The organism is Methylobacterium platani, assembly GCF_001653715.1.
In the GTDB taxonomy this organism is placed as follows: Bacteria; Pseudomonadota; Alphaproteobacteria; order Rhizobiales; family Beijerinckiaceae; genus Methylobacterium; species Methylobacterium platani.
The window spans coordinates 1-56,096 of sequence record NZ_LWHQ01000040.1 but is presented as its reverse complement, the minus strand read 5'-3'; the positions used below and the strand labels follow the sequence as shown (position 1 = coordinate 56,096).

Below are 56,096 nucleotides of genomic sequence, written 5' to 3'. Positions count from 1 at the left end.
CCTTGTCCGGAGCCGGATCGGTAAGGGAAGCCGGCGCCGCCGGGCCGTCGACTGCGCGATCCAGTCGAAAGAGCCCTTCGCGTCCGCCCGCCTCTCCTGATTTCAGTCCTAACACGGCCATAAAACAGTTACAATCCTATATGAGGTACTTTAACGCTGGCTTCATTGAAGAGGGGAGGGGACTTGATTGTCGGTATGCGGAACTCGTCCGCTTGATGTACACGTGTTGCGTGCATGCCATCGAAGTGACGCGCCAGGGCATGGACCTTGAGTGGCAATCCTCAGACGTAGCGAGAAGCCGCACGGAGCGTCGACTCGTCTACAGGCGTCCTAGACATGCCCAACCGGTAATTCTTCAGAAGATCACAGTTCCGTGAGAGCTTCAGCGCCGATACGATCCAGAACCGCATTGACGGCGGGACGGGACGACGGGGCGCCCCCGATAGCGGGCCGGCGCAACCGGGCTGCGGGCGACGGCAGGACGGGGCGGGGCGCCGGAGGCATTGCCCGCCTGGAAGCGGGGCGTTCGACGGCAGCCGCCCGTCGTCCTCGCGTCATCTCGGCGCCGCTCGGCCGCATGAGCCGATGTACAGGACCCGACATTTCCGCCCTCGGGCAGCACGCCTCCCACCGGCTCGACAATCAACCGAAGCACGGTCGGCCAACCATACCGTTTGATAGTTTTTAACGGTGATTGTCGCGAGGCAGAGCGCCAGACGACAAAAGATCATCGGCGGGCCTGGCGGCCCGCCGATGATCGGCAGCGACGATGCGACGGGTGTCGGGTCGGGGGCGTCAGGCGCTCAGCGGCAGGGCGGGGCGGCCCGCCAGGGCGTCGGCGAGAGCCTCGACGACGGCGTGGACCGCGTCGTCGCCCATGCCGCCGTAGAGCGGCAGCAGGATGCAGCGGTCGCGCGCGGCCTCGGAATGGGGCAGGGGCGCACGCAGGGGCAGATCGGCGTAGGCCGGCTCGAGATGGATGCACATCACGCCGCGGCGGCTGGCGACGCCGCGGTCGAGCAGACCCTGCATCACCGCGACCTGGTCGGCGCCCGCGCCGAGGCGCACGGCGTAGCTCTGCCAGTTCGACCGCGCCCAGTCGGGCTCGACCGGCGCCTCGACCGGCAGCCCGGCGAGGGCCTCGGCGTAGAGGCCGGCGAGGTGCCGGCGCTCGGCCACGATCGCGTCGAGACGCGCGAGCTGCACCCGGCCGATCGCCGCCTGCAGGTCTGTCAATCTGTAGTTGTATCCGGTCGTCGGATAATCCTCGAACACCACCGCCCGGCTGGCATGGCGGGCGACGTCCGAGACGCCCATCCCGTGCTGGCGCCAGAGCCGGAACTGGCGATCCCAGGCGGCGTGCCGGGTCGTCAGCATGCCGCCCTCGCCGGTGGTGAGGATCTTGCGCGGGTGCATCGAGAAGCAGGCCACGTCCCCGAGCGGCCGGCCGACCCGCTGCCACTCCCCGTCGATGCGGATCTCGGAGCCGATGGCGCAGGCGGCGTCCTCGACGAGGGCGACGCCGTGGCGGCGGGCGATCGGCACCAGCCGGGCCATGTCGCAGGGCATGCCGATCTGGTGCACCGCCAGGATCGCCCGGGTGCGGGGCGTGATCGCGGCCTCCGCGAGGTCCGGGTCGATGGTCAGGGTGACGGGGTCGATGTCGACCAGCACCGGCTCGGCCCCGCATTGCCGGATGGCGTTGGCGCAGGCGATGAAGGTGTGGCTGACGGTGACGACCTCGTCGCCGGGCCCGACCCCGGCGGCGAGGAGCGCCAGGTGGAGCGCGGTGGTGCAGTTCGAGGCCGCACAGGCATGCGGCGCCCCGACGGCCTGCGCGAACTCGGACTCGAAGGCGACGACCTGCGGCCCTTGCGTGAGCCAGCCGGAGCGGATGACGGCGCTCGCCGCCTCGACCTCGGCCTCGCCGAGGCTCGGCTTGATGATCGGGATCACGAGGCGAGCTCCATCACGGGCGAGGGGACGGCGGCGGCCGGGCTGCGGTTCTGCCGCCACCACGCGACCAGGGCGTCGAGGCCCTCGTCGAGGCCGATCTCGGCACGGAAGCCAGTGAGCGCCCGGGCGAGGCTCACGTCGGCGAGGCGCCGGGGCACCGGGTTGACGCTGCGCTCGGCCTCGTGGACCGGCACCAGGTCCGGCCGGCCCATGACGGTCGCGAGGCGCCGGGCGAGATCGAGGAGCGAGGTCTCCTCGCCCCGCCCGATGTTGAGCGCCACGTCGCTCGCCGGCGAGAGCGCCGCCAGCACGTTGGCCCGGGCGACGTCGCGCACGTCGATGAAGTCCATGGTCTGCAGCCCGTCGCCGAAGATCAGCGGCGGCTCGCCGCGGGCGATCCGCTCCATCCAGCGGATCAGGACCTCGGTGTAGCGCCCGTGCAGGTCCATGCGCGGGCCGTAGACGTTGAAGTAGCGGAGCGCCACGTAGTCGAGCCCATTCATGTCGTTGTACGAGCGCAGCAACCCCTCGCCGAAGCTCTTGGCGGCGCCGTAGAGCGTGCGGTTGCCGGAATGCGCCTCGGCCTCCGGGGTCGGGAAGGTCGCGGCCATGCCGTAGACCGAGGCCGATGAGGCGTACACGACCTTGCCCACCCGCTCGGCGACGCAGAGCTCGGCGAGGGCGGCGGTCGCGTCGACCATCACCTCGATCGCCTCGCGCGGCTCGGCGGCGCAGTGGGTGATCCGGAGCGCCGCCTGGTGGAAGACGGTGTCGCAGCCCGCCACCAGCCCGGCCATCAGGTCGCGGTCGCGGATGTCGCCGATCACGAGCTCGACCGCGCCGGCGGCCATCGCGGCGGACAGGTTCTCGGTCCGGCCCCGGATCAGGTTGTCGACCACCACGATCTCGCGGCAGCCGCGGGCGACGAGCTGGTCGACGATGTGGGAGCCGATGAAGCCGGCTCCGCCGGTGACGAGGACCCTGCCGAGGGAACGGGACGGCTCACACGGCTTCAGCATAACCATCTCCCAAGCTGTCGGTGAGGGCCGAGACCACGGTGGCGATCTGCCGCTCGGTGATCTCGGGGAAGAGCGGCAGCGACAGCCATGCGCCGGCCAGCGCCTCCGAGACCGGGCAGGGCGTGCCGAGGCGCACGCGGTCGGCGTAGGCCGGCTGGTGGTGCACCGCCTTGGGGTAGTGGATGCCGGTGGCGACGCCCGCCTCCTGCATCCGCGCCCGCACCGCGTCGCGGTCCGGCACCCGCACGGCGTAGACGTGGTAGACGTGGTCGCGCCCGCCGGGCTTCGGCGCCTTGAGGCCGGCCTGGGAGAGCAGCGCGTCGTAGCGCGCGGCCGCCCGGCGCCGCCCCTCGGTCCAGCCGTCGAGGAAGCGCAGCTTCACCCCCAGCGCCGCCGCCTGCACGGTGTCGAGGCGGTAGTTGAAGCCCGGGCGGACGTGGTTGTAGCGCCCCTCCTGGCCCCAGTCGCGCAGGGAGCGCAGGGTCCTGGCGATGTCGGGATCGTCGGTGGTGACCGCCCCGCCCTCGCCGCAGGCGCCGAGATTCTTGCCCGGGTAGAAGCTGAAGCAGCCGACCGTGCCGAAGCCGCCGGCCTTCCGGCCGTTCCGCTCGGCGCCGTGGGCCTGCGCCGCGTCCTCGATCACCGTGATGCCGTGGCGCCCGGCGATGGAGCAGATCGCCGCCATGTCGGCGAGCCGCCCGTGCAGGTGGACCGGCACCACCGCGCGGGTGCGGGGCGTGATCGCCGCCTCGAACGCCGCCGGGTCCATGGTGTAGGTCTGCGGATCGACGTCGACGAGGACGGGCTTGGCGCCGGCGTAGAGGATCGCCGCCACCGTCGCCACGAAGGTCATGCCGACGGTGATCACCTCGTCGCCGGGGCGCACCCCGGCGGCGATCAGCCCGAGATGGAGCGCGGCGGTGCCGGTCGACACCGAGACCGCCTCCGCGGTCCCGCAATGGGCGGCAAAGTCGCGCTCGAAGGCGGCGACGGGGGGCCCGAGCACGTAGGCGCCGCTGCGGAGCACCGCCAGCACCGCCTCCTCCAGGGGCTCCTGCACGGCCCGGTACTGGGCCTCGAGGTCGAGAAGCGGGATCATCAGGCGGCCCTCAGGGGAGACAGGTCGATCGGGTGGCCGCGCTGGGCCAGGGATTGCGAGGCGGCCTCGAGCAGGCGCACCACGCGCAGGCCGCTCTCGCCGGAGGTCAGCGGCGTCTCTCCGTGCGTGATGCAGCGGGCGAAGTGCTCCATCTCGGTGACGAGCGCCTCCTTGACCGGGATGTGCGGGGTCCAGACGTCGCCCATCCGGTAGGCCGGCAGGATGCGGCGGATCTCCTCCTGAGAGGGCCGCTCGTCGAACTCGACGCCGCGGTCGTAGACCTTCACCTTCTCGCTCGGCTCCATGTCGTCGAAGACGATCATCCGGCGGCTGCCGCCGATCAGCGTGCGGCGGATCTTCACCGGGGCGAGCCAGTTCACGTTGAGATGCGCGGTGACGCCGCCCTCGAGGTAGAGGGTGATGTGGGCGAGGTTCTCGGGGCTGCCCTTGATGTGCCCGGCGCCGGTGGCCGAGATCGCCAGGGTCTCGGCCGGCATCAGGTAGTCCAGGATGGCGAGGTCGTGCACCGCCAGGTCCCAGATCACGTTCACGTCGTCCTGGAACAGGCCGAAATTGATCCGCGTCGAGTCGTAGTAGAACAGGTCGCCGGTGACGCCGGTATCGATCAGCTCGCGGATCTTCTGGACCGCGCCGGTATACACGAAGGTGTGGTCGACCATCAGCGTCAGCCGACGCTTGGCCGCTTCCGCCACGAGGCGGGCCGCCTCGCGGGAGGTCGGCGTGATCGGCTTCTCGACGAGCACGTGCTTGCCGGCCATGAGCGCGGCGAGGGCGATCTCGTAGTGCAGCCGGGTCGGCGTCGCGATGGCGACCGCGTCGATCTCCGGGTCGGTCAGCATCCGCTGCCAGCTCTCGTCGATCGTCACGCCCGGGTGGCGGGCGGCCGCGCGGGCCCGTGCGGCCGGCGACGGATCGGCGATGGCCTTCAGCGTGGTGCCGTTCGCCTCCGCGGCGCAGCGGGCGATGTTCGGCCCGAAATAGCCGTAACCGATGACTCCGATCCCGATCATGACGCCTCCGCGGGGTTGGGCAGGGAAGAAGGCAGGGGAGAGGGAATGGCGGGCACGCCGGCCATGCAGGCGCCCGGCGGCACGTCGCGGGTGACGACCGATCCGGCGGCGATCCGGGCGCCAGCGCCGATCGTGAGCCCGCACAGGATCGTCGCGTTGGCGCCGACGATCGCGCCCGCCCCGACCCGGGTGGTCTCGAGGGTCCAGTCCTCCGGCCCCATCAGGGCGCCCGCCGCCGTCACGGCGCGGGGATGGCGGTCGTTGGTGAACATCACCCCGGGACCGATCGCGACGTCGTCCTCGAGGGTCACGCCCTCGCACAGGAAGGCGTTGGCGCCGATCCGGCAGCGCGCGCCGACCGAGGCGCCGCGCTGGATCTCCACGAAGGGCCCGATCCGGGCCTGCGCGCCGATCTCGCAGCCGTAGACGTTGACGAGGGCGGGATCGGCCAGTTCGGCGCTCGCATCGATCCTCGCATTCACGACCGGCATCCCGTCCCCCGTCCCGTCACCGTGCTGGGACGCTAGGGGGCCGGCGCAGCCAAGTAATCGTGCCAATGCGAGGGTGCGCGTTACACCCTAATCACCCCGATCGATGCCAGAACGGTCCAGTCCCGCTACCGCTTCGGAGGTATCGGACGAGTACAGGACCAATCCGGCGGGGCGCGACGCCTCGCCGTTTTCCGGTCTGGGCAGGAGAGGGGGCGGATTCCGACACTCGTCCGCGAAGGAGCACCCTCATGCCGACCTTAGCGGACAAAGCCCCGACCTGCGTCGTGCGGGGCCTGAGCTTCGATGCCCTGGCCACCGCCCTGGTCCGGGGCCGGGCCACGGTCTTCACCCTCAACATGATGCATCTGCGGCTGCTGGCGCAGAACCCGGAATTCCGCGAGAGCTACCGCCGGGCCTCGATCGTCACCCTCGACAGCAACCTGCTCAACACCTGCTTCCTGCGCCGGCGCATGACCGTCGCGACCGGGAGCGACCTGGTGCGGCGCCTCGCGGCCGGGCGCAGCCTGCACGACCGCTCGGTCCTGGTGATCGGCAACGTGACGGCCGAGGAGGCGGGGTCCGTGATGGCGAGCCGGCGCCTCGAGGTCGTGCGCCCGCCCTTCGGCTTCATCCGCGACCCGGCGGCGGTGGAGGAGGTGATCGCCCGGGTGCGGGAGGCGGCGCCCGACGTGGTCTTCATCGCCGTCGGCGCCCCGCAGAGCGAGCTCCTCGCCCTGCGCCTGCGCCGGGCCGGGATCTCCGCGCCCTCGATCCTGTGCTGCGGCGCCGCCTTCGAGTTCATCCTCGGCAAGCAGAACCGCTCGCCGGCCTGGGTGACCCGCACCGGCCTCGAATGGGCCTGGCGGCTCGCCGGCAATCCCCGGCGGCTGGCCGGCCGCTACGCCTCCGATGCCGGGTTCATGCTGTCGATGCTGGGGCCGCTGACCCGGCTCGCCCGCTCCGGCGCGCTCAAGGTCGGAGGCCTGCAGCTGCAGTTCCGGCAGGAGGCGGAGCTGGGCAAGGGCGGGCTCGGGCGGGGCGCGCTCGGGGCGGGCTAGCGCACTGCCCGACGAGGCGGATACCGGTTCGTCGAAGACGATGCGGCAAAATCGAAGGTCTGGAGCAGTGGCCGATTGCAACGCGATCGGGCGCTGCTCCGGCCCGGACATGAAAAAGGCCGCCTCTACCCGGGAGGGGAGGCGGCCTCTTTACCGTCTCGCGACGGGCGCGAGGATTACTCGGCGGCGGCGGGCTTCTTCGCCTTGGTCTTGCCCTTCTCGGCGCCGCGCTCGGCGCGCTCGGCGATACGGGCCGACTTGCCGCGGCGATCACGCAGGTAGTACAGCTTGGCGCGACGCACCTTGCCGCGGCGGACCACCTTGATCGAGTCGATGTTCGGCGAGTAGACCGGGAAGACGCGCTCGACGCCCTCGCCGTACGAGATCTTGCGGACGGTGAAGCTCTCGTTGATGCCGCCGCCGGAGCGGGCGATCACGACGCCCTCGTAGGCCTGGACGCGGCTGCGCTCGCCTTCCTTCACCTTGACGTTCACGATGACCGTGTCGCCGGGCTCGAAATCGGGGATCGTCTTGCCGAGGGCCGCGATCTGCTCCTGCTCGAGCTGCTGGATGATGTTCATGGATCAAACTCCTGCCGTCGCCGCCGCGCCCCGGGATGGGATCCGGCGTCAGGATTTCGGCGTCCTGTTGTGAGTTGCCGGCTCCTTACAGGAACCGCCGCGGCTTGTCGACACGCCCGAGGAGCGCTTTTTCCGGACGGTCCGACGGGCGGGAACAGAACGGCGCCCGCGGTGTTGTGACGGCTCGGTGCGGCGCCGGACGCAGGCGCCGCCCGCTTCAGGACCACACGGAGGACCCTCCCTCATGCTGATGCGTTGGAAGATCGCCGGCCTCGCCGCCCTGGCTTTCGGCGGTCTCGCCGCCGCCCCCGCGAGCGCCGCCCCGGCCGGGCCGGGCCTTGCCGGCGTGCTCGCCCCCGAGGCGCCGGTGACGCAGGTCGCCCAGGGCTGCGGCCCGGGCTTCGCCCGCGGCCCCTACGGCGGCTGCCGGCCGATGTACGGCCGTCGCTACTTCGGCCCGCCGCGGGTCTACGGCCGCCGCTGCTTCATCCGTCCGACGCCCTACGGGCCGCGGCGCATCTGCCGGTTCTGATCGGCGGGCGCCGGTCGGCCCGTTCTGATCGGCACCACGTGACGGGGGCGGGGATCCGGACGGTTCCCGCTCCGCTCACCCGGCCTCCGGCCGGAACGCCACCAGGGTCATGTCGTCCCGCCGCGGCTCGGCGCCGCGATGGGCCGCCAGCGCCGCCTCCAGGGCCGCCATCTGCCCGTCGAGGGGCAGGCCGCGATGCCGCGCCAGGATCTCGGCGACGGCGCGATACCCGAGGAGGCGCCGGGGCGTCCCGCCCATCTGGTCGCTGACCCCGTCCGTCATCAGGTAGTAGGTCGCGCCGTCGCCGAGCGGCAGAGAGACCGTGGAGAACGGCTCCTCCCGGCCGGTCGGCCGGTAGCCGAGGCCGTGCCGGCGCCCCTTGATCCGCGCGACCCCGTCCGCCGACAGGACCGTGAGCGCGAGGCCGGCGCCGGCGAAGTCGAGCGTGCCCGCCGCCCGGTCGAGGACGCAGATCCCGCAATCGAGCCCCTCGTCCGACAGGTCGGATTCCTCCCGGTCCTGGCGCAGGCGCGCCCGCACCGTTCCGTCCAGGGCGGCCAGGATGGCGTCGGGCCGGCGCAGCCCCCGGTCGTGGAGGATCCGGTCGAGGGCGGTCGCCACGATCAGGGTCAGGAACGCACCGGGCACGCCGTGGCCGGTGCAGTCGGCCACGACCACGATGCGGAGGCCGTCGATCTCCTCGATCCAGAAATAGTCGCCGCCGACGACGTGCAGCGGCTCCCACAGCACCGCGACCTCGAGACCGGACTCGCGCAGGGAGCCGGGCCCCGGCAGCACCGCCCGCTGGATGCGGCGGGCGTAGTGCAGGCTCTCCATGACGAGGCCGTTCGCCTCGGCGAGCCGGGCATGGGCGCGCTCGAGCTCGGCGAGCAGGTGGCGCGCCTCGTCGCCGCTGCGCAGGCCCTCGACCATCCGGTTGAAGGCCGCGGAGACGTCGGCGATCTCCCGGCTCGGCCGCCGGTGGCCGGCGAGGTCGACCGTGACCCACTCCTTGCGCTCGACCCGGCCCATCGCCGCGAGGAGCCGCGCCAGGGGCGCGAGCACGTGCCGGGCCACCGCGAGCCGCAGGGCGAGCGCGAAGGCCAGGATCAGCGCGAGGCTGGCGCCGAGCACCATCACGACCTGCTTCTCGGCATTGGCCCGCAGGGCCTCCGCCGACAGGACCAGGGTCAGGCTGCCGGCGGGCTGGGGGCCGGAGCCGTCCCGGTTCCCCGCCTCGATCTCCGACGAGACCTGGATGCGCTCGAAGCTGCGGCCCCGCGGCTCCTCGCCGAGCCGCCCGATCACGGCGCCGGACGCATCGCGCAGCACCGCGAAGCGGAAGGCCGGATCGAGGGTGAGCGCCTGGAGCTGCGGCCCGAAGGAGGCGGGCCAGTCCGGACGGGCGAGCGCCCGGGCGGTCATGTCCGCCATCATCTGCGCCCGCTCGCCGGTGAGGCGGATCTGGTCGCCGTAATTGACCCAGGCGATCACCACCTGGGTCAGCAGCACCACCGCGGCGATCACCGGCGAGAGGCGCCGGAACAGGGTATGGGCGAGGCCGTCGAGGTCGCGGCCCCGCGCCGCGCCGCGCAGGGCCCCCGGGCGCATCGTGTCGGCGCCGCCGTCCCGCGCGGTCGGCACCCCGGCGAAGCCGAGATCGGCGCGCGCGTCGCCCCGGCGCAGCGGGCCGGCGCCGCGCAGGGAGCCGCCGCGGCGGGAGACCTCCTGACGGGGGGCGTCCTGCGGCAGGGCCTCGCCGCTCATGGGGCGGGCTCCGTCGGGGCGGGCTCCGCGGGGGCCGGCAGCGCCGGCTCGACGCGGTTGCGGCCGCCGTTCTTGGCGGCGTAGAGCGCCGCGTCGGCCCGGCGCATCGCCGCCTCGAGGCTCTCCCCCGGCCCGGTCGCCGCGAGCCCGATGCTGACCGTGATGCCGATCGGTCCCGAGTCGGTGGCGACCGGACGCGCCGCCACCGCGGCGCGGATGCGCTCGGCGACCGCCGCCCCGTCCCCGGGCCCGGTCTCGACGAGCAGGACGGCGAATTCCTCGCCGCCGAGCCGCCCGACGGCGTCGAGGGAGCGCAGGGCCGAGCGGCAGGCGGCCACGAAGGCGACGAGCGCCGCGTCGCCGGCGGCGTGGCCGTGATTGTCGTTGACGAGCTTGAACCGGTCGAGGTCGAGCATCAGCAGGCAGGCCGCCTGGCCCGGGCGCCGCGGCCAGTCGCGGGCGCAGACCTCCAGGAAGCGCCGCCGGGCCAGCGCCCCGGTGAGCGGATCGGTATCGGCGAGGCGGCGCAGCTCGGCCTCGAGCCGGGCGCTGGTCTCGATCTCGCCCGACAGGGCCTCGTTGAGCGATTGCAGGTCGCGCTGCTGCTCGCCCAGGCGCTTGTTGGCCTTCTGCAGGTCGGCCTGCATGCGGTCGCTCAGGCGCACCAGCCGGCGCTGCTCGCGGTAGCCGCGGCGGTAGGCCTCGGCCAGCACCTTCACGCCGTCGGCGACGGCGGCGAGCTGGGTCAGCATCACCTCGGTCCGGTCGAGGATCGCCTCCTCGTTGTCGAACAGGCTGAACACGTTGGCCGCCCCGCCGGGCTTGGCTCCCCCACCCTTGCCGGCGCCGGCCTTGCGGGGGCCTGCATCCGGGGGGCCGCCGGCCTCGGGGAGAGGCCCGCCGTCGGTCCCCGCGGCGCCGAGGTCCCGCGTCATGCCGCGGTCTCCTGCACCATCTCGAACCGGGCGTGCGAGAAATCGGCGGAAAAGTCCTCGCCGGCCTCCGCGATGGTGTCGTCGCCCGCGGCGTAGAGCCAGCGGATCGTCACCTCGCGGCCCTCCTCGGCGGCGTCCTCGAGGGGCAGGAACAGGTTCATCAGGGCCTTGGCGCTCGACGAGTTGAAGTACGACAGCGCGACCTCGAAGGTCAGCGGCGTCGCCTCCCCCTCCAGGCAGCCGCGCAGGGCCTGGAGCAGCGGGCCGTAAAAGGCGGCGGCATCCTCGGGGTAGGATTCGCCGCGCAGGAGCAGGCGCCCGGCGGGAAAGTCGAAATCGACCAGCGGCGAGCGGCTGGTGGCGGGGATCTGGATCCGGTCCATCGTCGTCGCGCGCCTCAGATGAAGGCCTTGAGGCAGAAGAAGCAGCGGTCGTCGCCGCGGGCCTGGAAGTCGTACTCGACCGGGGCGCTGGCGCGCCGGGCGATCTCGATCAGCCCGATGCTGCCGCCGAGGCTGCCCTCGTCGGCGGGCTGGCGCAGCCGCTCGCGGTAGTACTTCTTCAGCTCGTCGCCCGACAGGCCGGCGATGTGGTCGAGCCGGGCGCGCAGGGACGTGACGTGCTCGCCCGGCACCTCGTTGCCGCAGGCGACGAAGAAGCGCCCGTCCTCGACCCCCACCACGATCAGGCCGGCGCTCACCATGCCGCCCGCCGGAGCCTCGCCCGGCGGCACGAGCTTGTCGGCGGAGTAGCGGATGATGTTCTGCGCCTGCTCGACGAAGACCGAGAACACCCGCTTCGACACCGAGGCGTCGGTGGCGCCCTGCCGCATGCGCAGCTTCAGGACCTCGCCGAGGGAGAACAGCACGTTCTCGGACAGGTCGCCGCCGAACGACAGGATGATCCCATTGCGCCGGGACGCCTCGTGGAACGCCATGAAGTCAGTTGCGAGCACCGCTCTCTCCCGCCCGAAGCCGAACGGCCTAGGCCTTTCGATCGAATTCGCCAGGTCTCGGTCGCGGGCCCGGCGAGACGACATGTTAGGTCACAGACACTGACTCGATTCTTACTCCGCCCGTTCGAGGAAGTCCCTCACGGAGATGAGAAAAATGCGGGCGCTGATCATCGGCGGGCGATTTCTTACCCATGGTCTGACTGAAATAGTCGCGACTTGCCTCCGGCTTGTGCATCCGAGCCCCGATATCTCGACTGGCCGATCGAATCGCGTCGTCGCCGATGCGGATCCCGTGCCGCGGGGACGAGGCCCGCGCGGCGCGATTCGCCGCCCGCACGGAGCGCCCCTTGCGGGCGGCGGGACGCCGGGGCAGCATCGGGCGCGGCGGCGGAGCGCGTCCGGGCATGGTCGAGATCAAGCGGCGCCGGTCCTTCGAGGCCGGGCACCGGCTCAAGTTCATGGTGCTGGTCGACGAGACGCCGGAATGCGACCGCGCGGTGCATTTCGCAGTGCGCCGGGCGGCGCGGCTCGGCGCCCGGGTGGTGATGCTGGCGGTGGCCGAGCCGCCCGAGACGATGGAGTGGCTCGGCGTCGGCGACGCGATGCGGGCCGAGGCCGAGGCCGAGACGCGGGCGCGCCTGGAGGGGCTGGCGGCGGCGGCGCGCGGGGCGGCCGGCGTCGACCCCGAGCTCGTCGTGCGCAGCGGCGAGCGCGCCGACGCGATCCTGCGCCAGATCGAGGCGGACGAGGACATCGCCTTCCTGGTGCTCGCGGCGGCGGCCGGCAGCGACGGGCCGGGGCCGCTCGTCGCCTCGATCGCCGGGCGCACCGCCGGCAGCTTCCCGGTGCCGGTGGTGATCGTGCCGGGCGGCCTGAGCGAGGCGGAGATCACGGCGCTCGCCGGTTGATGGCCGCCCTCCATTGAGCTTTCGCGCGTTCGGGTCCACATCTGCCCGCAGGCGCGGGCTGCCCCTTGCGGGCGCCGCGTCGTTCCCGGCCGGCCTTGAACCGGCGCAGAGAACTCTCCCGAGGATCATCATGTTCATCCAGACCGAAGCCACCCCGAACCCCGCCACCCTGAAGTTCCTGCCCGGCAAGGTCGTGCTGGCGGACGGCACCTTCGAGGCGCGGGACGAGGGGGCGGCGGCGCGCTCGCCGCTGGCCCGCGCCCTGTTCGGCGTGCCGGGGGTCTCCGGCGTCTATCTCGGCCACGACTTCATCTCGGTCACCAAGGCCGAGGGCGAGCCGGGCTGGCCGCAGGTCAAGCCGGCGGTGCTCGGCGCCATCATGGAGCACTTCATGTCGGGGGCCCCGGTCCTCGAGGCCGGCCACGCCCCCGAGGAGCCGGCCGAGGAGTTCTACGCGGAGGCCGATGCCGACACGGTCGCCACGATCAAGGACCTGCTCGAGACCCGGGTGCGCCCGGCGGTGGCCGGCGACGGCGGCGACATCACCTTCCGGGGCTTCCGCGACGGCGTGGTGTTCCTGGAGATGAAGGGCGCCTGCTCGGGCTGCCCGTCCTCCACCGCCACCCTGCGCCAGGGCGTGCAGAACCTCTTCCGCCACTTCCTGCCCGACGTGCGCGAGGTCCAGGCGATCTGAGATCGCGTCCAGGCGATCTGAGATCGCGGTCGGCCGTCTCCTGACGCCGAATCCGCCGCCGGGCGGTTTCCCCGCCGGCGGCGGATGATCTAAAGGCTGAGACGGAAACCGGGCCGCCCCGCATCTGCGGGGCGGTCCTTCTTGTGTTAACCTGTGCGTGCCAAGCTGGGACTCAAGCGGCGGGGTCGATCATCGGCCACCCGCGGCCGGCGGCACGGACCCGGCCGCGGCAACGAGCCTGCGGACGGACGAGAGGGCGGAGCCTGACGGTGATGCGGATCCTGGCCATCGATACGGCGCTCGAGCGCTGCGCGGCCTGCATCATGGCGGACGACTCGCCCGAGCCCCTGGCGCAGGAGAGCATGGATCTCGCCCGTGGCCATGCCGAGGCGCTGCTGCCCCTCGTCGAGCGGGTGATCGCCCGGGTCGAGGGCGGGTTCGACAGCCTCGACCGGGTCGCGGTCACGGTCGGCCCGGGCAGCTATACCGGCCTGCGGGTCGGCCTCTCGGCGGCCCGCGCGGTGGGCCTCGCCTGCGGCATCCCGGTCGTCGGCGTCACCACGCTCTCGGCCCTGCTGGCGCCGCTGCTCGCCGCCGACGAGGATTTCCTCGGCCACGGCTACCTGCTCGCCGCCGCGATCGATGCCCGCCACGGCCACGTCTATTTCCAGGCCCTGAGCCAGGACGGCGGCATCGCCGTCCCGCCGAGCCTGCTGCCCCTGGCCGAGGCCCTGCGGCTCCTCGGCTCGGGCCCGGCGGCGCTCGCCGGCTCCGCCGCCCCGGCGCTCGCCGCGGCCGCCGCGGCCCAGGGCGTGCGCGCCGTGGTGCCGGACGGGCACATCGCCCCGCAGATCGCCTGGGTCGCCTCGCTCGGCCTCGTCGCCGATCCGGCCCATGCCCTCGCCCGCCCTCTCTACCTGCGCGGGCCGGACGCCCAGCCGCAGGACCACGCGCGCCTCGCCCGCCGCTGACGGAGCTTTCCCCGATGAAGTGGATGCCGTTCCGCTCACCTCCCACCGCCCATGTCGCGCCGCTGACCTCGGCCGACCGGGCCGGCGAGCTCGCGGCGCTCCACGCCACCGCCTTCGCGCGGCCCTGGGAGGCGGACGAGTTCGAGCGCATGCTGTGCGAGCGCGGCCACGTCGCCCACGCCCTGATGATGGGCACGCTGCTCGCCGGCTTCGTCCTGTCGCGCCGAGTCCTCGACGAGGCCGAGATCCTCACCGTCGTCCTCGGCCCGGCCTCCCGCGGCGCGGGCCTGAGCCGGCAGCTGCTCCGCGCGCATCTCGTGGCCCTGGAGGATCTCGGCGTGCGCCGGGTCCATCTCGAGGTCGACGACGGCAACGTCCCGGCGCTCGCCCTCTACCGCCGCCTCGGCTTCGCCGAGACCGGCCGGCGGGCGAGCTACTACGCCCGGTCGGACGGCAGCCGCGCCAACGCCATCATGATGCAGGTGGCCTTGGGGTAGGACGCATTGGGGACAGGCCGCCCCGGGGGAGGACGCCCCGGGACGGGAAGGACCGGCCGGCGGTGGACGCCCCGGGCCGGACTTGGTATGCGGCAGCGGTGAGCGCGGCCGGGCCGCGCGGCCCGCGAGACAGCCTGAGCGCCCGCCGCCCGAACCATGACGCATCTCGTCGCCGGCCTGCGCCTCCTCGCCTACGCGCTCACCTTCCTGCTCCTCGTCGGCCCGCACTGGCTCGCGCTGAGGTTCGGGCGCGGCACCGTCGCCGGCCACGCGCCGGCCTGGCTGCACCGGGTCTTCCTGCGCCTGTTCCAGGTGCGGATCACCGTCGCCGGCACCCCGCCGGCCGCCGGGGAGGCGGCCCTGGTGCTCGCCAACCACATCTCCTGGCTCGACATCCCGGTGCTGGGAAGCCTGCGGCCGCTCTCCTTCGTGGCGAAGTCCGAGATCGCCGGCTGGCCGGTGATCGGGACGCTCGCGCGGCTCCAGCGCACCCTGTTCATCGACAGGGGCCGCAAGCGCCACACCGCGGTGGTCAATACCGAGATGAGCCGGCGCCTGCGCGACGGCGACCTGATCGTGCTGTTCGCCGAGGGCACCACCGGCGACGGCACCCGGCTCCTGCCGTTCCGCACCTCCCTCGTCGGCGCCGCGCGGGCGGCGATCAGCGAGGGCGGGATCGACCGGGTGCGGCTGCAGCCGCTCTGCATCGCCTACACGCGCCGCCACGGCCTGCCGCTGACCCGGGCCGAGCGCCCGGACGTCGCCTGGTACGGCGACATGGCGCTCGCGCCCAGCGTGACGATGTTCTTCGAGCGCGGGCCGATCGACGTGACGGTGACCTGGGGCGAGCCGATCGCCTTCTCGGCCGGCACCGACCGCAAGGCGGCGACCGCGCTGGCCGAGGCCGGGATCCGCCGCGCCCTGCAGGAGGCGGTGACCGGGCGCCCGCCGGCGCCGGTCCGCGACCCCGCACCGGAGGCGCCGCGCGCCGATGCCCCGCCCGCCGCGGCCGCGCCGCCTATTCTCATTCCGGCCGCGACGGCTTAAATGAACGGAACTGGCCTCCGGGCCGCCGCCGCATCCGATCATCTCCGCTCAGGGCCGGTTCGTTGAAGAAAGCGTTCGTCAAATCCTACGGCTGCCAGATGAACGTCTACGACGCCTCCCGCATGGTCGACCTGCTCGGCCGCGAGGGCTTCGTCGAGACCGGCACCGTGGAGGAGGCCGACGTCGTCGTCCTCAACACCTGCCACATCCGCGAGAAGGCGGCGGAGAAGGTCTATTCCGAGCTCGGCCGCCTGCGGGTGCTGAAGGGCGAGCGGGCGGAGGCCGGCCGCGACACCACGGTGGTGGTGGCCGGCTGCGTCGCGCAGGCGGAAGGCCGCGAGATCCTCAACCGCGCGCCCGGCGTCGACGTGGTGGTGGGGCCGCAGAGCTACCACCGCCTGCCGCAGCTGCTCGCCGCCGCGAAGGACGGCCGGGTCGTCGACACCGAATTCCCGGTCGAGGACAAGTTCGACCACCTGCCGCTGCGCCGCACCCCCGGCGTCTCGGCCTTTCTCACGGTGCAGGAGGGCTGCGACAAGTTCTGCGCCTTCTGCGTCGTGCCCTATACCCGCGGGGCCGAGGTCTCGCGGTCGGTCGCGAAGATCGTCGCGGAGGCCGAGCGGCTGGCCGCCGCGGGCGCCCGCGAGCTGACCCTGATCGGCCAGAACGTCAACGCCTTCCATGGGCCCGGCCCGGACGGGCGCGACTGGACGCTCGGGGAACTCCTGCACCGCGTCGCCGCGATCCCCGGCATCCTGCGGCTGCGCTACACCACCAGCCACCCGCGCGACATGGACGAGGCCCTGATCGCGGCGCATCGCGACCTGCCGGCCCTGATGCCCTACCTGCACCTGCCGGTGCAGTCGGGCTCGGACCGGATCCTCGCCGCCATGAACCGCAAGCACGACGCCGACACCTATCGCCGGCTGATCGACCGGGTGCGGGCGGCACGCCCCGACATCGCGCTCTCCTCCGACTTCATCGTCGGCTTCCCGGGCGAGACCGACGCCGACCACGCCGAGACGATGCGGCTCATCGCCGATGTCGGTTTCGCCAGCGCCTTCTCGTTCAAGTACAGCCCGCGCCCCGGCACGCCGGCGGCCGACAGCGCCGACGCGGTGCCGGAGGCGGTGAAGAGCGAGCGGCTGGCCGAATTGCAGGCGCTGCTCGAGCGCCAGCGCCAGGACTTCAACCACGCCACCGTGGGACGGACCGTGCCGGTGCTGATCGAGAAGGCCGGGCGCCATCCGGGCCAGGTCGCCGGCAAGTCGCCCTATCTCCAGGCGGTGCAGATCGAGGGCGACGTCTCGGCGATCGGCACCGAGATCCCCGTGCGGATCACCCGGACCGGCTCCAACAGCCTGTTCGGCGAGGCGATCGACGCAATCCCGGCCGCTGCCACGGTCGCCGCGTGAGGAACGACAGGATGCCGACGGGAGAGGCGGGCGGCCGCGGGCCGAGAGGGCGCGAGCCCGCGCGGGAGATCGCGCCGCGGGCGGTGGCGGGCCTGAGCGAGGCCGCCGAGATCGCCCTCACCTTCGACGACAACCGCCTGGCGAGCCTGGTCTTCGGCCAGTACGACCAGAACGTCGCCCATCTCGAGCGGCGGCTCGGCGTCGTGGCCACCGCCCTCGGCAACCACGTCGTGGTCAAGGGCCCGCCCGATTCGACCGAGCGGGCGCGCCGGGTGCTGGAGCTGCTCTATGCCCGCGTCCGCGACGGGGGAGGGACCCCGCTCACACTCGGCGACGTCGACGGGGTGATCCAGGAGAGCACGATCCAGGGCAACCTGTTCTCGCCGGCCGAGGCGCCGGCCAACGGCGAGCGCCCGTCCTTCGACCAGATCGCCACCCGGCGCCGCGGCGCGGTGCGGGCCCGCAACGCGGCGCAGGACGCCTACATCAAGGCGCTGCGCGCCCACGAGCTGGTCTTCGCCGAGGGGCCGGCCGGCACCGGTAAGACCTGGCTCGCCGTCGGCTACGCCGTCTCGCTGCTCGAGCAGGGCCATGCCGAGCGGCTGATCCTGTCGCGCCCGGCGGTCGAGGCCGGCGAGCGCCTGGGCTTCCTGCCCGGCGACATGCGCGAGAAGGTCGATCCCTATCTCCGGCCGATCTACGACGCGCTCTACGACTTCATGGAGGCGCGCCACGTCGACCGCGGCCTGCAGACCGGCATGATCGAGATCGCGCCGCTCGCCTTCATGCGCGGCCGGACCCTGACCAACGCGGTGGTGCTCCTCGACGAGGCGCAGAACACCACCTCGATGCAGATGAAGATGTTCCTGACCCGGCTCGGTGAGAACTCGCGCATGATCGTCACCGGCGATCCGAGCCAGATCGACCTGCCGCCGGGCCAGAAATCCGGCCTCGTCGAGGCGGTGCGGATCCTCGACGGCGTCGAGGGCGTCGGCCGGGTGACTTTCCGGGACGTCGACGTGGTGCGCCACGACCTGGTGCGCCGGATCGTCACGGCCTACGAGGCCGATGCCCGGGAGAACCCGGAGGCTGCATCCCAGCGGCCGACGCCCTCGCGCCGGGGGCCGCTGCCGTGAGCGACCACGACGAGAACGAGAACGAGATCGACGTCGCGGTCGAGGACGAGCGCTGGGAGGGCGTCGCGCCCGACCTCGAGGACTTCGTCGCCCGCGCCGTCGAGGCGGCCCTCGCCACCGTGCCGCCCGGCGGCCCGATCGAGATCAGCATCGTGCTGACCGACGATCCCGCGGTGCAGGAGCTGAACCGCGCCTGGCGCGGCAAGGACAAGCCGACCAACGTGCTGTCCTTCCCCAACGAGCAGCCGCATGGCGGCGGGCCGCGCCTCCTCGGCGACGTGGTTCTTGCGTATGACACACTCCTGCGCGAGAGTGGCGAGCAGTCCAAGCCCCTCGGCCACCACCTCGCCCACCTCGTGGTTCATGGCACGCTGCACCTCCTCGGTCACGACCACGAGCTCGGCGATGCCGAGGCCGACGCCATGGAGGCGTTGGAAGTCGCGGCCCTGCGGCGCCTCGGCATGCCGGACCCGTACGGCGACCCGGCCGAGTAAGGCGCGGAGCGCCCTCACTCCAGACGCGAGAGACATGAGCAACGATCGAAGTCGCAGCGCCGCCGCGACCGCGCAGGCGATCCCGGAGGACGACAGTCCGGGGCGCGAACCCTGGTATGATCGCCTTCTCAACATCTTCCACCTGAAGGCCCGCGACGCCCAGCGCGACGGGCTGTCGGACGCCCTCGCCGAAATGCAGAACGGCGACCACGCCGTCTCGCCGGTCGAGCAGGCGATGCTCAAGAACGTGCTGAGCCTCCACCGGGTGCGGGTCGACGACGTGATGATCCCCCGGGCCGACGTGGTGGCGGTCTCGATCGACACCGCGCTCGGCAACCTGCTCAAGGTCTTCCGCTCGGCCGGCCATTCCCGCCTGCCGGTCTACGGCGAGAGCCTCGACGATCCCCGGGGCATGGTCCACATCCGCGACTTCGTCGACTACATGGCGAGCCGGGCCGAGGCCGCCGGCGACGGCCTGCCCGACCTCGCCGAGGTCGATCTCACGGCGACGCTGGCCACCACCCGGATCCTGCGGCCGGTGCTGTTCGTGCCGCCCTCGATGCCGGCGATCGACCTGCTTGCCCGGATGCAGGCCAGCCGCACCCACATGGCCCTCGTCATCGACGAGTACGGCGGCACCGACGGCCTGATCTCGATCGAGGACCTGATCGAGGTCGTGGTCGGCGACATCGAGGACGAGCACGACGTCGCCGAGGGCCATCGCGTCCTCAAGGTCGACGGCGAGAGCGAGATCTTCGTCGCCGACGCCCGCGCCAGCCTCGACGACGTCGCCGAGGCGACGGGCGTCGACCTCGCGGCGGCGGTCGGCGAGGCGGCCGAGGAGGTCGACACCCTCGGCGGCCTGATCGTCACCATCGCGGGTCGCGTCCCGGCGAGGGGCGAGGTCATCGCGGTGCCGGGCGACTTCGAGGTCGAGGTGCTCGATGCCGATCCGCGCCGGATCAAGCGGCTGCGGATGCATCGCGGCCTCGCCCGGCTCGAGGGGCCCGGGACGCCGCTCGCCCTGCCGCCGCCGGACGGCGAAGCCGCCTTGCGGGCCGAATCCGCCGCCTGACCCGTCCCCCTGCGGCGCCCGGGCATCGTTCGCCGGGGCGGGCGCCGGTCCGGCGAACGATGCCCTCCTTCCAGACCGGGCGGAGATGCGCGACGCATGCCCGCCCGCGCGCCGCCCCGCGAGCCCGCCCATCATGCACGACATCGACACCGACGGGGCGGCGCGCGCCGCCCCGGCAGCGCCGTTCGGCCTCGCGCCGCTCGCGCACCGCATCGCCCTGACCTCCGGCTGGACCCGCCTGGGCCTCGCCTGGCTCGCCGGCGCCTGCGGCGCCCTGGCGATGCCGCCCTTCGGGATCCTGCCCGCCCTCTGCCTCGCCCTGGTGCCGGCGGTCTGGCTCCTCGACGGGGCCGCCACCGCCTCCTCGCGCCTCGGCCGGCGCGCCGGCACGGCGCTCGCCGCCGGGCTGATCGGCTGGGCCTGGGGCTTCGGCTACCTCACGGCCGGCCTGTGGTGGTTAGGGGCCGCCTTCCTGGTCGAGGCCGACCAGTTCGCCTGGCTGATGCCGCTCGGCGTGCTCGGCCTGCCGGCGGCGCTCGGGCTGTTCTACGGCGCGGGCTTCGCCGTCGCCCGGCTGATCTGGTCGCCGGGGCCCGGCCGCATCGCCGCCCTGGCCTTCGGGGTCGGCGGGGCCGAGTGGCTGCGCGGCCACCTGTTCACGGGCTTTCCCTGGAACACGATCGGGATGGCGCTCGGCCAGAACCTCTGGCTCATGCAGGCGGCCTCGGTCGTCGGCCTCTACGGCCTGACCGTGCTGGCCCTGCTGTGCGGCGCGGCGCCCGCCACCCTGGCGGATGCCGGCGGCCCGGCCCGGCGCTTCGGCCCCACCCTCGCCGCCCTCGTCGTCCTCGCCGGCCTGGGAGGCGCGGGCGCCCTGCGCGTGCCGGCGGGCCCGGTGCCGGAGGTGCCCGGCGTGCGCCTGCGCCTCGTCCAGGCCAACATCCCGCAGGATGCCCGCTTCAACCCGCGCAACCGCGAGGGCATCCTCGAGCGCTATCTCGGCCTGAGCGACAGCGCCACCGCCCCGGACCGCCAGGGCCTGCGCGACGTCACCCACCTGATCTGGCCGGAATCCTCGTTCCCGTTCCTGATCCAGCGCGATCCCCAGGCCCTGCGGCGGATCGGGTCGGCCCTGCCGCCCGGCACGCTGCTCGTCACCGGCGCGGCGCGGGCCGACGAGCCGCTGCCCGGCGAGCGCCTGCACTTCTACAACTCGATCCTGATGATCGGGCAGGACGGCCTGGTCGGCGGGCGCTACGACAAGCTCCACCTCGTGCCGTTCGGCGAGTACCTGCCGGGGCCGGTCGACAGCCTGCTGCGCGCCCTCGGCCTCAAGCAGTTCGTGGCGGTGCCCGGCGGCTTCACCCCGGCCGAGGCGCATGAGCGGCGCTCCCTGACGGTGCCGGGCCTGCCGCCGGTGGCGCCCTCGATCTGCTACGAGGCGATCTTCCCCGGCGCCGTCGCATCGCACCGGGATCGTCCGGGCCTCCTCCTCAACGTCACCAACGACGGCTGGTTCGGCGACACGCCCGGGCCGCGCCAGCATTTCGCCCAGGCGCGCCTGCGCGCCGTAGAGGAAGGGATTCCTCTCGTCCGGGCGGCCAATACCGGCGTCAGTGCCGTGGTCGACCCCTACGGCCGGGTGACCGGAATGTTGTCGGTCGGAACCGAAGGCGTGCTCGATCGCAATCTCCCGAGAAACCTTAGGGAAAGCCCGCCATACGTACGTTTCGGCGATGTTTTTTTCGCCGTCATGCTTCTAGGGTGCGGGGTGATTGCAATCGGCGCGCGCCATCGTCGCGCGCCCCCACCGCCCCGCGGAGCGTCGATGTGAAGAAGGCACCCGATCCGGTCGATCGCCATGTCGGGCATCGCGTGCGCGTCCGGCGGCTCCTCGTCGGCGTGAGCCAGGAGAAGCTGGGCGACGCGCTGGGCGTGACCTTCCAGCAGATCCAGAAATACGAGAAGGGGACCAACCGCATCAGCGCCAGCCGGCTGCGCCAGATCGCCGACATGCTCGGCGTGCCGGTGAGCTTCTTCTACGAGGGCGCGCCGCGCCAGGACGGGACCCGCGACGAATCGGCGGAGCCGACCCCCGGCACCGCCGCCCACGACGTGTTCTGGACCAGCCAGGACCTGCAGCTGGTGCGCGCCTTCCAGCGCATCGGCGACAGCCAGGTGCGCCGGCGCATCATCAGCCTGGTCGAGGCGATCGGCGCGGCGGCGCCCGACGCGGACGCGCCCGACACGGCTCCCCCCGACGCCGAGTGACCGCCCGCATCGGTGCGGGGTTGCAAAGGTGTCGGTGCTCGCCGTGCCGCCATGACGCTATGACCCCCTGAACGCGCGGACCACGCGCGACGCCATCGCGCGCCGGCGCGACGACATCGCGCGCAGGCGCGGCAGGGAGGATCGAGTGCGGACCATCGAACGGGAGCCCGGCACCGGGGTCGCGTGGCCGGAGCGGCCGCGGGACGGCTTTCCCCCGGTCCTGATCGGGCTGGGGCTGATGCTGGTCGCCTTCAATCTCCGGCCCGCCCTGTCGAGCGTCGGTCCGCTCCTGCCGGGAATCCGGGCGGAGACCGGCCTGTCCGGCGCCCTGGCCGGGGCCCTCGTCACCCTGCCGGTCCTGTGCCTGGGGGTATTCGGGCGCCTGGCGCCGCTGCTCGTGCGGCGCATCGGGCCGGATGCCGGGGTGCTGGCGGCCCTGGTGGTGCTGGCGCTGGGGCTGACCCTGCGCGGCCTCGGCGGGGTGCCGCTGCTGTTCCTCGGCTCGGTGGTCGCCGCCGCGGCGATCGGCATCGTCGGGGTGATCCTGCCCGGCATCGTCAAGCGCGACTTTCCCGACCGGGCCGGCCTGATGACCGGCCTCTACACCGCCCTGCTGTGCCTCGGCGCCGCCGCCGGCGCCGGCTTCACCGTGCCGGCGCGCCGGGCGCTCGATCTCGGCTGGGAGGGCGCCCTGATGCTGTGGGCCGCGCCCGCCCTCGTCGCCGCCGCCGCCTGGCTGCCCTTCGTCCGCGGCCGCCCGCTTCCCTCCGGCACCGCCGCGCGGCCGAGCGGCGCCCTGTGGCGCGATCCCCTGGCCTGGCAGGTCACGGCCTTCATGGGCCTGCAATCGTCGCTCGCCTACATCGTGTTCGGCTGGCTGCCCGCGGCGCTCGTCGATCGCGGCTTCGACATCGTCGCGGCCGGGCTCGTCGCCTCGGTCTCGGCGCTGGCGCAAGGCCTGCTCGCGCTCCTGGTGCCGACGCTCGCGGCGCGCCGGCCGGACCAGCGGCCCTGGGTGGTGCTGGTCGTCAGCCTGCCGCTCGTCGGCTTCACCGGGCTCCTCGTCGGGCCGCTGGCCCTCGCCTGGGGCTTCGCCCTGGTGCTGGGCCTCGGGCTCGGCGGCTGCTTCGGCCTCGCCCTGACGCTGATCGTGCTGCGGGCCGGCGACCCGCGTGCCGCCGCCGAGCTCTCCGCCATGGCGCAGGGCGTCGGCTATTGCGGCGCGGCGCTCGGCCCGTTCCTGGTCGGGATCGTCCACGAGGCGAGCGGCGGCTGGTTCCTGCCGGCGATGCTCTACGCGGCCCTGTGCCTGGCGGCGGGGAGCTTCGGCCTGATGGCGGCGCGGAACCGGACGGTCCGGATCTGAGTCGCGTCCGATCGCGTTCGCGGGCCGAGCCCGGACCCCACGGGGAGCGGAACGGCCACGGCTCCTTCACCGTCCGTAGCCGCAACCGTCGACGACGTCCCGGCCCCGATCGGCGGCCGGCGCACGAATCCGGCCCGGTCCCGGGAGCGTCGCCTCCCGGGATTCTTCGCAGGGCCGGTGCAAGGCCCGGGACTCAGGTTCCCGACGGCCCGAGCGCCCGGGACGCCGGCCTGACGATCGTCGCGCCGCCGGCGCGGATCTCGAACACCGCGAGGGTCCGCTCGCTGGTGCCCTCCGGGCGGAACCGGAAAGTGCCGTCGATCCCGGCGAAGCCCGACGGATTGGTCAGCGTCGTGTCGGCGAAGCGCTGCGACCCGTATTGCCGGTTGAGCGCGGCGGCCAGCGACACCGCGTCGTAGGCCAGCGTCGCGACGCGGACCGGATCGGTGCCGAACCTGGCCCGGTACCGCTGGCCGAAGCCGGTGAAGCCCGCCGGATCGGCGGCGGCGAACCAGCCGCCCTGGAAGGCCGGCAGGGCGAAGACCCGCGGGTCGTTCCAGACCGCGGTGCCGACCGGCTTGACCCGGGCCGGGTTGAAGCCGGCGCGGGCGAGGGCGGCGCCGGCGGCGGAAAGGCCCTCGGGCGTGTCGGGCAGGAACAGCGCGTCGGCCTGCGGCGCGGCGCCCGTGACGAACGGCGCGATGCGCGCCACGGCGGCGGCCGGGTTGCCGGCGGGATAGCGCTCGATCGCCACCACGCGGGCGCCGCGGCGGGCCGCCGCCTCGCGGAACTGCGCCTCGACGACGCTGCCGTAGGTCGTCTCCGGGATCAGCGCGACGAAGGAGCGCCGCCCCGCCGCCGTGGTCTCGTCGATGACGCGGTCGACCTCCGGCTGCGGCAGGAAGCTCAGCAGGTAGACACCCCGGGCCGCCACGCCGGCATCGGTCGAGAACGCGATGACCGGCTTGCCGGCGGGCCGGGCCGTGGCGGCGGCGGATTGCACCGTGGCGGCGAAGAGCGGGCCGATGACGAGCTCCGCCCCCTCCGCCAGCGCGGCGGCCGCGGCCTCCCGGGCACCGTCCGGCGTGCCGCGGTCGTCCTTCACCAGGAGCTTCAGGTCGGGGCTCTGCGATTCGTCGAGGGCCAGGATGGCGGCGTTGCGCAAGCCCGCCCCGACCGCGGCCCCGGGACCGGAGAGTGGCAGGATCAGCGCGACCTTCACGCTGCCGGTGCCGAGCGTCGTCCCGTCGCCGGACGGCGCGGCCGGCGCCTCGACCGGCACGGTGCGGGAGGCGACGACCGGGCTCTCGATCCCGCCGCAGGCACCGAGCGCCAGCAATCCCGCGAGCGGCCAGGTGCGCCGCACGAGACGCCCGAAAGTGTCGAGGCCGATGCCCCCCATCGCCCGCTCCCCCGCTCCGGCCGGGCCCGCACCGCGAATCGGCGGCGGCAACCGACCAGCAACATCCATGCCCGGTGCATAAAGTCTGCCGACGAAAAGTAAACGACCGCTGCCGGGCAGAGCGCGATGGCGCGAGGGCAGGGTGCCGTGGCAGTGTCCCGGGCGATGACCCAGCGCAGCGACGATCCCCGCCGCCGCTCCCCGGACCGGTCCGCGACCGGCCGGGGCCCGGCGGTCTACACCGCCTTCGGCCTCGCGGCCGAGGCCGAGCCCCTGTCCCCCGGCCTGCACGTGGTGGCGACGCCGATCGGCAACCTGAAGGACGTGACCTTCCGGGCGCTCTCGACGCTGGCCGCCGCCGACGCGGTCCTGGCCGAGGACACGCGGGTCACCCGCACGCTGCTCGCCCATTACGGCATCACCACGCCGCTCGTCGCCTATCACGAGCATTCGGGGGAGGGGGTGCGCGAGCGGATGATCGCCCGCATGAAGGGCGGCGAGGCCCTGGCCCTCGTGTCGGATGCCGGCACCCCGCTGGTCTCGGATCCCGGCTTCAAGCTGGTCCAGGCGGCGATCGAGGCGGGGCTGGCGATCACGCCGATCCCCGGGCCCTCGGCCGCCATCACGGCGCTGGTCGCCGCCGGCCTGCCGACCGACCGGTTCTTCTTCGAGGGGTTCCTGCCGCAGAAGTCCGGAGCGCGGCGCAACCGCCTCGCGACCCTCGGCGCCGTCCCCGGCACGCTGGTGCTGTTCGAGGCGCCCCACCGCCTGCCCGAGATGCTCGCCGACGCCGCCGAGGTGCTGGGCGGGACCCGGCCGGCCGCGGTGGCGCGCGAGCTGACCAAGCTGTTCGAGACCGTGCGCCGCGGCGACCTCGCGGGGCTGGCCGCCGAGTACGCCGCCTCCGGCCCGCCCAAGGGCGAGGTGGTGGTGGTGATCGGCACCGCCCCCGACGACGCGCCGGGCCCGGAAGCCGACGCCGACCTCGATGCCCGGATCGCGGCGGCGCTCGCCCGCCACTCGATCAAGGACGCGGCGAGCCTCGTCGCCGACGAGACCGGGCTGAAGCGGCGCGAGGTCTATGCCCGCGCCCTGGTTCTGGCCCGTCGCGCCGACGATGCCGGCGACGCCTGACGCGGCGCGCCGGCGCCGGCTGACCTTCGCGCGCGGGCGCCGGGCCGAGCTCCTGGCGGCCGTCGCCCTGCTGCTCAAGGGCTACCGGCCGCTCGCCTGGCGCTTCTCCGCCGCGGGCGGCGAGATCGACCTGATCCTGCGCCGCGGCCGCGTGGTCGCCTTCGTCGAGGTCAAGGCCCGGCCGACCCTGGACGAGGCGCTCGTCGCCATCGACGCCCGCAAGCGCCGGCTGTTCTCCCGCGCCGCGCGGGCCTGGATCGCCCGCGCGCCCTGGAGCGCCGGCCTCACCCTGCGGGCCGATGCGGTGTTCGTGACGCCGGGCCGCTGGCCGCGCCACGTCGTCTCGGCCTTCGAGCTGGAGATGGATGGGTAAGGCGGGATTCCGCGGTTCCGTTCATCTTGCGTGCAGCGCAGCATGCCTAAGCTTGCGGGCAAGACCGGAACGCGAGAGGGGTTTTGCGAGATGCGCAGCGGGTTCGGATGCGAGTCCTGCGGCTCGCCGGCGGTCCGCCTGCCGGCCGACCTGAACGACGACGCCATGATCGAGTGCGACGGCTGCGGCTGCACGCTGATGGCCTGGGGCGCGTTCAAGCGCCGCGTCGAGGCTCAGGAGACGGCCGAGCGCCATGAACCGGCCGAGCGGCGCGCGATCCGGGCGAGGGCGCAGCCGGTCCGCTGAGGCGGCGTCGGCCCGGGGCCGGCCTCAGCGGGACCCGAGCCCCATGTCCGCTCGAGGCTTCGCAGGGGCGTGCGCGTCGCGGACGCGCCGCTCCTCGCCGCGGCAAGCCCCCTAATGATGCGCTGCGGTGCAGCGCCCGGGCGCGGGACGTCCGTCAGCCCGCCGCCGCCGCGATCGCGGCGATCAGGGTGCGCTTGAGATCCTGCTGGCTGAACGGCTTCTGGACCACCGGGCGGTCGCGGAACGGCTCGCGGATGCCGGCGCCGCCGTAGCCGGTCGAGAAGACCAGCGGCAGGCCGCGGCGCACGATCGCCTCGGCGACGGGGTAGATCGGCTCGCCGGCGACGTTGACGTCGAGGATCGCGACCACGAAGCTCTCGGTCTCGGCCATCTCGAGCGCCTTGCTCAGGCGCGCCGCCGGACCCACGACCTCGCAGCCGAAATCGAGCAGCATGTCCTCCAGCAGCATCGAGATCGCCGCTTCGTCCTCCACCACGAGGACGCGGGCACCGTTCAGGAGGTCTTCGCTTGTTTCCGTGCCCACGCCGGAGTTCTTTCCCTCAACGCCCCGAACCGGGGTTCGACCGACCCGTCCCTGCCGCTGCGGAAACCGCAAAGCCGTCAGGGGTTTCCATCGCCCGCAACCCATGCGAGTCCGCGCCGGCCACCAGTACCTGCGCCGGTGAGCCGTCGCCCGGAAAGCCAGACATGTCAAGCGCACCGACCTGGGACGCGATGCAGCGGCGGCGCTCCGCCCCCGCCCCCTTGAATCGGCGCTCCGTGATAGGGGGTGCGCTCGCCGGCCTCACGGTCGCGACCGGGGTGCGGGCCGACGATCCGACGGCCAAGCCGGTGGTCGTCGCCTCGAAGGTCGACGGGGAAGGCGCGCTCCTCGGCCACCTGATCGTGATGACCCTCCGGCGCCTCGGGGTGCCGGTCACGGCCCGGCTCCAGCTCGGGCCGACCCGCATCGTGCGCACCGCGCTCACCGCGGGCGAGATCGACGGCTACCCGGAATATACCGGCAACGCCGCCTTCTTCTCCGGCACCGAGGCCGATCCGGTCTGGCGCCGGGCGGACACGGCCTACGCGGCGGCGAAGGCGTTCGACGCCAGGAACGGCCTCACCTGGCTGAAAGCCGCCCCGGCCAACAACACCTGGCAGATCGCCGTGCAGGGAAGCCTGGCGCGCGCGGAGCGCCTCGCCACGATGGCGGATTTCGCCGGCGCCGTCCGCCGCGGCCTGATCGAGCTCGCGGCGTCCGCGGAATTCGTCGAGAGCCCCGCCGCCCTGCCGTCCTTCGAGCAGGCCTACGACTTCACGATGCCGCGGGAGCGGATCGTGATGCTGCCGGGCGGCGACACCGCGGTCACGCTGCGCGCCGCGGCCCAGGGCATCAGCGGGGTCAATGCCGGCATGGTCTACGGCACCGACGGGGCGATCGCCGCCCTCGACGTGGTGGTGATGAGCGACCCGGCCGGCGCGCAGATCGTCTACGAGCCGGCGCCCCTGTTCCGCGCCGCGGTGCTCGCGCGACACCCGCAGATCGCGCCGGCCCTCGACCGCCTGTTCGCCGGCCTCGACCTGCCGACCCTGCGGCGACTGAACGCCCGGATCGCCGTCGACGGCGACACGCCGGAGGCCGTCGCCCGCCGCTACCTCGCGTCGCTCCCGCAGGACGGCGCCGCGCCGGACACGCCTGCATCCGACGGCGCCGCGCCGGACAGGCCGGCCATGGAGGGATCCTCGCCGTGAAGGCTCACCTCCTCGCCCGGCCCGCCGCCTGGCTGCCGCCGGCGCTCGCCGCCCTCGCGGTCGCGGCGCTCGCCGGCCTGCCGTTCCTCGCCCTGGCGCCGAACCGCCTCGTGCCGGGCAGCCCCGTCGGCTGCGGCCTTCTCGGAGCCGCGGCGGGCGCCCTCGCGCTCCTGGCCTCCGGCCTGCTGGCCGGCCCGGCGAGACCCTGGCGCAGCTGGGCCGCGGTCGCGGCGGCGCTTGCCGCCTGGATCGCGCTCGTCGTGGGGGCCGGGCAGGGTGCCGCCGGCCTCCTCGCCGGGCAGCCGCCGGCCGCCCGCGCCGCCCTCGGCGCGGGAGCCTGGCTCGCCGGGCTCGCCCTGGCGGTCCTGCTCGCCGAGGCCGTCCGGGCGGTGCTGCCGCGCCGCGGCGGCCTCGTCGCCGCCCTGCTCCTCGTCGGCGTCACGATCCTGGCCGGGCGGGCCGGCCTCCTCGATGCCCTCTCGCTCGCGGTCGAGTATCGGGCGCGGGAGCAGGCCCTGGCGACCGCCTTCCTGCAGCATCTCGGCCTCGCCGGGGGGGCACTCGGGCTCGCCCTCGCGGTCTCGGGCCCGCTGGCGCTCCTGCACCTGCGCGACGGGCCGGCGGCGCGGTTCGCCGACGGGCTCCTCAACGGGATCCAGGTCGTGCCGGCGCTGGCGCTGTTCGCCGGCCTGGTGGCCGGCCTGTCGGGGCTGCTCGCCCTCGTGCCGGCCCTGCGCAGCCTCGGGCTCGCCGCCATCGGCCCGACCCCGGCGGTGATCGGCACCGCCGCCTATCTCGGCCTGCCGCTGGTGCGCGGCCTCGCCGCCGGCCTCGCGGCGGCGGATCCCGACGTGCTCGCCGCCGCCCGGGCCATGGGCCTCACGCCCCGCCAGATGCTGCTGCGGGTGCGCCTGCCGCTCGGGGCGCCGGTGCTGATCGGGGCCCTGCGGGTCGCGGCGGTGCAGAGCATCGGGCTCGCCACCCTCGGCGGCCTCGTCGGGGCCGGCGGGCTCGGTGCGGTGGTGTTCGAGGGCATGGCGCAGTTCGCCCAGGACCTGATCCTGCTCGGGGCGCTGCCGGTGATCGCCCTGGCGCTCGCGGTCGATGCCGGCCTCGCCCTCCTCGCCGGCCCCGGGACGGACGACGCGATACGGATCCAGGGAGAGACGGCATGACCCGCGCCCGCCGCGCCCTGGCGCCGCTCCTCCTCGGGATCGCTCTCGCGGCCCTGAGCCTGCCGGAGGTCGCCGGGTTCGTCATCCGCGCCTCAGGACTGCCGGCCGGCACGCCGGTGCCGGCCGGGCGCCTCGCCTGGCTCGCCCGGCAGCACCTCGCCCTGGCGCTGGCGGGATTCGCCCTCGCCGGCGGGGCCGGCCTCACGCTTGGCATCCTGGCGACCCGGGCGGCGGGCGCCTCCCTGCGCGCCTCCCTCGACACCCTGGCGGCGGCGGCGCAGGCCGCACCGCCGGTCGTGATCATCGCCCTCGCGCTGCCGGTGATCGGCTTCGGCGCCCCGCCGGTCCTGCTGGCGCTCGCCGCCTACGGGCTGATGCCGGTGATGCGCGGCACCGTCGGCGCGCTCGCCACCGTGCCGGACGACGTGCGCCGGGCCGCGACCGCGATGGGGCTCACCCCGGCCCAGATGCTGCTCCGGGTCGAGCTGCCGCTCGCCGCCGGGCCGATCCTCGAGGCCTTGCGGGTGGTGCTGGTCCTGGCGGTGGCGACCGCGGCGGTCGGGGCGCTCGCCGGCGCCCAGACCCTCGGCACGCCGATCGTCGTCGGCCTGCAGACCCAGAACACCCTGGCTCTGGTCCAGGGCGCGGCGGCCGCCGCGGCCCTCGCCTTCCTGGCCGATGCGGGCTGGCTCGCCGCGGTGGCGGGGTTGGACCGCGCCCTGCGGCGATAAGGCGGTCAGGCCGCCGCCAGACCCCGCTTGCGCAGGAGCGGCCCGGTGCTCGGCAGTCGGCCGCGGAACGCCGTGTAGGCGCTGCGCGCGTCCCGCAGGTTGCCGGCGCCGTACACGTAGGTGCGCAGGCGCTCGGCGGTGGCCGGATCGAAGATGTTCCCGGCTTCCCGGAAGGCGTCGAAGGCGTCGGCGTCCAGCACCTCGGACCAGAGATAGCTGTAATAGCCCGCCGCATACCCTTCGCCGGCGAAGATGTGCTGGAAGTGGGGGGTGCGGTGGCGCATCGCGATCTCGCCCGGCATGCCGATCCGGCGCAGCGACTCGGCCTCGAAGGCCAGCGGATCGATGCCGGATTCGGCCTCGCCCGAGAGGTGCAGGTCGAGATCGACGATGGCCGACGCCGTGTATTCCACCGTGGCGAAGCCCTGGTTGAAGGTGCGGGCGGCCAGCAGCCGGCGCAGCAGGTCCTCGGGCATCGGCTCGCCGGTGCGGTAGTGGCGGGCGTGCGACCGCAGCACCTCGGGCTGCTCCAGCCAGTGCTCGTAGAGCTGGGACGGCAGCTCGACGAAGTCGCCCGCCACCGCGGTGCCGGCGAGGATCGGGTAGGTCACGTTCGAGAGCAGCCCGTGCAGGGCGTGGCCGAATTCGTGGAACAGCGTCCGGGCATCGTCGAAGGACAGGAGCGCCGGCTCGTCATCGCCGCCCTTGGCGAAGTTCATCACGTTGACGATGATCGGCGTGACCTCGCCGGTCAGCCGCTCCTGCGAGCGGAAGCCGCTCATCCAAGCGCCGGAGCGCTTGCTCGCCCGCGCGAAGTAGTCGCCGAGGAACAGCCCGATCAGCCGCCCGTCGCGGTCGGCGACCTCCCAGGCCCGCACCTCGGGATGGTAGCGCGGCACGTCCGCGAGCTCGGTGAAGGAGAGGCCGAACAGGCGGTGCGCCGTGTCGAAGGCGGCCTGGATCATGCCTTCGAGGGGCAGGTACGGCTTGATCTCGCCCTCGTCGAGGGCGTGCTCGCGCCGGCGCAGGCGCTCGGCGTAGTGGCGCCAGTCCCACGGCGCGAGGGGCGCCGTCTGGCCGTCCTCGCGGGCGAGCGCCTGCAGCCGGTCGCGCTCGGCCTCGGCCCGCGCGCGGGCCGGCGCCCAGACCTCCTCCAGGAGCCCGACCGCGGCCTCGGCGCTGCCCGCCATGGTGTCGTCGAGGCGGAAGGCGGCGTAGCTCGGGTAGCCGAGCAGGCGGGCCCGCTCGGCGCGCAGGCGCAGGGTCTCGGTGACGATCGCCCGGTTGTCGGTGTCGCCGCCGTTCTCGCCCCGGCGGATCCAGGCGGCGTAGGCGCGCTCGCGCAAGGAACGGTTGGTCGAGAAGACCAGGAACGGCTCGATCAGCGAGCGCGACAGGGTGACGACGTGGCGGTCCTTGAGTCCGCGCTCCTCGGCGGCGCGGGCCGCGGAGGCGCGCAGGAACGGCGGCAGCCCGGCGAGCTCGTCCTCGCCGGACAGCTCCAGGGTGAAGGCGCTCTCGTCGGCGAGCAGGTTCTGGCTGAACTGGGTCCCGAGCTCGGCGAGCCGCGCCGCGATGGCGGCCATGCGCTCCTTGGCCTCGGCGTCGAGCTCGGCGCCGGCCCGGCGGAAGCGCAGGCGGTAGCGCTCGCGCACCCGCTTCTCCTCGTCCGACAGGCCGTCCTCGGCGATGGCCGAGACCCGCGCCCACAGGTCGGGGTTGAGGTAGATCGCGCTGCCGTGGCGGGCGAGCCGCGGCGCCACCGCCCGCTCGACGGCCTGCAGCTCGGGATTGGTGTGGCTGCCGGTCAGGTTGAAGAAGGTCGAGGAGACCCGCCGCAGGGCTTGGCCCGCGCGCTCCAGCGCCTCGATCGTGTTGGCGAAGGTCGGCGGCTCGGGGTTGCCGGCAATCGCCTCGATCTCGGCGACGTGCTGGGCCAGCGCCCGCTCGAAGGCCGGCTCGTAATGCGACGGCGCGATGCGCTCGAAGGGCGGCAGCCCGTGCGGCGTGGTCCAGGCCGGCTCGGAGAAAGGGTTGGGCTCGTGCTCCGCCGTGACGCCGCGCATGCTGGTCCTCTCGCTGGTGTGGCGGGCGACGATAGCCCTTGCGCGGACCAGCGCAAGCGAAGGCCGGTCGCAGGCCGCCGCACGGGGAACGGTCACGCTTTGCCGCCCGTTGTGGAGAGCCGTCCGAGACAGGATCCGGAGACGAACCAGGCGCGGGATGCCCCTCGGTCGGCGACGGTCGCGCGAGGGGAGTGAGGGCCATGCCGGATATGATCGCCGGGCGGATCCTGGCCGTGCTGATGGGCGCGACGCTCGTCACCGGCCAGGCCGCCGCGCAGGCACCCGCCGCCCCGCCGCCGCTGAGCCGTGTCCCGGCCGATCAGGTCCCCCTGCCGCCGCCACGACCCGAGGAGGCCAGGGAGCCGGCGGCGAAGGAGCCGGCAGCCAAGGAGACCACGAAGGAGACCGCGAAGGAGACGCCGCCCCCGGCCGTGCCGGAGCCGCCGCCCCTGCCGCCCGAACGTCCGGCCGACGTGCCCTCCGGCCCGGCGCCGACGCCCGCCGCACTCGTGCCCGACGACGCCGCCTGCCTGCGCCGCCTCGAGCGCCTCGGCGCCAAGGCCGAGCCGGTGGCGCCGCTCTCCGACGGGATGTGCGGGGCGGCGAGGCCCCTGCGGGTCACGGAATTGCCGGACGGCGTGGTGCTGGCGCCCGCCGCCACCCTGACCTGCACCGCCGCCGAGGCCCTGGCGCGCTGGAGCACCGAGGTGCGGGTGATCGGCGAGCGCACCCTCGGCAAGGCGCCCCGGACGTTCCAGATCGGCGGTTCCTACGAGTGCCGCGGCCAGAACCACGACCCGAGCGCCAAGCTCAGCGAGCACGCCTTCGCCAACGGCGTCGACGTGATGGGCTTCACGGTCGACGGACGGCCACCGATCGCCGTCGGGGCGACGAAGGAGGGCACGCCCGAGGCCGCCTTCGCGGCCGCCGTGCGGGCGCGCGCCTGCGCGTTCTTCCGCACCGTGCTCGGGCCGGGCTCCGACCCCGCCCACGCCAACCACCTCCACCTCGACGAGCGCGAGCGCCAGAGCGGCCACCGCCTGTGCCAGTGAGCGGGAACGGGACACCGCATCCGGCGCTTGAGGCTTTGCTCGATTCGGCGAACGGGAGACAGGCGGACATGCGGACGGTGGCACGGCTCGGCACGGCTCTGGTGATGATCGGGTTGTCGGGCGCCGCCGGCGCCGCCGAGACCTCCCTGACGCCGGAGGCGATCAACGGGGCGCAGTTCGGTGCGGGGGCGAGCGAAGGCAGCCAGGAGGCCGGCGGCAAACGTGCCGAGGACCGGAAGGCCGAGAAGGACACGAGGACATCCGGCAGGACGGACGAGAAGCGCCCCGACCCGCTGACGATCCGCACGCAGGTGCTGCTCGACCGGGCCGGCTTCTCGCCCGGCGCGATCGACGGGCGCGACGGCGACAACCTGCGCGGGGCGCTGGCCGGCTTCGCCAGGGCCAGGGGCCAGTCCTTCTCGGGAACGCTCGACGCGCCGCTCTGGCAGGCCCTGTCGGCGACGAGCCAGGACCCGGCGGTGACGCAGTACACGCTGACCGACCAGGACGTCGCCGGCCCCTACGTCGAGGAGATCCCGCCGAAGATGGAGGAGCAGGCCGACCTCAAGGCGCTGTCCTACACCTCGCCGGCCGAGATGCTGGCCGAGCGCTTCCACATGAGCAAGGCGCTGCTCGAGGCGCTCAATCCCGGCACGCCGCTGACCAAGGCCGGCACGGCGATCACGGTGGCGGCGGTGCCCGCGATGGAGACCGGGCGCATCCCCGCCAAGGAGCTGCCCGAGGCGCCGAAGGTCGGCCGCGTCGAGGTCGACAAGGAGGCGCACCAGGTCCGCGCCTACGGCGACGACGGGACGCTCCTGCATCTCTACCCGGCCTCGATCGGCAGCGAGGAGAAGCCGGCGCCGACCGGAATCCTGAAGGTCGAGGGCGTCGCCTTCGATCCGACCTACACCTACAACCCGAAATACGAGTTCAAGGGCGTCGAGGCGAAGCACAAGTTCACCATCAAGCCCGGCCCGAACAACCCGGTCGGCCTGGTCTGGATCGACCTCTCGGGCAATGACGGCTACGGCATCCACGGCACGCCCGAGCCGGAGAAGGTCGGCAAGACCGAGTCGCACGGCTGCATCCGGCTCACCAACTGGGATGCCCGCGACCTCGCCAAGCACATCGAGCGCGGGGCGAAGGTCGATTTCGGCAAGTAGGCAGGCGCGCGGCCAGGCCGCGTCGTTCTGTCGGCTTCGAGACGCATCAATCCGTGCGTCGTCCCGGGGCTCGCCGAAGGCGGAAACCCGGGATGGCGGGCAGGGTGGCGGAACCGTCGGGCTCCGCCCGGACCCTCAATTGCTGCGCAGCAGCGCTTCCAGCACCTTCGCGCCCGGTCGCCCGGTCTGCGGCATGCCCAGGCGCCGCTCGATGTCCTTGATCGCCTCGCGGGTCTTCGCTCCGACCCGGCCGTCCGGCTCGCCGACGTCGTAGCCGCGGGAGGCGAGCGCGCTCTGCAGGCTGCGGCGCTCGGCGCGCGACAGCGGCGGGTCGTCGGTCGGCCAGGCGGTCTGGACGCCGGCCTTGCCGCGCAGGCGATCCGACAGCACCGCGATGGCGAGCCCGTAGGATTCGGCGGCGTTGTAGGAGTAGATCGCGTCGAAGTTTTTCGTCACCAGGAAGGCCGGGCCGTTCGCGCCGGCCGGGGCCAGGATGCCGACCGGTCCCTCCGCCGAGAGCGGCCGCCCGTCGAGGCGGGTGACGCCGAGGGACGCCCAGTGCGCCGCCGGCTTCTTGTTCTTGCGCCCGGCCGCCGCGACGTTGAAGCCCGGCGGCAGCCGCACCTCGTAGCCCCAGGGCTGGCCGTTGTGCCACTTGGCGACGCGCAGGAAGTTGGCGGTCGAGCCGACCGCGTCCGGCACCGAATCGACCACGTCGCGCCGCCCGTCGCCGTCGAGGTCGACCGCGAGGCGGTGGTAGGTGGTCGGCATGAACTGGGTCTGGCCGAAGGCGCCGGCCCAGGAGCCGGTCAGGCGCTCGGGCGCGATGTCGCCCTTGGCGATGATCTTGAGGGTGGCGAGCAGCTCGGTCTTGAAGAACTCGCGCCGGCGGGTGCCGCCGCAGGCGAGCGTCGCCAGGGACTGCACCAGCGGCATCTTGCCGAGGTTCTTGCCGAAATTCGATTCGACGCCCCACACCGCCGCGATGGTGTAGCGGTCGACGCCGTAGCGCGCCTCGGCCTGGGCGAGGGCGCTCGCGTGCTGGCGCATGGCGGCGCGGCCGTCATCGACCCGCTCGTCGTCGACGAGGGCGGCCATGTAGTCCCAGATCGGCGTCTTGAACTCGGGCTGGGCCTGGGAGAGCTCGATCACCTTGTCGTCGAAGCTGATCCCGGCCGTGGCGGCCTGGAACGCGGCCGGCGACACGCCTTGGGCGGCGGCCTCCTGGCCGATGCCGGCGAGGCAGGAGCGGAAATCCGCCAGCGCCGCCTGCGGCAGGCCGAGGCCGGCGAGGCAGAGCAGGGTGGCGGCCTTGAGGGTCGCGCGCCGCGTCATGAGCAGGTGTCTCTCCCGTTTCTCCGATCCTGAGCCCCGAATGGGGCGTCATCAGGGTTAAGGAAGTCCTGATGGAATCGCAGACCGGCGGGGGCCTCGCCGCGGCGAAGGGCCCACCGGTCCCGGGGGATTAATCCTGCGGCGCCGACCGGCGTCAGGCCCAGGGCCGCTCGGCGAGCTTCCGCTCGTAGGCGTCGATCGACGGGGCCTTCTCGAGGGTCAGGCCGATATCGTCGAGGCCGTTGAGCAGGTTGTGCTTGCGGCCCGGGTCGATGTCGAAGTGCAGGGTGCCGCCGTCCGGCCCCTTGATGAGCTGGTTCTCGAGGTCGATCGTCAGCGTCGCGTTGGCGCCGCGATTCGCGTCGTCGAGCAGCTTCTCCAGATCCTCCGGCTTCACGGTGATCAGCAGGATGCCGTTCTTGGCGCTGTTGTTGAAGAAGATGTCGGCGAAGCTGGTCGAGATGATGCAGCGGATGCCGAAATCGGCGAGCGCCCAGGGGGCGTGCTCGCGCGACGAGCCGCAGCCGAAATTGTCGCCCGCCACCAGGATCTTGGCGTTGCGGTAGGCCGGCTGGTTGAGGACGAAGTCGGGATTCTCCGAGCCGTCGTCGCGGTAGCGCATCTCGGAGAACAGGCCCTTGCCGAGGCCGGTGCGCTTGATCGTCTTGAGGTACTGCTTGGGGATGATGCGGTCGGTGTCGACGTTGACGATCGGCAGCGGGGCCGCAACGCCTTCCAGCACGGTGAACTTTTCCATGGGCCTCAGGTCCCGCGCCGCGCGGGGGTGAGGCGTCGCGCGGCTGATCGCCGGTGGTTCTAGCAAGCGGCGGCGTCCATGCAAGCGGGCCGGCCGTCGCCGATGAGCGGACCTTCCCGCGCCCTCCGCCCGATCCGGAGCCCGTCCGGTTCTGTTGCGAGCCGCCGTGCACCGAAATCCAGCCTGCCGGCGATGCGGCATGCCGTTCCGTTCCGAGCGATGTCCAGCGTGTTATGGAAGTCGTTTGGCAACCCCTCAAGCTTCTCACGGCTTTATCGATGAGCATCCATCGACTCTACCGCGCGACATTCATTCATCCGGACGATACAACCTCATTTTCGATGCATTTCTCCCGATTTTATCAATTCTGTCATATCTAATGTATTTCACGGCTATAGAATGATTAAAAATACGTAAATTACGGCAATATTCAAATGTTACCAAATTGCATCATCTCAGACAAAGCGCCCGATGGCTTCACCCAACGTTCTGGACAAATCAAATTTTCCGAATGAATTTGTATCTGCTGCAGAAAATAAGGAGAGGTGCAGTGTGGGGAAGGATATCAAGAATTTTCCGACTTGCCGCTATGGCGTTCGTCATTGCCCCCACAGTGGCCGCGTGCGTATCCATCACGGATAGCGTCGATGGCCACTTGACCGAGATGAATATAAGTGCCGACAACTTTCGCAATCAGGCAATATTGCTGAATATTCTGCGAGCACGCCAGGGCGCCCCATTGTCATTCGTCAGCGTCGCGACCATTCAGGGGCAGTATAATAGCAGCGTAAACGCGGGGCTTCCCAGCTATTCGATCGGTCCATTGGCGGTTCAGTCCGGACGGCCGTTCGGGTTCTCAAACAGCACGCTCAGCGGGGGACTTCAGAGCCAGTCGATCCCGAATTTCAATAATTTGGTTGGCAAAGACTTCACGCAGGCTGCCACGACGGCGGTCTCGGCGTTGCAGTTGCTGCGATTTGCCCGCGACGGATTTCCGATCGATCTTCTTCTCTCGCTGACGACATCAAAAATTATTATCTACGCCAATAATAAATATTTTCACATCGACACGTTTCCGAGCAAGTTTGTCGATTGTCCCTATTTGCCAGGCATTGATATGACTCCTAACATCAGTGCTGCGGATTGTTTTCGCAGGATCCGGGAATCTGCGGAAGCTCTCAGGCTTGATTTTGAGGCAACCCGGTCCCTCAACCCAAACAAAGAAACAATTGCAGGTTTCAATATCGATAGCAAAGAAAGCAAGATCGACGCGAGCATAGATATAGATGCAAAAATTTGTTTCAATAACATAAAGCCGGAAATCATAGCATTATATGAGGGAACCGGTTTTCATGGAGTGCGTGACGCTCAATGCGGGCGAAATCAGGGAGAGTTCGACTATAAAGTTTACAAGAAGCGTCCAAAAAATCTCGCCCCTATACAGGCCGAATTTCGCTCCCTAGTCGGCATCTATCGATTTTTGGGCGGGATATATCGCAGGCCTGATCTCGCCGAGCGATACTTGCCGATCGACAACTTCGACCTAGAGCCACTGCTGGACATCAAAGAGAATACATCCGGTCCATGCTTCGTCGAAGTCGGGTATCAGGGTCAACGGTACTGCGTACCGGAACAGGGAGCGCGGAAAACGAAGGCGATTTTCGCCTTGCTGGATCAGATTCAGAACAATAGCACCGACATCAGCAAGCTGCCGCAGCCGTCTGTGGTGAACTTGAGCGGCCGGCTTCCGTAGGCGCAGTTTCCGGAACGACGTTGGCCCGGCCGTCGCGAGACGCGACGGCCGGGCTTTCGTCACTCGACAGGAGCCGTCACCGCGACCCGGACAGCTCCAGCACGTCGTCGAACGTCCGCAGGCCCGCCCGCGGCGAGTTCACCAGCACCGCCATGTTGCCCGGCGCGTGCTGGTTCTTCCACATCTTGGTGTGGGCCTCCGGGATCTTGTCCCAGGGGAACAGCTCGCTCATGCACGGATCGACCCGGCGGTCGATGACGAACTGGTTGGCGGCCGCCGCCTGCTTCAGGTGGGCGAAGTGCGAGCCCTGGATGCGCTTCTGCCGCATCCAGACGTAGCGGGCGTCGAAGGTGATGTTGAAGCCGGTCGTGCCGGCGCAGAACACCACCATGCCGCCGCGCTTCACCACCAGCGCCGAGACCGGGAAGGTCGCCTCGCCCGGGTGCTCGAACACGATGTCGACGTCGTTGCCCTTGCCGGTGATGTCCCAGATCGCCTTGCCGAACTTGCGGGCCTCCTTGGTCCACTCGTTGAACTCGGGCGAGTTCACCTTCGGCAACTGGCCCCAGCAGTTGAAGTCCTTGCGGTTGATGACGCCCTTGGCGCCCAGGCTCATGACGTAGTCGCGCTTCGACTCGTCGGAGATCACCGCGATGGCGTTGGCGCCGGCCGCCGCGCAGAGCTGCACGCCGAACACGCCGAGGCCGCCCGAGGCGCCCCAGATCAGCACGTTCTGGCCCGGCTTGATCGTGTGCGGCGCGTGGCCGAACAGCATCCGGTAGGCGGTGGCGAGCGTCAGCGTGTAGCAGGCGCTCTCCTCCCAGGTCAGGTGCCTGGGCCGGTGCATCAGCTGGCGCGACTGCACCCGGCAGAACTGGCCGAAGGAGCCGTCCGGGGTCTCGTAGCCCCAGATGCGCTGCGACGGCGAGAACATCGGGTCGCCGCCGTTGCACTCCTCGTCGTCGCCGTCGTCCTGGTTGCAGTGGACGATGACCTCGTCGCCGACCTTCCAGCGCTTCACCTTGGCGCCGACGGCCCAGACGATGCCCGAGGCGTCCGACCCGGCGACGTGGAAGTCGGCCTTGTGGACGTCGAACGGCGAGATCGGCTCGCCGAGGCCGGCCCAGACGCCGTTGTAGTTGACGCCGGCGGCCATCACGAGGACGAGCACCTCGTCGTCGCCGATCGACCAGGTCGGCAGCACCTCGATCTGCATCGAGGTCTCCGGCGGGCCGTGGCGCTCGCGCCGGATGGCCCAGGCATACATCTTCGCCGGGACGTGGCCGAGCGGCGGAATCTCGCCGATCTCGTAGAGATCCTTCAACCCGGACCCACCCGTCGCCACCGGCTCCAGCGCGGCGCTCGCAGCCATCGCGGACCCTCCCTTGAAATATTGCACTGCACCGTGGATTCTAGCGTCGTTCCAGGGGGCGTCCAATAGCCCTTTAGGCGACGCAGGCCACGAGTCGGCCTTAGGTCAAGGGTGACGGTTAAACCGGGCACCGCTAGCATCCGCGCTTCGGTGGGCTCAGACCCCACCCGGCCGGGCAACGAGGGTGAGGGCGCGAGATGGGCGAACCGGAGGTCAAGCGCGACAAGCCGTGGATCATCCGCACCTATGCGGGCCATTCCACGGCGGCGGAATCGAACGCGCTCTATCGCGGCAACCTCGCCAAGGGGCAGACCGGCCTGTCGGTCGCCTTCGACCTGCCGACCCAGACCGGCTACGACCCGGACCACGAGCTGGCCCGCGGCGAGGTCGGCAAGGTCGGCGTCTCGATCGCGCATCTCGGCGACATGCGGACCCTGTTCCAGGACATCCCGCTCGCCCAGATGAACACCTCGATGACCATCAACGCCACGGCGCCGTGGCTGCTGGCGCTCTACCTCGCGGTGGCCGAGGAGCAGGGGGCGCCGTTCTCGGCCCTCCAGGGCACGACCCAGAACGACATCATCAAGGAATACCTGTCGCGGGGCACCTACGTGTTCCCGCCCGGGCCGTCCCTGCGGCTCACCAAGGACGTGATCCTGTTCACGACGAGCCAGGTTCCGAAGTGGAACCCGATGAACGTGTGCTCCTACCACCTGCAGGAGGCGGGGGCGACGCCGGTCCAGGAACTGTCCTACGCGCTCGCGGTCGCCATCGCGGTCCTCGACACGGTGCGGGACGATCCGAACTTCGACGAGGAGAGCTTCGCCGACGTGGTCGGGCGGATCTCGTTCTTCGTCAATGCGGGGCTGCGCTTCGTCACCGAGATCTGCAAGATGCGGGCGTTCTGCGATCTCTGGGACGAGATCACCCGCGACCGCTACGGCATCGCGGATGCCCGCAAGCGCATCTTCCGCTACGGCGTTCAGGTGAACTCGCTCGGGCTGACCGAGCAGCAGCCCGAGAACAACGTCCACCGCATCCTGATCGAGATGCTGGCCGTGACCCTGTCCAAGCGCGCCCGCGCCCGCGCCGTGCAATTGCCGGCCTGGAACGAGGCGCTCGGCCTGCCGCGGCCCTGGGACCAGCAATGGTCGATGCGGATGCAGCAGATCCTCGCCTTCGAGACCGACCTCCTCGAATACGACGACATCTTCGACGGCTCGGTCGTGATGGACGCCAAGGTCGAGGCTCTCAAAGCTGAGACCCGGGCGGAATTGGCACGCATCGGCGCGCTCGGCGGCGCGGTCGCGGCGATCGAGACCGGCCTGATGAAGCGGGCGCTCGTCGAATCGAACGCGAAGCGCATCGCGGCGATCGAGCGCGGCGAGCAGGTCGTGGTCGGCGTCAACAAGTTCCAGAACGGCGAGCCCTCGCCACTCACCGCCGGCGACGGCGCGATCTTCACCGTCTCCGAGACCGTCGAGATGGAGGCGCAGGGGCGCATCAAGGCCTGGCGCGCGAAGCGCGACGCGGCCGCGGTCGCGGCGGCCCTCGACGAGCTGGAGGCGGCGGCGCGCGAGGGCCGCAACGTGATGCCGGCCTCGATCGCCTGCGCCAAGGCCGGCGTCACCACCGGCGAATGGGGCGAGCGCCTGCGCCAGGTCTTCGGCGAGTACCGCGCCCCCACCGGCGTCACCCCGGAGACCGTCACCTCGGGTGCGGCCGAGGAGGCGCGCCTGCTGGTGGCCGATCTCGGCGAGCGCCTGGGCGAGGCGCCGAAGCTCGTCGTCGGCAAGCCCGGCCTCGACGGGCACTCGAACGGCGCCGAGCAGATCGCGCTTCGCGCCCGCGACGTCGGCTTCGACGTCACCTATGACGGCATCCGCCAGACCCCGGCCGAGATCGTCGCCAAGGCGCGCGAGCGCAACGCCCACATCATCGGCCTGTCGATCCTGTCCGGCTCGCACGTGCCGCTGGTGCGCGAGGTCCGCTCGCGGCTGCGCCAGGAGGGCCTCGACCACATCCCGGTCGTCGTCGGCGGCATCATCTCGCCCGACGACGAGCTGGTGCTGAAGAACATGGGTGTCGCCGCGATCTACACCCCGAAGGACTACGCCCTCGACACGATCATGGTCGGCCTCGCCAAGGTGGTCGAGCGGTCGATCGCGAAGCGCGAGGCGGAGGGCGCGGAGCCGCGGCGGGAAGAGGTGTTCTGAACGGCGACGTCGAGAGGGCCGAACCGGCCCTCTCGACGAGGACGAGACGCTGTCCGGACAGCGTCTCACGCGAGGCGGCAGTTCCGCGCCGCGTCGGAGCCGGCGAGGGGCGTATCCCCGTGACGGCCCGGCCCGCGGCCCGGGGGGGGCTCAGCCCCCCTCGGCCTCCCCGTCGATCTCGACCTCCGCCTCGCCCTCGCCCTCGATGTGCTCGACCGATACGACCTTCTCGGTCTTGTCGGTGTTGAACACCGTGACGCCCTGCGAGGCGCGGCCGACCACCCGGATGTCGTCGACGGGCACGCGGATCAGCTTGCCGGCATCGGTCACCAGCATGATCTGGTCGCTGGTCTCGACCGGGAACGAGGCGACGAGGGTGCCGTTGCGGGCATTGACCTCCATCGCCTTGATGCCCTTGCCGCCGCGGCCGGAGATCCGGTACTCGAAGGACGAGGTGCGCTTGCCGAAGCCGCGCTCCGACAGGGTGAGGACGAACTGCTCCGCCGCCCCCATGGTGATGTAGCGGTCCTGCTCCAGGTTGATCGAGGCTGCGGCCTCCTCGCCCTCGGGCTCGGGTTCGGCGGGCAGCTCGATCGCCTCGCCGGTGGCGCGACGGTCGGCATTGGCGCGCTTGAGGTAGGCCTGGCGCTCCTCGGGCGAGGCCTCGAAGTGGCGCAGGATCGTCATCGAGATGACCTCGTCGCCCTTGGCGAGGTTGATGCCCCGCACGCCGGTCGAGTCGCGGCCCTTGAACACCCGCACGTCGGTGACCGGGAAGCGGATGCACTGGCCGGCGCCGGTGGTCAGCAGCACGTCGTCGGCTTCCGTGCAGATCTCGACGTGGACGATGTGGTCGCCCTCGTCGAGCTTCATGGCGATCTTGCCGTTGCGGTTGACCTGCACGAAGTCCGACAGCTTGTTGCGCCGCACGCTGCCCGACGCCGTGGCGAACATCACGTCGAGGGTCTCCCAGGACGCCTCGTCCTCGGGCAGGGGCATGATCGTGGTGATGCGCTCCTTGCCCTGGTCGAGGGGCAGGATGTTGACGAGCGCCTTGCCCCGCGCGTTCGGCGCCGCGAGCGGCAGCCGCCACACCTTCTCCTTGTAGGCCTGGCCCTGCGAGGAGAAGAACAGCACCGGCGTGTGGGTGTTCGCCACGAACAGCCGGGTGACGAAATCCTCGTCGCGCATCGACATGCCGGCCCGGCCCTTGCCGCCGCGGCGCTGGGCCCGGTAGGTCGAGAGCGGCACCCGCTTGATGTAGCCGGCGTGCGACACGGTCACGACCATGTCCTCGCGCTGGATCAGGTCCTCGTCCTCGACGCTCGAATCCCAGTCGAGGATCTCGGTCTTGCGCGGCGTCGCGTACTCGGCCCGGACTTCCGCCAGCTCGTGCTTGACGATGCCCATGATCCGGGCGCGCGAGCGCAGGATGTCGAGATAGTCGGCGATCTCGTCGGCGAGGCGCTTCAGCTCGTCGCCGATCTCGTCGCGGCCGAGCGCGGTCAGGCGCTGCAGGCGCAGGTCGAGGATGGCGCGGGCCTGGGTCTCGGACAGCCGGTAGGTGCCGTCCTCGCGCAGCCGATGGCGCGGATCGTCGACGAGCGCGATCAGCGGCGCGATATCCTCGGCCGGCCAGTCGCGGGCCATCAGGGCCTCGCGGGCCGAGTTCGGGTCCGGCGAGGTCCGAATCAGCCGGATCACCTCGTCGATGTTGGCGACCGCGATGGCGAGACCGCATAAGACGTGGGCGCGCTCGCGCGCCTTGTTCAGGAGGAACTTGGTGCGGCGGGAGACGACTTCCTCGCGGAAGTCGATGAAGGCCTGGATCAGGTCCTTGAGATTCAGAAGCTCGGGGCGGCCGCCGTTGAGCGCCACCATGTTGCAGCCGAAGCTCGTCTGCAGCGGCGTGTAGCGGTAGAGCTGGTTCAGCACCACGTCGGCGACGGCGTCGCGCTTCAGCTCGACCACGATGCGCATGCCGTCGCGGTCGGATTCGTCGCGAAGATCCGCGATGCCCTCGACGCGCTTCTCGCGCACGAGGTCGGCGATCTTCTCGACGAGCGACGCCTTGTTCACCTGATACGGGATCTGGGTGAAGATCAGCGCCTCGCGCTCCTTGCGCAACTCCTCGACGTGGGACTTCGCCCGCATGATCACCGAGCCGCGGCCGGTCATGTAGGCCGAGCGGGTGCCCGAGCGCCCGAGGATCGAGCCCCCGGTCGGGAAGTCCGGGCCCGGGATGATGTCGTTCAGGCCCTCGATGGTGATGGCCGGATCGTCGATCAGCGCGATGCAGCCGTCGATCACCTCGCCGAGGTTGTGCGGCGGGATGTTGGTCGCCATGCCGACCGCGATGCCGCCGGCGCCGTTGACGAGGAGGTTGGGGAAGCGGGCGGGCAGGACCGCCGGCTCGTCCTTCGACTCGTCGTAGTTCGGGTTGAAGTCGACCGTGTCCTTGTCGATGTCCTCGAGGAGGGCCATCGAGGGCTTGGCGAGGCGCGATTCGGTGTAGCGCATCGCCGCCGGCGGATCGCCGTCGACCGAGCCGAAATTGCCCTGGCCGTCGACCAGCATCAGCCGCATCGCGAAGTCCTGCGCCATGCGGACGAGGGCGTCGTAGATCGACTGGTCGCCGTGCGGGTGATACTGACCCATCACGTCGCCGACGATGCGCGCCGACTTCACGTACTTGCGGTCCGGCAGGTAGCCGTTCTCGTACATGGAGTACAGGATGCGGCGATGCACCGGCTTCAGGCCGTCGCGCGCGTCCGGCAGGGCCCGGCTGACGATCACGCTCATCGCGTAGGCCAGGTAGGACTGGCGCATCTCGTCGGTGATCGAGACGGGCTTGATGTCGGTCGCGGGCGGGGGGGCGCCGGTCGGGTCGTTCTCTGCCAAGGTCTGTCTCTCGTCGCGGCCCGCGCGGGCTCACACATTCGTGGGCCGGCTTAACCGATTTCGCCGCCCAGTGCCAGCGCCATGTGCCGGCGCGAAAGGCGGAAGGCGAAGCAAATCAGCATCTTAGATGGGTGTTCCGGGGATGTTCCACAAGCCCGGCGACACCCGGTGGACGAGTGTCCCGCGAAGTCGTTAGAGATTGGCAAAGGATGCGGGCGCGGGACCGGTGCGCCCGCGGCCGGAGGCCGCTCGCGATGGACGTCGTCATGGACCACAACCCGGCCTGCGGGACGTCGCGCACCGTGCCGGCGACGATCCGCGACGCCGGGATCGAGCCCCGCATCGTCGCATCCCCGGAGGCGCCGCCGGCGCTGCCGCGGTCGCAGCTCGGCCGGGCCGGCCTCCCGGTGCGCGGCGTGCCGCCGGGCGCGGCCGCCACGGCCTGACGAACCGGACCCCGACCCATGATCGCGCAAGGGCGCTGGCCGGTCATCTCGGCCCTCGGCATCGTGCAGATCCTCGCCTGGGGCTGCAGCTACTACCTGCTGACGGTGCTCGGGCCGTCGATCGCGGCGGAGACCGGCTGGGGGCTGCCGTGGATCTTCGGCAGCCTCACCGCCGGCATGCTGGTGGCGGGAGCGGTCGCGCCGACGGCCGGCCGGATGATCGGGCGCCACGGCGGGCGCCCGGTCCTGGCCGTCTCGACCGGCCTCATGACGGTCGGGCTGGTCCTGCTGGCGCTCGCCCCCAACCTGCCGGTCTTCGGCCTCGCCTGGCTGGTGATCGGCGCCGGGATGGGATCGGGCCTCTACGACGCCGCCTTCGCCACCCTCGGGCGTCTCTACGGCGCCGACGCGCGCCCGGCGATCACCGCGCTGACCCTGTGGGGCGGGTTCTCCAGCACCCTGTGCTGGCCGCTCTCGGCCTTCCTGCTCGCGCATCTCGGCTGGCGCGGCACCTGCCTGACCTACGCGGCCCTGGAGACCGCCGTGTGCCTGCCGCTGATCCTCGGGCTGGTCCCGCCCGCCGCCCCGCGGCCCGCCGGGCCCGGGGCAGGGCGGTCCGACGCGGTGACCCTCGATCCCGCCGAGCGCCCGACCTTCCTGGTTCTGGGCGCGGTGGTGACCTGCACCGGCATCGTCACCTCGATCGTCTCGGTCCACCTGCTGACCCTGCTGCAGGATCGCGGCCTGTCGCTGGCGGCGGCGGTGTCGATCGGGACCCTGGTCGGGCCGTCGCAGGTCGGGGCGCGGCTCCTCGAAGTGGCCAATCGCAGCCGCCACCACCCGATCTGGACCCTCACGGTCGCGATCCTCCTGATGGCGGTCGGGCTCGGGCTGCTGTGGAGCGGGCTACTCGGCCCGGCCTTCGTGCTGATGATCTACGGCGCCGGCAACGGGCTCTACTCGATCGGACGGGGCACCCTGCCGCTCGCGCTGTTCGGGCCCGAGCGCTACGCGGCCCTGCTCGGGCGCCTGGCGAAGCCGAACCTCGCCGCGCAGGCCCTCGCGCCGTCGGCCGGCGCCTACCTCATCGCCCATGCCGGGGCCGACGCGACGGTGACGGCGCTGGCGGTGCTCGGGCTGATCGACGTCGCCCTGATCGGCGCGCTGTGGCGGGTCCGGCGCCGCGGCGCGCGGCCGGCAGGGCAGCGACACGCGGAAAAGCCCCTCCCGCAGGGCGGGAGGGGCTGAGGGCATCCGGGCGCGGACGCGCCCGGCAAGTTTGATCAAGTCTTCCTGGCGCGGACGCGCCCGGCAAGTCTGATCGGGCCTTCCCGGCGCGGATGCGCCCGGGACGGCTCAGTGCGTGGTGACGGTCTCCGCCGCCGCGCGACGCCGGCGCGGGGCGGGCTTGGCCACCGCCTCGGCCATCGCCGCCACGGTCTTGGCCGCCGGGCTCTTCGCCGCGGCGCTCTTGCTCGCGGCGGGCTTGCGGGCCGCCGGCCTGCGTACCGGCTCGGCGACGATCGCCTCCGCGGCGGCGGGCGCTTCGACAACGGTCCGCAGCTCGCGCTCGGCCAGGAGCCAGTAATGCTCGTCGCGGCCCGGCGCGCGGCCGTCGCGCTCCCACAGGGCGTAGGCCCGCTCGCGGATGCTGGTCTCGACGTGATCCATCCCGACCTCCTCGTGGTTCATGTGAGCGGACCATCGTGGTTCATGGTTAAGGAAGCCCTAACCCGCCCGGGCGCCGGTCCCACCGGAAGGAAGGCACGACCGGTCCGCTCCTCAGGGCGGGGCGGACGCTCAGGACGGGGACGAGGAGGGCGGGGAAGCGGAGGGCGGCGGGCCTCGCGATCCCGCTCGCGCGGGACGGTCGGGCCCGCCGGTGACACCGTCCCAGCGAGAGCGGCAAGGACGGCGTGACGCTGGTCAGCCTGGACCCGCCCGGCCGGCCTGTCCTCGACCCAGGTTAACCCGGACCCGGGTTGACCCGGCGGCCGGGTCCCAGCTCCACAAATGTAACATTGTTGCAAATGCCCGCGGGCCGTCCTAGGGGAGGCGCATCGTCGAACCGGGGAACTGACGCGATGGGCAGGCTGAGAATCGGGATGCTGCTGCTGGCACTGGGCCTGGCCTGGACCGCGCCCGCCCGGGCGGAGCCGATGCGGGTGGTGGCGACCTTCTCGATCCTCGGCGACCTCGTGCGGCAGGTCGGCGGCGACCGGGTCGCGGTCGGCACCCTGGTCGGCCCGAACGGCGACGCGCACAGCTTCGTGCCGGCGCCGGCCGACGCGCAGGCGGTGGCCTCCGCCCGGCTGGTGGTGGTGAACGGCCTCGGCTTCGAGGGCTGGATCGACCGCCTGATCAAGGCCTCCGGCACCAAGGCGAAGGTCGTCGTCGCCTCGACGGGCATCGTCCCGATCGAGGAGGACGAGGGCGAGGGGCACGGACACGACCACGCCGTCGACCCGCATGCCTGGCAGAACGTCGCCAATGCCAGGCGCTACGTCGCCAACATCCGCGACGGGCTGGCGAGCGTCGATCCCGCCGGGGCGGCGACCTACGAGGCCAACGCGACCGCCTACCTCGCGCGGCTCGACGCCCTCGACACCGAGGTCCGCGCGGCGCTCGCCGGCATCCCGGAGGCGCGCCGGCGCATCGTCACCACGCACGATGCCTTCGGGTATTTCGCCAGGGCCTACGGCCTGCGCTTTCTCGCCCCGCAGGGCGTGTCGAGCCAGAGCGAGGCCACGGCCCGCGACGTCGCCGCGATCGTGCGCCAGGTCCGCCGCGACAGGATCCCGGCGGTCTTCCTCGAGAACGTCTCCGATCCGCGGCTGATGCAGCAGATCGCCCGCGAGAGCGGCGCCAAGGCGGGCGGGCGCGTCTTCTCCGACGCCCTGTCCGAGCCCGGCGGCCCGGCCCCGACCTATCTCGACATGATGCGCCACAACGCCGGGGAGTTCGCGGCGGCGCTGAAGGAGTGAGGCGGCAGGCCCCGCTCGGCGTCGCCGAATGCCGCCCGCCTCACCGCAGGCCGAGCGTCAGGCTGCGGAAGCGCTTGCCGTCCCGCGACTCCTCGCACGGCCTGCCGTCCGAGCCGAGCGCCTCGCCGTCGTCGCTGAGTACCTGGACCCGGTCGCCGGCCGGGGCGACCAGCAGCGCCTCGGGCTGGAAGTCCGGGATCGCCGCGAAGGCCGCGGCGGCGCCGTCGACCCGGGTCGGCCTGTCGGCCGGATCGCCCGACCAGCGATAGAGGTCGAACGGCTCGCCCCCGCCGCCGGCCCCGCCGGCGAGGATCAGGTAGGCCTTCGCCTGCGGCGCGTAGGCGAGGTCGCGGATGCCGCGGCCCTTGAGGTCGAGGGCGACCGGCGCCCCGAGGCGCGGGGCGGCGCCGGCGATCGCCTCGGCCGGGTTCTCGAACGGGACCAGCAGGGCGTTGGCGTCGGTATCGAGGGGATTGCGCAGGCCGAGCCAGAGGGACCGCCCGTCCGGGCGCGGCGCCATCCCCTCGATATTGAAGCCCTTGCGCTTCGGATCGAGGTCGTCGCGGGCCGGCACGTCGAGGCCGATCCGGGCCGCGAGCAGGGGCGAGAGGGCCGAAAGCGCCGGCGGCAGGCCGCGGACGGCGCGTCCCAGCGGGACCAGGCCGGGCGTGCCGCCCGCCTCCGTCACCGTCACGGCGGCGAGGCGTCCGCGCCCCGGGCTCTGCTTGCCGCCGTGGCGGCGGCTGTGGGAGCCGAGCACGTAGAGGTCGGATCCGAGCCAGGCCGCGGATTCGAGGTCGGCCTTGCGGTCCTCCGGCGTGAGGCCGAGCTGGGCCGCGAGGTCGGCCCCCTCCAGCGGCAGCGCCTCGCCGCCCGCGCCGGCCCGGTAGAGCCGCATCACCGAGGATTCGTCGTCGACCACGAGGAAGCGGTCGCCGAAGCTGCCGCGCGGATAGGGTACGGCGCCGGAGGCCTCGCACATCCCGCGATGCTCCAGCAGCGGGCCGACCGTCACCGGCTCGGCGGTCGCCGCGAAGGCCGCGAGGGACGAGGCCAGGATCGTGAGGAGCGGCAGGGGGCGGAGCATCGGGAATCTCGCGGGAACCGGTGATGGCGGAGGCGGGGCGACGGCGCCTCGACACTCCTCTACGGCAGCGGCGCGATCCCGCAAGCCGGCGACGGGCGACCCTGTGCCTCGCCCCCTTGGCCGGCTCAGGCGCACGAGCGCGTGGCGCGATCGGCAGGCTCGCGACGGGCCGCTCCCCCGAACACAGCCAGCACGTCGCCGAACGGCACCGGCCCGCCGAGCAGGAAGCCCTGCGCGCCCGCGCAGCCCGCCTCTCGCAGGACGGCGAGCTGCGCCTCGGTCTCGACGCCCTTGGCGACGACGTCCAGGCCGAGCGCGCCCCCGAGGGCGACGAGCGCCGGCACGAGGCCGGCGGCGTCGGGCGCGGCCGCGAGGTCGCGCTGGAGCTTGATCCGTCCGAACGGCAGGCGCCGCAGCGCGCCGAGGGAGGAGGCCCCGGCGCCGAAATCGTCGAAGGCGAGGCCGACACCGAGGGCCGCGATCTCGGCCAGCCGGCCGCGCTCCTCGGCCACCGCCGCCTCGGCGATGTCGAGCTCCAAGCGCCCCGCGGGCTCGCCGCTCGCCGCGAGGGCGGCGCGCAGGCAGGCGGCGAAGCCCGGCCGGCGCAGCTGGGCGCCGGCGACGTTCACCACCATGCGGATCGCCGGCGGCAGCGCCCGCGCGTCGCGCAGGGCGGCCTGCAGCACCCACTCGCCGAGCGGCACGATCAGGCCGGTCTCCTCGGCGAGCGGCAGGAACGCTCCCGGCGGGAGCGGGCCGCGGGCCGGATGGTCCCAGCGCAGCAGCGCCTCGAGCGCGGCGATCCGCCCGTCGGCGAGGTCGAAGACCGGCTGGTACTGCAGGGAGAACTCGCCGCGCTGCAGCGCCAGGCGCAGGTCGAGTTCGAGGCGCCGGCGCTCCTCCGCCGCCCGGTCCATCGCGGCGGCGAAGTGCCGGAAGGTGTTGCGCCCGTCCGATTTCGCCCGGTAGAGCGCGAGGTCGGCGCGATTGAGCAGGGTGTCGCTGTCGAGCCCGTGCTCGGGCGCGAAGGCGATGCCGATGCTCACCCCGATCGTCGCCTCCTGCCCGCCGAGGTCGACCGGCTCGCGCAGCGCCGCGACGAGCCGCGCCGCCGTGGCGGCCGCGCTGATGGCCGTCGCCTCGCCGCCGAGCAGGACCGCGAACTCGTCGCCGCCGAGGCGCGCCGCGAGGTCCTCCTGGCGCAGGGCGGCGCGGATCCGCCCCGCCACCTCGCGCAGCAGCGCGTCGCCGGCGAGATGGCCGAGGGTGTCGTTGACCGCCTTGAAGGCGTCGAGGTCGAGGCAGAGCAGGCCGCAGCTGCCGCCGTGGCGCCGCACGGCGGCGAGGCGCTGGTCGAGGCTGTCGCGGAACAGCGCCCGGTTGGGCAGCCCGGTCAGCGGATCGTGCCGGGCGAGGTGGGCCGCCTGCGCCTCCGCCGCCTTGCGGGCGGTGATGTCGGTATAGGTGCGCACCGCGCCGCCGGTGGGCAGCGGCACCGTGCGGATCTCCAGCACCGTGCCGTTCGGCCGCTCGCGCTCGTAGGTGTGGGGATGAGTGGTGAGGGGCCCGTGGGCGACCTGCTCGCGCAGGCCGGCGTCGCAGCGGGCGAAGTCGTCCTGCGCGATCTGGTGGCGGCGCACGGCGTCGAAGGTCGGCTCGGCCCGCATCAGCTCCCGCGGCAGGTCGAGGAGCGCGAGGGCGCGCTCGTTGCAGACCCGCACGATCCCGGCCTCGTCGACCATCATCAGGCCCTGGTCCATATGCGCCAGGGTGGCGTCGAGGAGGGCGGTGCTGGCGCGCAGGCGGGCGGCGCCCGCCTGCAGCTCGGCCTCGGCCCGGGCCATCTCGGTCACGTCCTGCACGCTGCCGAACAGCGCGACGGCCGCGCCGGCCTCGTCCTGCTGGCAGATGCCGCGGGAGACGATGATCCGCTCCTCGCCGTCCCGCCGCACGATGCGGGCCGTGAACTGGAAGCCCGTCCGGTTCTCCCGCGCCTGCGCGACGAGGTCCGCGACCCGCCCCCGGTCGTCCGGATGGTAGTAGGACAGGGCCTCGGCGACGTCGGCGGCCGGGTCGCCCGGGGCCCGGCCGTGGATGCGGCAGACCTCGTCCGACCAGGAGGTGGCGCCCGAGGCGAGGTCGACGCGCCAGTGGCCGATGCGCCCCATCTGCTCGGCCAGCATCAGGTTGCGGTTGGCGCGCGACAGGGCGTCCTCGCCCGCCCGCCGGCGCAGGACCTCGGTCTCGCTGGTGACCCGGGCCTCGTAGTGCCGGAGCTGGGCCACCACGACCGCGGTCAGGTCGCGGAGCCGCGCGGTCTCCTCGTCGGAGAGCCGGCGCGGGACCGTATCGCCGAGGCACAGGGTGCCGAGCGGCAGGCCGGGCCGCAGCACCAGCGGCACGCCGGCATAGAACCGTACCGCCCGCTCCCCGGTCACGAGCGCGACGTCGCGAAAGCGCGGATCGGCCGTCGCGTCCTCGACCACGAGGGGGGCGTCGCTCAGGACGGCGTGGCTGCAGAAGGCCGCGTCCCGGCCGGTGGGACCGAACTGGATGCCCGCCGACGCCTTGCACCACAGCCGGTCCGCATCGACCAGCGAGATCCATGCGTAGGGCACCCGGAACAGCGCGCGGGCGAGGCGGCAGACCGCGTCGAAATGGGCCTCCGGCGGCGTGTCTAGGATGCCGAGGGCGCGCAGGTCGGAGAGGCGCTCGGCCTCCCGCACGGGACGAAGATGCACCGCGACGCTCCTTGCCGCCGGGCCGGGCGTGAAGCGCCGGGTCGATCGTGACACAATGTCAAAAACGTTAATACGTCGTTAAGTGCGATGCCGCCGCCGAGTGCAGCCCGGCGAAGCGGCGTAGGCCGGCCGGTGTATGTCGCGGCCGATCGGCCGGACGATGCATTGCATCGCTCACCTCTCGGCACTCGATTGGCTGCCGCGACGAGAGTTCGTCGCGTCTACGTGGCGAAGCGGCGGCCGATCTATGAGATCTCGCCTCGTTGCCTGCGGGTCGCGCCGCGGGCGGCACCCGTCATCCCGCGAGCGCCCGGCTGATCACGATCCGCTGGACGTCGCTGGTGCCCTCGTAGATCTGGCACACCCGCACGTCGCGGTAGATCTGCTCGACCGGGTAATCGGCGAGGTAGCCGTAGCCGCCGTGGATCTGGATCGCGTCGGAGCACACGGCCTCCGCCATCTCGGAGGCGAAGAGCTTGGCCATCGCCGCCTCCTTCAGGCAGGGCTGCCCGGCATCGCGCAGGCGCGCGGCGTTGAGCACCAGGAGCCGGGCGGCCTCGATCCGCGTCGCCATGTCGGCGAGCCGGAAGGCGACCGCCTGGTGCTGCGTGAGCTTCTGCCCGAAGGTCTCGCGCTCGCCCGCGTAGGCGAGCGCCGCCTCGAACGCGGCGCGCGCCATGCCGACCGCCTGGGCGGCGATGCCGATGCGCCCGCCCTCGAGGTTGGCGAGCGCGATCCTGAGGCCCTCGCCCTCCTGGCCGAGCATCAGGTCGGGGGTGAGCTCCATGTCCTCGAACACGATCTGGGCGGTGTCGGAGGCGCGCTGGCCGAGCTTGTGCTCGATGCGCGCCACCCGGTAGCCCGGGGTCTTCGTCGGCACGATGAAGGCCGAGATGCCGCGCTTGCCGGCCTCCGGATCGGTCACCGCGAAGACGATCGCCAGGTCGGCATTGGCCCCCGAGGTGATGAACTGCTTGGTGCCCGACAGAACCCAGGCATTGCCGGAGCGCCGCGCCCGGGTCTTGAGGGCGGCGGCGTCCGAGCCGGCGCCGGGCTCGGTCAGGCAGAAGGCCGCGAGCTGCTCGCCGCGGGCGAGCGGCCCGAGGAAACGCGCCTTCTGCTCGCCGCTGCCGAACTTCAGGATCGGCATGCAGCCGACCGAGTTGTGGACGCTCATCACCGTCGAGACCGCGCCGTCGCCCGCCGCCACCTCCTCGATAGCGAGCGCGTAGGCGACGTGGTCGGCGGCGGCCCCGCCATGCTCCTCGGGCACCAGCATGCCCATGAAGCCGAGCGCGCCCATCTCGGCGATCGCCTCGCGGGGGAAGCGCGCCTCCCGGTCCCATCCGGCGGAGAACGGCTTCAGCCGCTCTTGCGCGAAGCTGCGGGCGGTGTCGCGGATCAGGATCTGATCGTCGCTCAGCATCCGGCCGCTCCTTTACTTGGACTGCATGCGCAGTGCGCCGTCGAGGCGGATGACCTCGCCGTTGAGCATCGGGTTGTCGATGATCGCCATCGCGAGCTTCGCGTACTCCTCCGGCCTGCCCAGACGGGAGGGGAACGGCACCGCGGCGCCGAGCGACTCCTGCACCTCCTGCGGCAGGCCGCGCAGCATCGGCGTCTCGAAGATGCCCGGCGCGATGGCGCAGACCCGGATGCCGGAGGGCGCGAATTCCCGCGCCGCCGGCAGGGTCAGGCCGACGATGCCGGCCTTCGAGGAGGCGTAGGCCGCCTGGCCCACCTGGCCCTCGTAGGCCGCGACCGAGGCGGTGGAGAGGATGACGCCGCGCTCGCCGCCCTCCAGCGGATCGAGCGCCAATGCGCCGGCGGCCACGAGGCGCATGAGATTGAAGCTGCCGATCAGGTTGACCTGGATCACCCTGGCATAGGCCTGAAGGTCGAGCGGACCGTTGCGGCCGACGATCCGCCCGGCGGTCGCGACGCCGGCGCAGTTGACGAGGATGCGGGCGGGCCCGTGCACCTCCGCCGCCCGGGCGACCGCCGCCTCGGCGCTTCCCGCATCGGCGACGTCGCACGGGAGGGCGAGGCCGCCGATCTCGCGGGCGACCTCGGCCGCGGCGCCCTCGTTGAGGTCGAGGAGCGCGACCCGCGCGCCCGCCGCGGCGAGCGCCCGGCCGGTCGCCGCGCCGAGCCCCGAACCGCCGCCCGTGACGATGGCCGCTACGCCGTTGACGTTCATCCGCGTCCTCCCTGACCTCGTTGATCCCGCCGCTCACGCGGGGGACGGATCGTCCGCAAGGCCCGCCCATGGCGAAGGGCGGACCGGTCTGCTAGGCGATCCCTCGTTGGTCCCAATCGCTATGGGGCCGACCTGTCATCGTCAAGGCGCGCCGACCAAGCGACGACAAGCGCCGGCCGATGCGCATCGGGGAGGAGGGCGCATGAACCCGTCGGACGGGACAGGGCAGGGCGGGCCGCTCGCGGGGCTGCGCATCGTCGAGTTCGCCGGCATCGGCCCGGGTCCCTTCGCGGCGATGCTGCTCGCCGACATGGGGGCCGAGCTGGTGCGGCTCGACCGGCCCGGCGGCGCCGATCCCTATTCGAGGAACGTCGTCGCGCGCGGACGCCCGACCGTGACCGTCGACCTCAAGGACCCGGCCGATCGCGCCGGCGCCCTGGCGCTGCTGGAGCGGGCCGACGCGCTGATCGAGGGGTTCCGGCCCGGCGTGATGGAGCGGCTCGGGCTCGGGCCCGACGCGGTGCTCGCCCGCAACCCCCGCCTCGTCTACGGCCGCATGACCGGCTGGGGCCAGGACGGTCCGCTGGCGCGGGCCGCCGGGCACGACATCACCTACATGGCGGTCACCGGCGCGCTGGCGGCGATCGGCCCGGCCGAGCGGCCGGTGCCGCCGCTCAACCTCGTCGGCGATTACGGCGGCGGCGCGCTCTACCTCGTGACCGGTCTCCTCGCCGCCCTGCTCTCGGCCGGACGCACCGGGCGCGGCCAGGTCGTCGACGCGGCGATCTGCGACGGTGCCGCCTCCCTGATGGCGATGTTCTCGGAACTCGCCTCGCAGGGACGCTGGAGCGACCGGCGCGAGGCGAACCTCCTCGACGGCGGCGCGCCCTGGTACCGCACCTACGCTTGCGCCGACGGCAATCACGTCGCCCTCGGGGCGCTCGAGCCGCACTTCTACGCCCTGTTTCGTCGCCTCACCGGCCTCGATGCCGATCCGGACTTCGACCGCCGCGACGACCCGGAGATCTGGCCGGTGCTGCGGCGCAAGCTCGAGGCGCTGTTCCTGACGAAGACCCGCGACGACTGGTGCCGGCTCCTCGAAGGGACGGATGCGTGCCTCGCCCCGGTCCTGGCGCTCGGCGAGGCAGCGGACCACCCGCACCTCGCCGCGCGGCAAACCTTCGTCACGGTCGACGGCACCGTCCAGCCCGCGCCGGCGCCGCGATTCTCCGGTACGCCTTCGGCGATCCGGCCCGCCGCCGGCCCCCTCACCCTCGCGGAGGCGGTTCGCCGGTGGAGCGGGGAGGGGACTTTCGAAGCTGAGCCGGGACAATAAGTGTTGACGGGCCGAAACGCGGGGCCTATACGACCACCCATCGGCGCCGGCCGCGACAGCGGCCCGGGCGCTGAGCCATCTTCGAGACAGTCCGGGCCGGCGAGCCTGACCTTGGTCAGGCGCTGGTCCCGTTGTCGCCGATGATACCCCGGTTCCGACCGGACCGCTCTTTGACAAGTACATCTGAGAAAGAGAAGCGTGGACGGCGTCGTCCCTGCGGATCCGGGTTTCGGCCTGGATCGTGAGTAGGATGATGCTGGTCCGACGTTTCGGTGCTCACACGATCAGGCGGAAACGCCGATCGGTTGTGTGCTTCCGTTTTATGTTGTGATCAGCTTTGATCAGCTCTTCAACTTGAGAGTTTGATCCTGGCTCAGAGCGAACGCTGGCGGCAGGCTTAACACATGCAAGTCGAGCGGGCATCCTCGTGGTGTCAGCGGCAGACGGGTGAGTAACACGTGGGAACGTGCCCTTCGGTTCGGAATAACTCAGGGAAACTTGAGCTAATAC

The 56,096-nt window shown here is 72.4% G+C and carries 50 protein-coding genes and 1 rRNA gene; 29 read left to right on the top strand and 22 right to left on the bottom strand.

The window, feature by feature from the left end:
* Positions 1-795: 795 nt before the first annotated feature.
* From A5481_RS20535 to A5481_RS20515, 5 genes are read right to left on the bottom strand one after another with little or no spacing between them, the layout of a single operon-like run.
* Positions 796-1,956, bottom strand: coding sequence for a DegT/DnrJ/EryC1/StrS family aminotransferase (locus A5481_RS20535; RefSeq protein WP_048433380.1), 1,161 nt, complete (start codon positions 1,954-1,956; stop codon positions 796-798).
* Complete coding sequence (locus tag A5481_RS20530) at positions 1,953-2,975, bottom strand: NAD-dependent epimerase/dehydratase family protein (RefSeq protein ID WP_156311794.1); 1,023 nt, start codon at positions 2,973-2,975, stop codon at positions 1,953-1,955. The genes A5481_RS20535 and A5481_RS20530 overlap by 4 nt, the downstream gene beginning before the upstream one ends.
* On the bottom strand, positions 2,959-4,074 hold the full coding sequence (locus A5481_RS20525) for a DegT/DnrJ/EryC1/StrS family aminotransferase (protein ID WP_048433382.1): 1,116 nt from the start codon (positions 4,072-4,074) through the stop codon (positions 2,959-2,961). Before A5481_RS20525 ends, A5481_RS20530 begins: the two co-directional genes overlap by 17 nt.
* Positions 4,074-5,105 carry a Gfo/Idh/MocA family protein gene (locus A5481_RS20520; RefSeq protein WP_048433383.1) on the bottom strand — a complete coding sequence of 344 codons (1,032 nt, stop codon included), beginning with the start codon at positions 5,103-5,105 and terminating at the stop codon, positions 4,074-4,076. Before A5481_RS20520 ends, A5481_RS20525 begins: the two co-directional genes overlap by 1 nt.
* Positions 5,102-5,596, bottom strand: coding sequence for an acyltransferase (locus tag A5481_RS20515; protein ID WP_048433384.1), 495 nt, complete (start codon positions 5,594-5,596; stop codon positions 5,102-5,104). Before A5481_RS20515 ends, A5481_RS20520 begins: the two co-directional genes overlap by 4 nt.
* A gap of 248 nt (positions 5,597-5,844) precedes the next feature.
* Between A5481_RS20515 and A5481_RS20510 the strand changes: the two genes are divergently transcribed.
* Entirely contained in the window at positions 5,845-6,654 is an 810-nt protein-coding gene (locus tag A5481_RS20510) for a WecB/TagA/CpsF family glycosyltransferase (protein WP_064504260.1), read from the top strand.
* Positions 6,655-6,830: 176 nt separating this feature from the next.
* Here A5481_RS20510 and rplS read toward each other — a convergent pair whose 3' ends face one another.
* Positions 6,831-7,235, bottom strand: coding sequence for a 50S ribosomal protein L19 (rplS, locus tag A5481_RS20505; protein WP_048432673.1), 405 nt, complete (start codon positions 7,233-7,235; stop codon positions 6,831-6,833).
* Between the two features lie 244 nt (positions 7,236-7,479).
* On the opposite strand from rplS, the gene A5481_RS20500 reads away from it, so the two are divergent.
* A complete protein-coding gene (locus A5481_RS20500) occupies positions 7,480-7,767 on the top strand; it encodes a GCG_CRPN prefix-to-repeats domain-containing protein (protein WP_048432674.1) in 288 nt (95 codons plus the stop codon).
* 75 nt (positions 7,768-7,842) lie between these two features.
* Here the strand turns inward: A5481_RS20500 and A5481_RS35750 are convergent, their stop codons facing one another.
* Genes A5481_RS35750 through A5481_RS20480 form a run of 4 tightly spaced genes read right to left on the bottom strand, consistent with a single transcriptional unit; the run spans position 7,843 to position 11,424 of the window.
* Positions 7,843-9,534 (bottom strand): SpoIIE family protein phosphatase, encoded by a 1,692-nt coding sequence (locus tag A5481_RS35750; protein WP_082984941.1) that lies wholly within the window; start codon positions 9,532-9,534, stop codon positions 7,843-7,845.
* A complete protein-coding gene (locus A5481_RS20490; protein ID WP_082984940.1) occupies positions 9,531-10,469 on the bottom strand; it encodes a GGDEF domain-containing protein in 939 nt (312 codons plus the stop codon). Before A5481_RS20490 ends, A5481_RS35750 begins: the two co-directional genes overlap by 4 nt.
* Positions 10,466-10,852, bottom strand: coding sequence for a DUF1987 domain-containing protein (locus tag A5481_RS20485; protein WP_048435590.1), 387 nt, complete (start codon positions 10,850-10,852; stop codon positions 10,466-10,468). The genes A5481_RS20490 and A5481_RS20485 overlap by 4 nt, the downstream gene beginning before the upstream one ends.
* 14 nt (positions 10,853-10,866) lie before the next feature.
* On the bottom strand, positions 10,867-11,424 hold the full coding sequence (locus tag A5481_RS20480) for a SiaB family protein kinase (RefSeq protein WP_048435589.1): 558 nt from the start codon (positions 11,422-11,424) through the stop codon (positions 10,867-10,869).
* Positions 11,425-11,828: 404 nt separating this feature from the next.
* On the opposite strand from A5481_RS20480, the gene A5481_RS20475 reads away from it, so the two are divergent.
* From A5481_RS20475 to A5481_RS20420, 12 genes are all read left to right on the top strand, one after another.
* Positions 11,829-12,332: a universal stress protein gene (locus tag A5481_RS20475; protein WP_048435588.1), complete on the top strand. Its 504-nt coding sequence runs from the start codon at positions 11,829-11,831 to the stop codon at positions 12,330-12,332.
* 130 nt (positions 12,333-12,462) lie between these two features.
* Positions 12,463-13,026 (top strand): NifU family protein, encoded by a 564-nt coding sequence (locus A5481_RS20470; protein WP_048435587.1) that lies wholly within the window; start codon positions 12,463-12,465, stop codon positions 13,024-13,026.
* A 272-nt stretch (positions 13,027-13,298) separates the two neighbouring features.
* Positions 13,299-13,997 carry a tRNA (adenosine(37)-N6)-threonylcarbamoyltransferase complex dimerization subunit type 1 TsaB gene (gene tsaB, locus A5481_RS20465; RefSeq protein ID WP_048435586.1) on the top strand — a complete coding sequence of 233 codons (699 nt, stop codon included), beginning with the start codon at positions 13,299-13,301 and terminating at the stop codon, positions 13,995-13,997.
* A gap of 14 nt (positions 13,998-14,011) precedes the next feature.
* Entirely contained in the window at positions 14,012-14,494 is a 483-nt protein-coding gene (locus A5481_RS20460; RefSeq protein ID WP_048435585.1) for a GNAT family N-acetyltransferase, read from the top strand.
* Positions 14,495-14,650: 156 nt separating this feature from the next.
* Positions 14,651-15,541, top strand: a complete 891-nt coding sequence (locus A5481_RS20455; protein WP_048435584.1) for a lysophospholipid acyltransferase family protein — start codon at positions 14,651-14,653, stop codon at positions 15,539-15,541.
* 62 nt (positions 15,542-15,603) lie between these two features.
* Positions 15,604-16,956 (top strand): tRNA (N6-isopentenyl adenosine(37)-C2)-methylthiotransferase MiaB, encoded by a 1,353-nt coding sequence (miaB, locus tag A5481_RS20450; RefSeq protein ID WP_048435583.1) that lies wholly within the window; start codon positions 15,604-15,606, stop codon positions 16,954-16,956.
* 11 nt (positions 16,957-16,967) lie between these two features.
* Complete coding sequence (locus A5481_RS20445; RefSeq protein ID WP_082173290.1) at positions 16,968-18,092, top strand: PhoH family protein; 1,125 nt, start codon at positions 16,968-16,970, stop codon at positions 18,090-18,092.
* Entirely contained in the window at positions 18,089-18,586 is a 498-nt protein-coding gene (gene ybeY, locus A5481_RS20440; protein WP_048435582.1) for an rRNA maturation RNase YbeY, read from the top strand. The genes A5481_RS20445 and ybeY overlap by 4 nt, the downstream gene beginning before the upstream one ends.
* Positions 18,587-18,620: 34 nt before the next feature.
* The gene (locus tag A5481_RS20435) at positions 18,621-19,661 is read left to right on the top strand and encodes a hemolysin family protein (protein ID WP_048435581.1); all 1,041 of its coding nucleotides are present in this window, start codon (positions 18,621-18,623) and stop codon (positions 19,659-19,661) included.
* A gap of 133 nt (positions 19,662-19,794) precedes the next feature.
* Positions 19,795-21,495, top strand: coding sequence for an apolipoprotein N-acyltransferase (gene lnt / locus A5481_RS20430; protein WP_048435580.1), 1,701 nt, complete (start codon positions 19,795-19,797; stop codon positions 21,493-21,495).
* Positions 21,492-21,932, top strand: coding sequence for a helix-turn-helix domain-containing protein (locus A5481_RS20425; protein ID WP_048435579.1), 441 nt, complete (start codon positions 21,492-21,494; stop codon positions 21,930-21,932). The genes lnt and A5481_RS20425 overlap by 4 nt, the downstream gene beginning before the upstream one ends.
* Before the next feature lie 145 nt (positions 21,933-22,077).
* Positions 22,078-23,298, top strand: a complete 1,221-nt coding sequence (locus A5481_RS20420) for an MFS transporter (RefSeq protein WP_245239017.1) — start codon at positions 22,078-22,080, stop codon at positions 23,296-23,298.
* Positions 23,299-23,491: 193 nt separating this feature from the next.
* Here the strand turns inward: A5481_RS20420 and A5481_RS20415 are convergent, their stop codons facing one another.
* A complete protein-coding gene (locus tag A5481_RS20415; protein WP_197514216.1) occupies positions 23,492-24,700 on the bottom strand; it encodes a penicillin-binding protein activator in 1,209 nt (402 codons plus the stop codon).
* A 165-nt stretch (positions 24,701-24,865) separates the two neighbouring features.
* Between A5481_RS20415 and rsmI the strand changes: the two genes are divergently transcribed.
* From rsmI to A5481_RS20400, 3 genes are all read left to right on the top strand, one after another.
* Positions 24,866-25,834, top strand: coding sequence for a 16S rRNA (cytidine(1402)-2'-O)-methyltransferase (gene rsmI, locus A5481_RS20410; RefSeq protein ID WP_048435577.1), 969 nt, complete (start codon positions 24,866-24,868; stop codon positions 25,832-25,834).
* Positions 25,818-26,207, top strand: a complete 390-nt coding sequence (locus A5481_RS20405) for a YraN family protein (RefSeq protein ID WP_082173292.1) — start codon at positions 25,818-25,820, stop codon at positions 26,205-26,207. The genes rsmI and A5481_RS20405 overlap by 17 nt, the downstream gene beginning before the upstream one ends.
* Positions 26,208-26,297: 90 nt before the next feature.
* Positions 26,298-26,513, top strand: a complete 216-nt coding sequence (locus A5481_RS20400; RefSeq protein ID WP_048435575.1) for a hypothetical protein — start codon at positions 26,298-26,300, stop codon at positions 26,511-26,513.
* A 154-nt stretch (positions 26,514-26,667) separates the two neighbouring features.
* Here the strand turns inward: A5481_RS20400 and A5481_RS20395 are convergent, their stop codons facing one another.
* Positions 26,668-26,982: a response regulator gene (locus A5481_RS20395; protein ID WP_395413666.1), complete on the bottom strand. Its 315-nt coding sequence runs from the start codon at positions 26,980-26,982 to the stop codon at positions 26,668-26,670.
* A gap of 239 nt (positions 26,983-27,221) precedes the next feature.
* Between A5481_RS20395 and A5481_RS20390 the strand changes: the two genes are divergently transcribed.
* Genes A5481_RS20390 through A5481_RS20380 form a run of 3 tightly spaced genes read left to right on the top strand, consistent with a single transcriptional unit; the run spans position 27,222 to position 30,174 of the window.
* Entirely contained in the window at positions 27,222-28,268 is a 1,047-nt protein-coding gene (locus tag A5481_RS20390) for a glycine betaine ABC transporter substrate-binding protein (RefSeq protein WP_245239015.1), read from the top strand.
* Entirely contained in the window at positions 28,265-29,443 is a 1,179-nt protein-coding gene (locus A5481_RS20385) for an ABC transporter permease (RefSeq protein ID WP_048435573.1), read from the top strand. The genes A5481_RS20390 and A5481_RS20385 overlap by 4 nt, the downstream gene beginning before the upstream one ends.
* Positions 29,440-30,174 (top strand): ABC transporter permease, encoded by a 735-nt coding sequence (locus A5481_RS20380; RefSeq protein WP_048435572.1) that lies wholly within the window; start codon positions 29,440-29,442, stop codon positions 30,172-30,174. The genes A5481_RS20385 and A5481_RS20380 overlap by 4 nt, the downstream gene beginning before the upstream one ends.
* A gap of 5 nt (positions 30,175-30,179) precedes the next feature.
* Here the strand turns inward: A5481_RS20380 and A5481_RS20375 are convergent, their stop codons facing one another.
* Positions 30,180-32,240 carry a M3 family metallopeptidase gene (locus tag A5481_RS20375; protein WP_048435571.1) on the bottom strand — a complete coding sequence of 687 codons (2,061 nt, stop codon included), beginning with the start codon at positions 32,238-32,240 and terminating at the stop codon, positions 30,180-30,182.
* A gap of 239 nt (positions 32,241-32,479) precedes the next feature.
* Here A5481_RS20375 and A5481_RS20370 point away from each other — a divergent pair, with 239 nt between their 5' ends.
* Positions 32,480-33,292, top strand: a complete 813-nt coding sequence (locus tag A5481_RS20370; RefSeq protein ID WP_053082488.1) for an extensin-like domain-containing protein — start codon at positions 32,480-32,482, stop codon at positions 33,290-33,292.
* A gap of 68 nt (positions 33,293-33,360) precedes the next feature.
* Positions 33,361-34,458, top strand: a complete 1,098-nt coding sequence (locus tag A5481_RS20365) for a L,D-transpeptidase family protein (protein ID WP_048435570.1) — start codon at positions 33,361-33,363, stop codon at positions 34,456-34,458.
* Between the two features lie 135 nt (positions 34,459-34,593).
* On the opposite strand, the gene A5481_RS20360 is transcribed toward A5481_RS20365, so the two are convergent.
* Both A5481_RS20360 and leuD read right to left on the bottom strand, forming a co-directional pair.
* Complete coding sequence (locus tag A5481_RS20360; protein WP_048435569.1) at positions 34,594-35,793, bottom strand: lytic murein transglycosylase; 1,200 nt, start codon at positions 35,791-35,793, stop codon at positions 34,594-34,596.
* Between the two features lie 154 nt (positions 35,794-35,947).
* Positions 35,948-36,550, bottom strand: a complete 603-nt coding sequence (gene leuD, locus A5481_RS20355) for a 3-isopropylmalate dehydratase small subunit (RefSeq protein WP_048435568.1) — start codon at positions 36,548-36,550, stop codon at positions 35,948-35,950.
* A 589-nt stretch (positions 36,551-37,139) separates the two neighbouring features.
* On the opposite strand from leuD, the gene A5481_RS33755 reads away from it, so the two are divergent.
* Complete coding sequence (locus A5481_RS33755) at positions 37,140-38,303, top strand: hypothetical protein (RefSeq protein WP_156311969.1); 1,164 nt, start codon at positions 37,140-37,142, stop codon at positions 38,301-38,303.
* A gap of 76 nt (positions 38,304-38,379) precedes the next feature.
* On the opposite strand, the gene ccrA is transcribed toward A5481_RS33755, so the two are convergent.
* Positions 38,380-39,675 (bottom strand): crotonyl-CoA carboxylase/reductase, encoded by a 1,296-nt coding sequence (gene ccrA / locus A5481_RS20350; RefSeq protein ID WP_048435567.1) that lies wholly within the window; start codon positions 39,673-39,675, stop codon positions 38,380-38,382.
* A gap of 197 nt (positions 39,676-39,872) precedes the next feature.
* Here ccrA and A5481_RS20345 point away from each other — a divergent pair, with 197 nt between their 5' ends.
* Positions 39,873-41,891 carry a protein meaA gene (locus tag A5481_RS20345; RefSeq protein WP_048435566.1) on the top strand — a complete coding sequence of 673 codons (2,019 nt, stop codon included), beginning with the start codon at positions 39,873-39,875 and terminating at the stop codon, positions 41,889-41,891.
* 150 nt (positions 41,892-42,041) lie between these two features.
* On the opposite strand, the gene gyrA is transcribed toward A5481_RS20345, so the two are convergent.
* The gene (gene gyrA / locus A5481_RS20340; RefSeq protein WP_048435565.1) at positions 42,042-44,792 is read right to left on the bottom strand and encodes a DNA gyrase subunit A; all 2,751 of its coding nucleotides are present in this window, start codon (positions 44,790-44,792) and stop codon (positions 42,042-42,044) included.
* Between the two features lie 254 nt (positions 44,793-45,046).
* On the opposite strand from gyrA, the gene A5481_RS20335 reads away from it, so the two are divergent.
* Entirely contained in the window at positions 45,047-45,238 is a 192-nt protein-coding gene (locus A5481_RS20335; RefSeq protein WP_053082487.1) for a thioredoxin domain-containing protein, read from the top strand.
* Between the two features lie 18 nt (positions 45,239-45,256).
* Positions 45,257-46,486 (top strand): MFS transporter, encoded by a 1,230-nt coding sequence (locus tag A5481_RS20330; protein WP_064504259.1) that lies wholly within the window; start codon positions 45,257-45,259, stop codon positions 46,484-46,486.
* Positions 46,487-46,594: 108 nt separating this feature from the next.
* Here A5481_RS20330 and A5481_RS20325 read toward each other — a convergent pair whose 3' ends face one another.
* A complete protein-coding gene (locus A5481_RS20325) occupies positions 46,595-46,930 on the bottom strand; it encodes a DUF2934 domain-containing protein (protein ID WP_245239169.1) in 336 nt (111 codons plus the stop codon).
* A gap of 392 nt (positions 46,931-47,322) precedes the next feature.
* Between A5481_RS20325 and A5481_RS20320 the strand changes: the two genes are divergently transcribed.
* Positions 47,323-48,222: a metal ABC transporter substrate-binding protein gene (locus A5481_RS20320; protein ID WP_048436912.1), complete on the top strand. Its 900-nt coding sequence runs from the start codon at positions 47,323-47,325 to the stop codon at positions 48,220-48,222.
* Positions 48,223-48,262: 40 nt separating this feature from the next.
* On the opposite strand, the gene A5481_RS20315 is transcribed toward A5481_RS20320, so the two are convergent.
* From A5481_RS20315 to A5481_RS20300, 4 genes are all read right to left on the bottom strand, one after another.
* Positions 48,263-49,309, bottom strand: coding sequence for a DUF3616 domain-containing protein (locus tag A5481_RS20315; RefSeq protein WP_048436913.1), 1,047 nt, complete (start codon positions 49,307-49,309; stop codon positions 48,263-48,265).
* Between the two features lie 125 nt (positions 49,310-49,434).
* Entirely contained in the window at positions 49,435-52,050 is a 2,616-nt protein-coding gene (locus tag A5481_RS20310; protein ID WP_156312125.1) for a sensor domain-containing phosphodiesterase, read from the bottom strand.
* A gap of 295 nt (positions 52,051-52,345) precedes the next feature.
* Positions 52,346-53,476 (bottom strand): acyl-CoA dehydrogenase family protein, encoded by a 1,131-nt coding sequence (locus A5481_RS20305; protein WP_048436914.1) that lies wholly within the window; start codon positions 53,474-53,476, stop codon positions 52,346-52,348.
* Between the two features lie 12 nt (positions 53,477-53,488).
* Entirely contained in the window at positions 53,489-54,250 is a 762-nt protein-coding gene (locus tag A5481_RS20300; protein WP_048436915.1) for an SDR family NAD(P)-dependent oxidoreductase, read from the bottom strand.
* Positions 54,251-54,452: 202 nt separating this feature from the next.
* On the opposite strand from A5481_RS20300, the gene A5481_RS20295 reads away from it, so the two are divergent.
* A complete protein-coding gene (locus A5481_RS20295) occupies positions 54,453-55,586 on the top strand; it encodes a CaiB/BaiF CoA transferase family protein (RefSeq protein ID WP_048436916.1) in 1,134 nt (377 codons plus the stop codon).
* Between the two features lie 350 nt (positions 55,587-55,936).
* Positions 55,937-56,096, top strand: a 16S ribosomal RNA gene (locus A5481_RS20290); the annotation flags it as partial.

Coding starts and splice junctions, on each gene's coding strand:
- A5481_RS20515 (WP_048433384.1), bottom strand. CDS start 5,596: ATGCCGGTCGTGAATGCGAGGATCGATGCGAGCGCCGAACTGGCCGAT.
- A5481_RS20510 (WP_064504260.1), top strand. CDS start 5,845: ATGCCGACCTTAGCGGACAAAGCCCCGACCTGCGTCGTGCGGGGCCTG.
- tsaB (WP_048435586.1), top strand. CDS start 13,299: ATGCGGATCCTGGCCATCGATACGGCGCTCGAGCGCTGCGCGGCCTGC.
- A5481_RS20470 (WP_048435587.1), top strand. CDS start 12,463: ATGTTCATCCAGACCGAAGCCACCCCGAACCCCGCCACCCTGAAGTTC.
- A5481_RS20375 (WP_048435571.1), bottom strand. CDS start 32,240: ATGCGCGGCGTCACGGCGGAGCACGAGCCCAACCCTTTCTCCGAGCCG.
- A5481_RS20325 (WP_245239169.1), bottom strand. CDS start 46,930: ATGAACCACGAGGAGGTCGGGATGGATCACGTCGAGACCAGCATCCGC.
- A5481_RS20435 (WP_048435581.1), top strand. CDS start 18,621: ATGAGCAACGATCGAAGTCGCAGCGCCGCCGCGACCGCGCAGGCGATC.
- A5481_RS20395 (WP_395413666.1), bottom strand. CDS start 26,982: ATGCTGCTGGAGGACATGCTGCTCGATTTCGGCTGCGAGGTCGTGGGT.
- A5481_RS20315 (WP_048436913.1), bottom strand. CDS start 49,309: ATGCTCCGCCCCCTGCCGCTCCTCACGATCCTGGCCTCGTCCCTCGCG.
- A5481_RS20500 (WP_048432674.1), top strand. CDS start 7,480: ATGCTGATGCGTTGGAAGATCGCCGGCCTCGCCGCCCTGGCTTTCGGC.
- A5481_RS20460 (WP_048435585.1), top strand. CDS start 14,012: ATGAAGTGGATGCCGTTCCGCTCACCTCCCACCGCCCATGTCGCGCCG.
- A5481_RS20365 (WP_048435570.1), top strand. CDS start 33,361: ATGCGGACGGTGGCACGGCTCGGCACGGCTCTGGTGATGATCGGGTTG.
- A5481_RS20445 (WP_082173290.1), top strand. CDS start 16,968: ATGCCGACGGGAGAGGCGGGCGGCCGCGGGCCGAGAGGGCGCGAGCCC.
- A5481_RS20335 (WP_053082487.1), top strand. CDS start 45,047: ATGGACGTCGTCATGGACCACAACCCGGCCTGCGGGACGTCGCGCACC.
- A5481_RS20400 (WP_048435575.1), top strand. CDS start 26,298: ATGCGCAGCGGGTTCGGATGCGAGTCCTGCGGCTCGCCGGCGGTCCGC.
- A5481_RS20415 (WP_197514216.1), bottom strand. CDS start 24,700: ATGGGGGGCATCGGCCTCGACACTTTCGGGCGTCTCGTGCGGCGCACC.
- A5481_RS20305 (WP_048436914.1), bottom strand. CDS start 53,476: ATGCTGAGCGACGATCAGATCCTGATCCGCGACACCGCCCGCAGCTTC.
- A5481_RS20485 (WP_048435590.1), bottom strand. CDS start 10,852: ATGGACCGGATCCAGATCCCCGCCACCAGCCGCTCGCCGCTGGTCGAT.
- A5481_RS20295 (WP_048436916.1), top strand. CDS start 54,453: ATGAACCCGTCGGACGGGACAGGGCAGGGCGGGCCGCTCGCGGGGCTG.
- A5481_RS20370 (WP_053082488.1), top strand. CDS start 32,480: ATGGGCGCGACGCTCGTCACCGGCCAGGCCGCCGCGCAGGCACCCGCC.
- A5481_RS20455 (WP_048435584.1), top strand. CDS start 14,651: ATGACGCATCTCGTCGCCGGCCTGCGCCTCCTCGCCTACGCGCTCACC.
- A5481_RS20520 (WP_048433383.1), bottom strand. CDS start 5,105: ATGATCGGGATCGGAGTCATCGGTTACGGCTATTTCGGGCCGAACATC.
- A5481_RS20475 (WP_048435588.1), top strand. CDS start 11,829: ATGGTCGAGATCAAGCGGCGCCGGTCCTTCGAGGCCGGGCACCGGCTC.
- A5481_RS20525 (WP_048433382.1), bottom strand. CDS start 4,074: ATGATCCCGCTTCTCGACCTCGAGGCCCAGTACCGGGCCGTGCAGGAG.
- A5481_RS20380 (WP_048435572.1), top strand. CDS start 29,440: ATGACCCGCGCCCGCCGCGCCCTGGCGCCGCTCCTCCTCGGGATCGCT.
- A5481_RS33755 (WP_156311969.1), top strand. CDS start 37,140: ATGGCGTTCGTCATTGCCCCCACAGTGGCCGCGTGCGTATCCATCACG.
- A5481_RS20405 (WP_082173292.1), top strand. CDS start 25,818: ATGCCGGCGACGCCTGACGCGGCGCGCCGGCGCCGGCTGACCTTCGCG.
- A5481_RS35750 (WP_082984941.1), bottom strand. CDS start 9,534: ATGAGCGGCGAGGCCCTGCCGCAGGACGCCCCCCGTCAGGAGGTCTCC.
- rsmI (WP_048435577.1), top strand. CDS start 24,866: ATGACCCAGCGCAGCGACGATCCCCGCCGCCGCTCCCCGGACCGGTCC.
- A5481_RS20490 (WP_082984940.1), bottom strand. CDS start 10,469: ATGACGCGGGACCTCGGCGCCGCGGGGACCGACGGCGGGCCTCTCCCC.
- A5481_RS20330 (WP_064504259.1), top strand. CDS start 45,257: ATGATCGCGCAAGGGCGCTGGCCGGTCATCTCGGCCCTCGGCATCGTG.
- ccrA (WP_048435567.1), bottom strand. CDS start 39,675: ATGGCTGCGAGCGCCGCGCTGGAGCCGGTGGCGACGGGTGGGTCCGGG.
- A5481_RS20345 (WP_048435566.1), top strand. CDS start 39,873: ATGGGCGAACCGGAGGTCAAGCGCGACAAGCCGTGGATCATCCGCACC.
- A5481_RS20360 (WP_048435569.1), bottom strand. CDS start 35,793: ATGACGCGGCGCGCGACCCTCAAGGCCGCCACCCTGCTCTGCCTCGCC.
- A5481_RS20300 (WP_048436915.1), bottom strand. CDS start 54,250: ATGAACGTCAACGGCGTAGCGGCCATCGTCACGGGCGGCGGTTCGGGG.
- rplS (WP_048432673.1), bottom strand. CDS start 7,235: ATGAACATCATCCAGCAGCTCGAGCAGGAGCAGATCGCGGCCCTCGGC.
- A5481_RS20390 (WP_245239015.1), top strand. CDS start 27,222: ATGTCAAGCGCACCGACCTGGGACGCGATGCAGCGGCGGCGCTCCGCC.
- A5481_RS20530 (WP_156311794.1), bottom strand. CDS start 2,975: ATGCTGAAGCCGTGTGAGCCGTCCCGTTCCCTCGGCAGGGTCCTCGTC.
- lnt (WP_048435580.1), top strand. CDS start 19,795: ATGCACGACATCGACACCGACGGGGCGGCGCGCGCCGCCCCGGCAGCG.
- leuD (WP_048435568.1), bottom strand. CDS start 36,550: ATGGAAAAGTTCACCGTGCTGGAAGGCGTTGCGGCCCCGCTGCCGATC.
- A5481_RS20320 (WP_048436912.1), top strand. CDS start 47,323: ATGGGCAGGCTGAGAATCGGGATGCTGCTGCTGGCACTGGGCCTGGCC.